Here is a 57,671-nt window from a genome sequence, read left to right as displayed (position 1 = left end):
GGCGGGCTTGCGCCCCACCTTCCGTCCGCCGCGGACGGGCCGGTTGTCCGGTGAGCTTGAACCCTGCACCGGTCCAGATTAGTCGGCGACGATCCGCCACCCCTGCGCACTGTGCAGCCGGTTCCAGAAGTGCGAGTACGTGCCGTCCTGGGCCAGGAGTTGCTCGTGCGTGCCCTGCGCCTCCACTCGCCCGTCGTCGGTGAGCGCCACGATCTGGTCGGCCGCGGCGATCGTCTCCAGACGATGCGCGATGATCAGCACGGTGGCCTGCGTGCGCAATCGTTCGACGGCAGCGACGATGTTCGCCTCGTTCTCCACATCGAGCGCCGAGGTGGCCTCGTCGAGCAGCACGATCGGTGACCGTTTCAGCAATGCCCGTGCGATGGCGACTCGTTGCCGTTCGCCTCCGGAGAGTGCTCGCCCACCTTCCCCCACCCGCGAATCCCAGCCGTCCGGGAGCCGCTCGGCGATCTCGGTGACGCCGGCCAGGTCCGCCGCCGCGCGGATCTCATCCCGCGACGCGCCGCTCCGGCCGACTGCGACATTGGCCTCAAGGGTGTCGTCGAACAGATAGACGTCCTGGAATACCAGCGACAACTGCCCCATCAGTTGCTCGGTGGTCTGCTCGGTCACCGGCACGCCGCCGACATTCACCGTGCCGGCGTCGACGTCATGGAAGCGGCTCACCAGTCTGATCAGCGTGGTCTTGCCGCTGCCGGAGGGACCGACCAGGGCCACCATCGCACCGGCGGGCACCCGGAGCGAGACGTCGCGCAGGACCGGATCCTGGTCGGAGCGGTAGGCGAAACTCACCCGGTCGAGTTCGATCGTGCCGGGAGCGGTCAACTCGGCCGGAGACGGCGGCTCAGGCAGCGGTTCGGCGGTGAGCACCTCGTCGATGGCGTCGAGCAGCGGCCGCCGAGATTCAAGGCTCATCGCGCTCTCGGTGATGGTGGAGAGGGTGGAAGTGAAGCGCAGTGCGAAACCGACGAACGCCAGCGCCGGAATCGGTTCGAGCGCCCCCGAGACGGCCAGCGCTCCGGTGATGGAGATCAGCGCGACGATCACTCCCTGGGTCGCCATGCCGGAGAGCAACAGACCGGCGGTCTCGATCCACTGTGCTCTTCTTCGGGCGCGGAGGGTGTCACCGAACGCGGCGTCCAACGGTGCGAACGAGCGGCCTCGACCGCACGATCGCAGTGCGCCCTGGCACTGCGCGTACTCGACGATGCGGTTCGCCAGGTTCACCTCTTCCGGCTCGTGAATCCGCTCGCCACTGCGCATCAACGCAGTCGACGCCAGGGTGATGATCACGAACACCGGTGCGGCGATCGTCAGAATCAGACCGAGCCACGGATTCCAGAACCACGACGCCACCACGATCACGATCGCCGCAGTCATCCGCGAGACCAGCGGGCCGATCATGTGGGCGAAGATCTCGCCCGCCATCATCAACTCCGACGAGACCATCCGCGACAATCGGCCGGACAGCGGGCGTGCGAACCAGCCCAGCGGCTGTCTCGACACCTGGTCGCCCACCAGCCGGTGAATGCTGTGGAGGAAGTCCAGAGCGACCGCGTACGTGCGCCGCTCCTGAATGTAGATGAGCGCGAAGGCCGCCGCCGCGAGCACTGCGAAGACGATCAGCCATCCCGCGGTTCCCGATCCCCACACCCGTTCGCCGGATGCGAGCGAGCTGATGGCCGGGAGCAACGCGACCAGGGCCAGGCCTTCGACCAGACCGGCCAGCACTGCGGCCAGCAACGCCGGGGCCAGCGCCTCGGGCGCGGAGACCATCCGCTTCATCCGCGGGATGATGTCGATCAGTGGCAGGTTCATCATTTCTCGCCTTCCTCGACCGACTCCCACAGGCGGGCGTAGCCGGGCTCGCCGAGGAGGTCGTCGTGCGTGCCGGTTGCGAGCACGCGCCCTCTGTCCACGAGCACGATCTGATCGACGCCCTCGACCACCTCGGGTCGGTGCGCCACCAGAAGCACTGTCTTGTCGCGGGCCAGATCACTGAGCGCCTGCTGGATCTGGTGCGTGGACTCCGGATCGGTGAGCGCGGTGGCCTCGTCCAGGATGAGGACGGGGGCGTCGACCAGTACGGCACGCGCGATGGCGATGCGCTGCGCCTGACCGCCGGAGAGCCCGCTCGCCGAGCCGTAGACGGTGTCGAAGCCGTCCGGGAGACTTTCGATGTCGTCGAGGATCCGGGCGGCACGGGCGGCTGCGCGGATCTGTTCGTCGGTCGCGTCCGGCCGGCCGAGGGCGATGTTGTCGCGGAGCGAGATCGACGGCAGTTGCGGTTCCTGCAACACGAAGCTCACGTGCTGGTAGAGGTGGTCGATCTCGGCGATCGGTACGCCGCCGAGGCGGATCTGCCCCGCGAAGGGATCGTCGAAGCGCGCCAGCAGAATCGCGATGGTCGACTTGCCCGAGCCCGAAGGGCCGATCAGCGCGGTGATCGTGCCCTCGCGGAGGGTGAACGAGACGTCGTCGAGTGCCAGGTCCGCTCCCGGCCCGCCGTACGAGTAGCTGACGTGGTCGAATTCCACGTCGTGTCCTTCGGGCTGGGCGCGAACACCGTCGTCGTCGAGGGTCGGGGTTTCGAGCAGGTCGGTGAGACGCCGCGCGGACGCGCCCGCCATCTGCGATGACCACATGGAGTTCATCAGCACCTCGATGCCGTACGGGACCAACAATGCGATGAGCGAGGTGGCGAGCACGTCGGCCGTGGTGACCTCGCCGCGGTGCACCAGCCAGGCGCCGCCGCCGATGTTGATCAGCAGTACCAATGGGACCGCGAGCAGGGAGGTACCCAGCGAACTGACTCGAAGAAGCGGCTTCACCCAGGCGTAGTAGAAGGCCTGGAAATCGCCGGCGGCCTCCTGATAGGCGCTGTGCGCGCGGCCCACCCGTCCGAATGCCTTCACCACCGTGATACCCGTGACGAACTCGACCATCCGTGCCGAGACCACGCTGAGCTTGGCGTCCATCTCAACGGTCTTCTCCGCCATGCCGCGCATTCCCAACGCCATCGCGGCGGCGTACAGGGGAACCGTCGCTATGGCCAGCAGACCCAGCCGCCAATCGATGACGAACGCGTAGGCCGTCAACGCCAGTGGCATCACCACGGCCTGGGTGCCGTCGACTGGCTGGTGGGCGATGAGGTGGTGGATGGTTCCGATATCGTCTTGCAGCGATTTGCGCACGCGGCCGGAGTTCGTCGACGTGAACCATGTGAGCGGCACACGCGAGAAACGTTCCACCATCCGCAGGCGGATCGTATGCCCCAGTCGGATGTCCGCGAAGTGGGTGACGCCCAGTGCCACGAAATAGACGGCGAGCCGCAGGGTGAAGGTGACGATCAGGATCTCGATCCAATGGTTCACCTCATCGCCGTCGACGGGTGCCTCCGCACGGGCCGCATCGAGCAGGACCTCGCCGATGTGCACCAGCGCGACGTACGGGACCACTGCGAGCACACCCGAGATCACCGCGAGTCCACGACCGAGGGCCAGTTGCGGGGCCACCGGGCGCATCAGTTCGCGGAGCGCGCGGGAGTCCTCGCGCTGCTGAACCTTCGGATCGGTCGGCGGGTCGTCGGCGGTCTGCACCGGTGGCGCTTCCAGCGTCGTCATATCGCTCCTCACGCATGTGTCTTAGGTTTGCCATACCTATTAATGAAGTGCGTTCAGAATAGGGTCGATGCGAAGTCGTGGCAAGCCCCCGAGCGGGGCGAAAGTAGAGAGAAAGGAGGCACTCGCTGGACCGAGATCTGCGAAACAGCAGGAGGAGAGGCGGAACGTCGTCGAGTCGCGATCGCGCTCGCGCGTCGAGTGGCAAGTCGCGCGTCGAACAGCAAGAAGACCCGCAGTAACCTGCGGGTCTTCTTCTTGTGGTCCCGGCTGGGATCGAACCAGCGACCTCCCCGGTGTGAACGGGACGCTCTTCCACTGAGCCACGGGACCGTATCGAGTTATGAACGACCTGCGTCGGTCGCACGAGAAAACAGATTACACATCGCGGCCGACGGCACCAAATCCCCCGCTCGAAAGCCGGGAACACTCGCGAGGAACGGTCGCGAGCCCGTCTCCGGGGTGCCAAGAACGCTCCCATCTGCGGAATCACATCCATGTAAGTCGCTGACCTCACGATTTGTCTTGACGACATACGTGCCGCTAGTGTTCTTCTCGCTGGTGAGCAACGCCCACAAGGCAGCTCACCGGTATGCGGATGTAGCGCAGCTGGTAGCGCATCACCTTGCCAAGGTGAGGGTCGCGGGTTCGAATCCCGTCATCCGCTCGGAAAGATCACCTGGTGGCGTGGCCGAGTGGTGAGGCAACGGCCTGCAAAGCCGTGCACACGGGTTCGATTCCCGTCGCCACCTCCACCGAACACCGGTACCGAGTTCAAGTAACGGCACCAACTCAATAAGACCCGCGCGATTAGCTCAGTGGGAGAGCGCTTCCCTGACACGGAAGAGGTCACAAGTTCAATCCTTGTATCGCGCACCAGATCCGACAGCGAGGCCCGGCGACCGCCGGGCCTCGTCTCGTTGTCCGACCCTCATGCTGTGCTGTGTCCATGACACTGATACTCGTCGCCGCCGCACTCGTCGTGGTCGCCGTGGCGATCCTTGTCCGGCAGCCCGCGTCCGGCAGTTCCGATTACCGCCCGCGCGATGCCCGACGCTCCGACGGCGACGACCGACGCCCGCTTCGCCGCCCACGGCCCGTTCGAGACGCACTGGCTCGGCGACTCACGACGCACACCGAGCGTCTCCGCGAGTCGCGCCGAATCCGCAAGCAGCAGTACGACGACGCCGCCCGGGCCGCCGCGGATGCGGGCGGCCCGGACCCGTGCGGCGAGACGGTGTTCGGCGAGACAGCCCGCGACGGAACGGTGTCCGGCCACCTGGCGCTGGCGCTGGACACCTGGAGAGGTCGCGACTTCACCCTGCGCGCCCGAGCGGTCGGCTTGAGTTGGCTCCCTTTCGTCGAACCGCCCGAGCACGTGGAGACCGCTGAGATCGCCGACATGCGACTGCGCCGGCGCTACCGACCGGACTCCGAAGAGCAGGCCGCGCTACGGCTGATGCAGGCGGACGAGAACGGCCGGCTGGCGGTGCTGGCCGCCGTAGTGGCGGCGCGGCTGCACCAGAACCCGGCATGGCACGACGATCTGCTGGATCGATACCAGGCCCGCATCGACCTCGACGCCGAGGTTCGGACGGTCGCCGAGTCCGCCGCCGCGATTCGCAGGGCGCGCCGAATCCTCGGTTCGCAGCCCCTCGGCCCCCGCGCATCCGATCCGGAGATCGTCAACGCCTACATCGACAAGTCGAGCGGCCTGGACCAGCGCGCCGACGCCCTCACGGATCGAGTCCTGGCGTTCCTGACATACGCCGAGGGCGCCGACCGCGCCAGAGAACAGCTCGACCGACGTGCCTGGCTCGACGCCACTGGCCCGATCGACGACTTCGAGTCCCGGGTCGACGCCGCATTCGACCGGAGCGTCGCCGACCATCTCCGTCAGCGAGCCGCCGACGTCACCGCATTCGCCGCGAGCGACCTCGGAGCGTCCGAGGCGGAGCGGCTGATCTGGCGGAGTCCACGGTCCGACGGGGACCCCGGTTTGCAAATGTCGCCGCCGTACCGCTAGTGTTTGTTCTCGCCGGTGAGCGACAGCGTCCACAAGACGAGTTCACCGGCATGCGGATGTAGCGCAGCTGGTAGCGCATCACCTTGCCAAGGTGAGGGTCGCGGGTTCGAATCCCGTCATCCGCTCGGAAAGATCACCTGGTGGCGTGGCCGAGTGGTGAGGCAACGGCCTGCAAAGCCGTGCACACGGGTTCGATTCCCGTCGCCACCTCCACCGAACACCGGTACCGAGTTCAAGTAACGGCACCAACTCAATAAGACCCGCGCGATTAGCTCAGTGGGAGAGCGCTTCCCTGACACGGAAGAGGTCACAAGTTCAATCCTTGTATCGCGCACCACGCAGACGAAGCCCGCCGGATCCCGGCGGGCTTCGTCGTTCCCTGTTCTGGCAGGATTGACGGCGTTCCGCTTCGGCCGGACCGCCCCTCGAACCCCACTGCAAAGGACCGGACTCCAGTGCCCAGCCTCGCGATGCTGTTCCAGAGCCGACTCGATCCCGCACTCTCCGCCGAGCGCCTCGCCGCACAGATGCTCAACGACTTCCCGGACCTGGACGCCGATCTGCTGAGCGTCGGCGACGCTGCTGCCGGGTCGGGGGCGGCCGACGACGCCGACTCGCCCCTGTCGCTGTCGTACGGCGACCGGCAGATCTTCCTGATGGGGATCGCGGCACCGGTGGGCGACGACCTCGCCGAGATCGCCCAGTACAGCCGGCTGTGGCCCGATCACACTCCGGCGCCCGCCGACTACTCGGCGCACACCATCGTCACCGTCGTCCGGCCGGGACATGAGACGAACCATGTCGAGGCGATCGCCGATGCGGTCCTGCTGTCGAAGGTCATCGCTGCCGCGGTGGCACTGTCGGAGTCGATCGTCGCCGTGTACTTCGGCAGCGCGAATCACGTGATCCTGCCTCCGCTGTTCCGCGACCTGGCGATCGAGACGCTCCCCGATCCGATGCTCCCGGCGTGGGTGGCCCTGAACGTCGCGCCGCGACCCGACGGCATCATGACCGGACATACGCGCGGACTCGACATGCTCGGGCTGCCCGACGTCGAGATCGTGCAGTCGCACGAGTCCGCCGAGGACACCTTCGGCCGCATCGTCAACACCGCGATCTACCTTCTCGAGAACGGCCCGGTGATCGGCGACGGCGACACGCTGGGCGCCACGGAGGCCGCCGAGATCGTCGCGCACCACGCGCCGTCGCAGGTCGACGCGGACAAGACCGTCCTGTCGCTGGAGTTCGTCGGAGAGGACTTCCCGGAACCCGAACTCGCCGACGAGCCGGCGCAGCCGAGGAAGCGGCGCTGGTTCGGACGTAAGTAGCACCGCCGCATGTAACACCACCGCAAGTAGCACCACCGCGACGCGGGAACTGTCCGATGCGCCCACTATGGTGTGCACATGAATCTGCGATCCCTCACCGATCTGCGTCCCGGGCAGCGCTTGTCGGGCCGCTGGCGCGAGCCGGTCCACCTCGTCGCGGTGATCCCGAGCGGAGATTCGGCGGCCACGGTGGTCGTCCGCGACGACCGACTGGGCGTCCGCGAGGAGATGCTGTTCGCCGACGACATCGCTGACATCGTCGTCGAGGACGATTTCGAGCGCTCGTGGACCTTCGACGCCGACCCGCGGACGTTCCGCCTCGCGACGGAGGCGCTGCGCATCGCGATGACCGGCGCCCACGACCCGATGGCGGCGGTCGGAACCAGCGACATCTCTCCCCTACCGCACCAGATCCGCGCGGTGTACGGGGAACTGCTGCCGCGCACTCCCCTGCGCTTCCTGCTGGCCGACGATCCCGGCGCGGGCAAGACGGTGATGGCGGGGCTGTACGCCAAGGAACTGCTGCTCCGGGGCGATCTCGCGCGGCTGCTGATCGTCGCGCCGGGCGGGCTGGTGGAACAGTGGCAGGACGAACTGTCGGAGAAGTTCGGCCTCACAGCCACTCTCCTGACCCGGGATCTGATCAACGCCAGCCCCAGCGGCGACCCGTTCCCGGCCCACCCGTTCATGATCGCCCGCATGGATCAGCTCGCCCGCGACCCCGACCTGATCGGTCACCTCGAGGCGAGCGAGTGGGATCTGGTGGTGGTCGACGAGGCGCATCGCATGTCCGCGTCATGGCAGGGCTGGGACGGCGAGGTCCGGGAGACCGAGCGGTTCAAGCTCGGCCGCGTCCTCGGCGGCGTGGCACGCAACCTGCTTCTGATGACGGCGACGCCGCACGCCGGCAACGACGACAACTTCCAACTGTTCCTCTCCCTTCTCGACGAGGACCGATTCGCCGGCCGCCCGCAGTCGGACGCGGTCGCCGACACCTCCGGCCTCATGCGACGGATGGTCAAGGAGGAACTGCTCACCTTCGAGGGCAGGCCGCTGTTCCCGGAACGGATCGCCGAAACCGTTCCCTACGAGCTCTCCGACGGGGAGGCGGAGCTGTACGAGGCCGTCACGCAGTACGTGCGCGTGGAGATGAACCGTGCGGAGAGTTCGCCCGACTCCCCCAAACGCCGCACCGTCGGGTTCGCGCTCACCGTCCTCCAGCGCCGGCTCGCGTCGAGCACCCACGCGGTGCTGCGAAGTCTGCAGCGTCGCCGCGATCGGCTCGCCTCGCGTCGTGCCGACCTGATCGCCGGCCGGATCCCCGTCGACGATCGGATGCCGCTGCCGCCCGCCGACGCCTTCGACGATCCCGACGAATACAGCGCCGAGGAGTACGAGCGCATCGAGGAGGAAGTGGTCGACGCGGCGACCGCCGCACGCACCGTCGCCGAACTCGACACCGAGATCGCGATCCTGGAAGACCTCGTGGCGCTGGCGACCCGTGTGCGCGACCGCGGCATCGACCGGAAGTGGTCGGAGCTGCGTTCACTGCTGACCGATCGAGAACTGTTGCGCGGCAAGGACGGTCGTCCGCGCAAGCTGATCGTGTTCACCGAGCACAAGGACACGCTCGACTACCTCACCGCGCAGATCCGCAATGTGCTCGGTTCCGACGACGCGGTGCTGACGATTCACGGCGGCACGCGGCGCGGCGAGCGCGTTGCGATCCGGGAGCAGTTCACCAACGAGCCGTCGCGGCTGGTGCTGGTGGCCACCGACGCCGCCGGCGAGGGGCTCAATCTGCAGGCCGCGCACCTGATGGTCAACTACGACCTCCCGTGGAATCCGAACCGGCTCGAGCAGCGCTTCGGCCGCATTCACCGCATCGGGCAGAAGAACGTGTGCCGCCTGTGGAACATCGTGGCCGCCCAGACTCGCGAAGGTCAGGTCTACACGCGTCTGCTCGAGAAGATGGAGCAGCAGCGTTCAGCCTACGGCGGCAAGCTGTTCGACGTTCTCGGCGACGAAGCGTTCGCCGGCCGGCCGCTGCGCGACCTGCTGTGGGATGCGGTGCTCTACGGCGACGATCCCGCGCGGATCGACGAGATCGAGCGCATTGTCGACGCCGAGGTGGCTTCCGGCTGCGACACGCTAGTCACCGAGCGCGCACTCGCCCGCGAGACGCTCGATCCGCTCGAGATGGCGCGTCTGCGCCGCGAGATGGACGAGGCGACCGCGCGCAGGTTGCAGCCGCACTACATCGCGCAGTTCTTCACCGATGCGTTCACCGCGCTCGGCGGTCGGCTGTCGAAGCGGGAGCGCCATCGGTTCCAGATCTCGAATGTTCCAGCGCCGCTGCGTCATCGAGACATTCGCCGGGAGCACGCGGGGCGGCCGGTGACGAGGGCGTACGAGCGCGTCACGTTCGAGCCGTCGGCGGTGTCGTCGGGCGCCGTGCGCGCCGACCTCCTGGCACCCGGGCACCCGCTGCTCGACGCCGTGATCGACTCCGTCCTGGACGGGAGTGCCGACGTCCTCGCCGCGGGCGCCACGCTGCTCGACCCGACCGATCCCGGCACCGCCCCGCGCGCGATCTTCGCCCTGACCTCCGAGATCGTCGACGGTGCCGGGACTGTGGTCAGCAAGAGATTCGCGTTCGTCTCGATCGACGCCGACGGATCGGTCGCCGATGCCGGTCCGGCGCCGCATCTCGACCTGCAGCCGATCCCGGAGGGCGCGCCGATCCGCGGGCTCGATTCATTCGTCGGCCGTGCGCTGACGGACCAGGCGCTGTCGTGGGCCGCGTCCACCGCGGTGCCCCGTCACCTGAGCGAGGTCCGCGACCGCGTGGTCCCCGACGTCGAGCGGACCGAGAGAGCGGTGCGCACACGGCTGATCGAGCAGATCAACTACCTGGACTCCGAAGTCGCACGCCGGCGTGAAGAATCGGCGGCCGGCAAGACCACGCGCGGGCGGCGCCTCAGCCCGGAACGGCTCGAGCGGCGGGCGCGCGAGTTGGAGGCCAGGCTCGGGCGCCGCCTGCGCGAGCTCGCCGACGAGCGTGTCCTCACCGCACGCCCGCCGAGGCTGGAGACCGCGGTTCTCGTGGTCCCCGCCGGGATGCTCGGCGAGTCGGTGGGCCGACACGCCGCCGACACCACGGCCACCGACCGGCGGGCCGTCGACGCGGTGCTGCGTGCCGAGTGCGCCCTGGGCCGCATGCCCGAGGAGATGCCGCATAACAACCCCGGATACGACGTCCTCTCCGTTCCGGCTCCGGCTGCGGACGGTGGTCGTGCGCCGTCGGTGTACATCGAGGTCAAGGGCCGGGTCGCCGGCGCCGACAGCTTCTTCGTCTCCTACAACCAGGTGCTCCAGGGCAAGAACACCGGTGAGAACCACCGACTCGCGATGGTCTCGGTGAGCCCCGACGGCCCCGATCACGACGAGGTCCGCTACCTCACCGACTACTTCCGCGACGTCGACCTCGCGAACACCGACGTGAGCGGAGTCGAACTCAACTGGCACAAGGCCTGGAAGAAGGCACTCCCGCCGCATTGACGGCTCGCGGTATCAGAACGGCGGGGCGCCGGCGTCGTGGGCGATGGCTTCGCGCGCCCGGCGGTTCGCCGCTCGCTTCTGCATGCGGTACCGGTGCTTGGCCTGCAACCGTGTCAGCGAGCGTTCGGGTTCGTCACCGGCGTGTCGTGCTTCTCGGCGTGTCGGAGAGCCGTGTCCGCACTGAAGGTGGCCCAGCTCGGGAAGGAGCCACATGTTCAGTGCCTGCTGCCGGACGGTGATCCCCTCCGGTGAGGTGACTTCGGTCCAGACGACGCCGGCGGCGTCCACGATCTGATCGTCGACCCACCCGTTCGCGTGGGTCTTCAACCCGTGATGGAATCGGCATTTCGCATTGAGATTGCAGATGCAGGTGACGCCGCCCGCCGACGGATCCGCGTGGTCGTACTCGCATACGTGGTCGAGGTCGCACTTCCACGCGGGCCGGGCGCAACCCGGCCACGAGCAGGTGCCGAACAGCCCGCGGACGGCAGTATCCAGCGCCGCGGACGGACGGTATCCGCTGTCGGGCCGACTCGCCTGCGCGATGACCTCGTCGAGGTTCAGCTCGCGACGCACAGCGTCGGGCCGTGACGCCATCTCACGAACGTGTGTCGCCGAGATCGGGCCGTGGCCGTCCAGATGCGCCGCAGTCTGCGACGTCCCGTCGAGCACTTCTTTCCGAACCACCACGTGCAGGACGATCCGGGCGCACCGCGACGCGATGTCGGCCGGCGCGAGTCGAGCAGTGCAGTCCTCTCGACCGCACTCGCATACGAAGTCCGTGCCGTTGATGCGCGCCATGGCCGCATCACTGCGCCGGGCGCCCTTGGTACGTGGGTCGTTGGGGCAGACGCCGGCGATCACCGCATCGAGTACATCCTTGGCGATCGCCACGTCCTCGGCCGACGCGGTGACGATGAGTTCCGAGGCGGTGTCGGTCAGCGGGTTCACCTGCACGCGCTTGGCCGCTCGCACCTCCTCCCTGGTCAAGGTCACCGCGTCGGGATCGTGCTCGGCGACGATCGCCCCGAGAATCGTCTCCACACGCGCCGCCGAGAGACCGCCCACTTCGCGCAGTCTCGCGGCCGCTTCCGCGTCGATGAAGGCCAGGATGTCCGCATCGTCGACGAGGGCCGTCTGCTCCACCGCGCGCCGGAAACTCGCCGAGTTGATCAGTCCGTCGCGCAACATCCGTCCGAGGGCCGGGATCCGCTCCATGCAGGCCACGGCGGATTCGACGAACCGCTCTGCCGTGTAGTGCTGCACACCCGCGGCGACCGCATACGACGCCGCGACTTGGCACAGTGGGTCGTAGAGCCGGGTGTAGGCGTCCGCCGACGGATCGGACTCCAACTCGGATTGCTTCGCCATGAGCAGCGAGTACAGCGCCTCGTACCGATGCCACAGCACCAGCCCCTGGTAGCAGTCCGCTCGCGCCGCGAACCCGAGCAGTGCCGCTCGATCGCTTCGCGATCCCGACACCTCGGATGCAACGGTGGGCGAGTTCTGGACGTCCGGACGTTCGATCCGGATGACGATCGCGTCGTCGGCCACCGTCACAGACGAAGCCTTACGCTCTCTCACCTGCACTTTCATCTCCACCCCCGATTGTCGAACTTACGTTCGATGATACTCGAGAGGTCCGACATTCTCAGCCGAGTCGCACCGATTGCAATACACACTGTCGTGTGCGCTATGTTGAAACGTTCTCGTCCGCCATGCGCTTCACCAAGGGGTACCCGTGTCCAGCGATGCACACAGTAATGTTCAGCGACGAAAGTTGATCGAGGTCAGCATCCCGCTGCAGAAGATCAATGAGGAGTCCGCTCGCGAGAAGTCGATCCGCCACGGACATCCGTCGACACTGCATCTGTGGTGGGCGCGCCGGCCACTGGCCGCGGCACGCGCTGTGCTGTTCTCTCAACTGGTGGACGACCCCGCGTCGCGCCCAGACCTGTACCCCACCGAGGCGGAGCAGATCGCGGAGCGAAAGCGACTCTTCGAGTTGATCGAGCGACTCGTGGTGTGGGAGAACTCGAACGACGAGCAACTGCTCGCCGAAGCTCATCGCAAGATCATGGAGTCGACCGACGGCAATCCCCCACCGATCCTCGATCCGTTCGCCGGCGGCGGAACCATTCCCCTTGAAGCGCAACGACTCGGACTCGAAGCTCACGCGTCAGACCTGAACCCCGTCGCCGTGCTCATCAACAAGGCGCTGATCGAGATTCCGCCGAAGTTCGCCGGACAGCCGCCCGTGTGGCCCGGAGCCGCCGACGAGACCATCCAGGACTGGCCCCGCGCCACAGGTCTCGCCGAAGACGTCCGCCGCTACGGACAGTGGATGCGCGACGAAGCCCAGAAGCGCATCGGCCATCTGTATCCGAAGGCAACCCTGCCCGACGGTACCGAGGCAACCGTGATCGCGTGGATTTGGGCGCGGACCGTGACGTGCCCGAATCCCGAGTGCCGGATAGCGATGCCCCTCGTCAGGTCGTGGTGGCTCGGCAAGAAGAAGGGCAAGGAGGCGTACGTCGTCCCCGTGATCGAAGGCAAGGCCGTGCTGTACGAGATCGGTCACGATCCGGCTCAGGCGCCGACGAAGGAGACAGACGGGACGATGTCTGGCAAACGTGGCGGCGTCTGTATCCGCTGCGGTACCGCCGTCAGCACCGACTACATCAAAGCTCAGGGAACCGAAAGGCGAATGGGCGCAGATCTCATAGCCACGGTCGCCGAAGGCACTCGCCGTCGAATCTATCTACCGCCGTCGGACGTACATCGCCGGGCCGCTGAGGTGGAGCCACCGCTCGACGTACCGAACCAGCGACTGGGATTCCATCCGAAGGACGTGTGGACGCCGCCATACGGCCTCGACACCTTCGCCTCACTCTTCACGCCACGCCAACTCACCGCGCTGACGACATTCAGCGATCTGGTCGGAGAAGCACGCGAGCTGGTCTTGCGCGACGCCCTCGCGGCGGGAATGACAGAGGGCAGCCGACTCGACGACGGAGGAACGGGAGCCGTCGCGTATGCGGATGCGGTGGCGACGCTTCTTGGAATGGCGATCAGCCGAACTACCAACAAGGCATCGACGATTTGTTCATGGGACTCATCTCCGAAGATGGAGGCAGTTCGTAGTGTCTTCGCGCGACAGGCACTACCAATGTCATGGGACTTTGCCGAATCAAATCCCTGGGGAGGCTCCGGTGGTGACTACGTTGCCGATGTTGAATGGGTGTCCCAGTCGCTCGACCGACTGCCGTCCTCGGCTGCTGGTGCCGCGAGTCAGTCGGACGCAGCCAACGCTGTCAATCAGCGCGCCCTCATCTCCACCGACCCGCCCTACTACGACAACATCGGCTACTCCGATCTCTCCGACTTCTTCTACGTCTGGCTTCGTCGGTCCCTCAAGGACATCCATCCTTCGATCCTGTCGACCATGCTTGTGCCGAAGACCGAGGAACTCGTGGCCAACCCTTACCGGCATAACGGTAAGGAGGGCGCGCACAAATTCTTCGAAGACGGATTCCGTGAGGTCTTCCGGCGCGCCCGCGAGAATGCGTACGAGGACTTCCCCATCACCGTGTATTACGCGTTCAAACAGCAGGATTCGTCGAAGGACGGCCAGGCGTCGACCGGCTGGGAGACCTTGCTGGAGGGCATGATCCGCTCCGGCTGGCAGATCACCGCGACGTGGCCGATGCGATCGGAGCTCGGTAACCGCATGCTGAGCCAGGGAACCAACGCCCTCGCCTCCTCCATCGTTCTCGCTCTCCGACCGCGCCCGGAGGATGCACCCCGCGTCGACCGCCGTGCGTTCCTGGCGCGGCTGCGGAACGAACTGCCGGCGAGCCTGCGCGAATTGCAGCAGGGCGCCATCGCGCCGGTCGATCTGCCGCAAGCGGCGATCGGGCCGGGCATGGCGATCTTCTCCGAGTACAACGCCGTGCTGGAGGACGACGGGTCGAAGATGACGGTCCGGACCGCGCTGCAGCGCATCAACGCGATCCTCGACGAGGTGCTCGGCGAACTCGAGAACGACTTCGACGCACCCACCCGCTTCGCGCTGACCTGGTTCCGACAGAACGGCTTCGACAGCGGCAAGTTCGGCGACGCCGAGTCGCTCGCGAACGCGCGCAGCATCTCGCTCGACGGCATGGAGCGCTCGGGCATTCTCACCAAGGGCGGTGGCCGGGTCGCGCTGATCGCGCCCACGGACATGCCTGCCGACTACGACCCGTCCACCGACTCGTCGATCAGCCAGTGGGAGGTGGTGATGCACCTGGTGCGGGTCCTCGACTCGGAGGGCATCCCCGCGGCGTCGACCCTGCTGAGCCTGGTGCCGGATGCGGTCGACACCGATCTGTGCCGCGAACTCGCGAGCCTGCTCTTCAAACTCGCCGAGGATCGCAAATCGACGGCCCTCGCGGTCAGCTTCAACGGCCTCGGCGCCGCATGGAGCGACATCGCCCGCGGTGCGCGGGGTGCGGCGCACCAGGAGATGCTGCTGTGATCGGCGCGATCGCCGCCGAGTCACGTGACACGACACGCCCGGAGCGGCCGACACGCCGTGCAAGCCCTGTGCGGGGCGGGAGGCCCATGCCGCTGTCGTAGGCGGGCATCCGTCACACCGGCGGCGGGACGTGACCTCGACGTCCTGATTGTCCGACCGCTGCGATAACCTTCGTCGCGAATACACACAGTTGTGTGAATAGTGAAAGGAGCCCTCCGTGGCGCCGAGTAATCGGGATCGGATCCATCAGGCGTTCGAGCTGCTCGGACCGGCGGTCGATCGTTTCCTGACCGAGACGATCGGCCCCGATCTGCCGGCGGGGGCGAGCGGCTGGATCGACGTGCTGCGCACGGTCAAGGCACCCAGCGCGCACCCCGACAAGAAGTACAACCCGCTCGACCCGTCGGACAGCCTTCGGATGTTCACCGACAACATTCCGTACAAGTTCCGGCGCGGCTGGGACCCGATCGGCAAGCGGCTCAGCCGCGCGCAGGTATCCCTGGCGACGCCGCTGGTCGACGCCCGGAACCGGCTCGCGCATCACGAGAACTTCACGAACGACGACGCGCAGTTCGACCTCGACATCTGTCACCGATTCCTGCTCGCCATCGACGCTCCGAAGGAGGCCGCCGACGTCGCGAAGCTGCGCGACGACGTCCGCGCCATCGGCACCCGGCAGGCCACCGAACGGGCCGCGCGCAACGTGCCCGCGCTGCAGGTGGGCTCCGACAATCTGCCGGCATGGCGCGACGTCCTGGCACCCCATCCCGACATCCAGAGCGACCAGTTCAACGCCGCGGAGTTCGCCGCCGACCTGTACACCGTCGCGATGCGCAGCGGCGGCCACAAGTCCGAGTACACCGACCCCGCCGAGTTCTTCGGCCGTACCTATCTCACCGAGGGGTTGCGCGATCTGATCACCCGGAACGTCGCGCGACTGACCGGCGACGAGAACGCGTCACCGGTCATCAACCTGCAGACCAACTTCGGCGGCGGCAAGACGCACTCGATGCTCGCGCTCTGGCATCTGGCGTCGGGCGCGGAGAGCCACGTCTTCGGTGACGACGTCGCTCCGCTCGCCAAACCGCTCGACGCGGTGCGAGGACGCGTCGGACGCGTCGCCCTGGTCGGCAACCAGATGGTCCCGTCACGGGAGAACACCGACGACGGCCGGCCGAACATCCGCACCATGTGGGGCGAACTGGCCTGGCAGCTGGGCGGGCAGGAAGCCTACGACATCGTCGCCCATGCCGACCGCACCTCGACCAACCCGGGTGCCGACCTCCGCGAGCTCTTCACGCTGTACTCCCCCGCGGTGATCCTGATCGACGAATGGGTGGCGTACGCCAGACAGCTCGTTAACCCCCCGGAACCGCTTCCAGCCGGCGACTTCGACACCCAGTTCACCTTCGCCCAGGCCCTCACCGAAGCCGCCCGTGCGGTCAAGGGCATTCAGGTGGTCATCTCGATCCCCGCGTCGTCCAACGGAGACGGCGGCGACGAGGTGAACGACGAGGAGGTCGGCGGCGAGTACGGGCGCGAAGCGCTCCACGCACTGAAGAACGTGATCGGCCGGACCGCCGACCAGTGGCAGCCCGCCAACGCCGAGGAGAGCTTCGAGATCGTGCGGCGGCGCATCTTCTCCACACCGGACGCCGAGGCGTCGGCGAAGATCGCCAACATCGCCAAGAATGTCGTCGAGTTCTACCGCAAGTACCACGCCGAGTTCCCGTCGGAGGTCCGCGACTCCCAGTACGAGGACCGGATCAAGCGCTGCTACCCGATTCATCCGGAATTGTTCGACCGGCTGTACCAGGACTGGTCGACCCTCGACCGGTTCCAGCGGACTCGCGGCGTCCTGCAGATGATGAACCGGGTGGTCGGGACCCTCTGGCGGTCGGACAATTCGTCGGCGCTGATCATGCCGGGAACCGTGCCACTCGACGACGCCGACGTGGTCTCCGAGGTGACCAAGTACCTCGAGGACCAGTTCAAACCGGTGATTCACACCGACGTCGCCGGCCCCGAATCGGTCCCGGCGCTGGTCGACAAGAACAACGAGCACTTCGGCAAGCGCAAGGTGGCACAGCGGCTGGCCCGTTCGGTGTTCATGGCCGCGACTCCGGGTCTGCACTCGGCGCACAAGGGCGCGGAGAAGCACCGCATCTTCCTCGGCACCGCTCTCCCGGGCGACGTACCGGGCAACTTCCACTCGGCGCTCGACGCCCTCACCGGTCAGTCGACGTACCTGTACACCGAGTCGTCGCGCTACTGGTACGACACCCAGGCCAACATCAGCCGCACCGCGCGCGACCACGCGGCCGGGCTGGCGCCCGCGGACGTCTGGGCCGAGGTGGAACGGCGGCTCACCGAACTGCGCAAGATCTCCGCAGACAAGTCGTTCGCCGGGATCCACGTGTTCCCCGAATCGTCCGCCGACGTGCCGGACGAGACCGACACGCGTCTGGTCGTGGTGCCCATGCAGCACACCTACGCCGCGCGGTCCTCGGCCCCGACGGCCAAGTCGTGGGCCGCGAACGTCCTCGAACACCGCGGCAACGCGATCCGTTCGTTCAAGAACTCGCTGATCTTCCTCGCCGCCGACACCAACCGGGCCCGCGAACTGGACGAGGCGGTGCGCAACTACCTGGCGTGGAAGCACGTCGCGGAGAACGCCGACGACTACGGGCTCGGCGGTCAGCAGACCAGGCAGGCGACGGAACGGCGCGCGACGAACGACGACATCGTGCGCAACCGGCTCAACGAGACCTTCTGCTGGGCGCTCTGCCCCGAGCAGCAGACGGGCGAGGCGACCTACTCCATCGACGTGGTCAACGTCTCGGGCAGCAAGGACGACGTCTACGCGCGCACCGGCGCCAAGCTCAGCCTGGAACACATCGCGCTGGCCCGATCGTCGTCGCTGATCTATCTGGATCTGACGGGCCGGTTGTCGGCGGCATGGGATTCCGGACACCTCGACGTGGGCACGCTGCACCGGTACTACGCGACCTACCCATACCTGCCGCGGCTGCGCGACCGGGAGGTGCTGATCGACGGGCTGTACTCGGTCCTCGACGACCAGATCAGTTGGCGCCAGCAGGGATTCGCGTTCGCCGACGGATACGACGAGACCCAGAAGCGCTATCTCGGGCTGCATCTGCCCGGCGACGACGCCACCGTGCACATCTCCGACAGCACGCTGATCGTGAAGCCGGGACCGGCGGACGCTCAGCGCGACGAGGAGGTGCGCCAGCAGCGGGAGCGCGACGGCGAGCAGTCCTCGGCGGACGGCGGATCATCGGACGCGTCCACCGCCGGAGCGGGCTCGGCGGAGACGCAGTCCACCACTCAGAGCGCACTCAAGCGCCGCTACTTCGGCTCAGCGCAACTCGACTCGGACTTTCCGGCGCGCGACTTCAGCACCATCCAGCAGGAAGTGCTCAAGCACCTCTCCTCGGCCGCCGGACGGGTGGAGATCCGCATCGAGATCAGCGCCGTCGATCCCGACGGATTCTCCGATTCGGTGCGCCGCACCGTGTCGGAGAACGCGACGACCCTCGGCTTCGAAGCGTCCGGCTTCGAGAACGACTGAGGTCAGCGACGCTTCTTCTTCCGCGCCGCGGCGCGACGCTCGGCACGGTTGGCGGTCGCCGTCGGCGGCACGAGGTGCAGGACGATGTGGTCGGCGTCGTACTTCGACGGGGCGATCCGCGCGGTGAAGTCGCCGCTGTCGGTCCCGAGAACGTCACCGTCACCGATGACCGGACCGTCGTCGTACATCAGCACGGCGGTGTCGACGACGACCTTCACCACCTGCTCGGCCGGCAGTGTGCTGTCGGTGACCTCGATGTCGAGCAACCCCAGCTCCGACATGCCGATCGTCTCCGCCGACACCAGTCCGGCCTCGTCGGCGACCATGAAATCGACCCACAGCATCAGCGGCAGGTCGGGCGAGACCTCCAGCGCCGCGCGCCGGTACGCCGAGGGCTCGGCGATCTGCTCGGAGGTGTGCATGTACACTGCCCGCACCGAGTCGGTGCAGGCCAGCAGTGAGGTCACCACCCGCGAGATCAGCGTCGCCTCCTCGATGAGGTCACGGTCGTCACCGAGAACCGCGTCACCGAGAACCGCGTCGTCGAAGACCGGGCCGGCGAGCACCGCCTCCGAGGACGCCGCGACGACGAGGGAGGGCCCGTCCGGGTCGGGCAGCTCGGCCTCCGCACTCCACAGCGGACTGCTCTGGGCCGCGTCGGCGACGTCGAGTCCGTGCGGCGCGTCGACGCCCGCCACGAGCACCCGGACCTCGTCGAAAGCGATCACGAACACCGGCGCGGACTCCGGTCCCTCGCCTCGTTGGGTCTCGACGACAACCGAGTCGAACTCGGAGTCGAGCAACTCGCCCCAGTCGGCACGGATCTGCTCGAGCAGTCTCGCAGCCGTCAGGCCGGGATCGATCCGAGTCTGGCACAGGGTGACGAAAAGTGGATCCACGGGCGTCCTCACGGTCGTTGGCGGTACAACCTCCATACAGCTCCATACAGCCTCCATTGCACCAGGACGCGGGGTACCGTGTCGTGCCGCCGCACCGGAACAAGGCACAATCGGTATGTGACGCAATCTGCGACTTCAGCGCAATCGGCCGCCGGCGACGCCGGTCTGTTGATCGAGACGGTCACCGATCCCGGCCTCGCTCCCGCGATCGCCGACGTCGCCGCCGCGACCTTCCCGCTCGCCTGCCCGCCGCACTCGACACCGGAGAACATCGCCGCGCACATCGAGCAGGTGCTCTCCGCCGCACGGTTCGCCGAGTACCTTGCGGACCCGCGCAAGCAGGTACTCGTCGCGCGGACCGGTGCCGGCGGCCCCATCGTCGGCTACGCGCTGCTGGTCCACGACCTCCCGGCCGACCCCGACGTGCGCGCGGCGGTCGACGCGTTCCCGGCCGGTGCCGCCGCCGTCGCGAACGGGACGGTCACCGAGATCTCCAAGATGTACGTGCTGCCCGAGCATCATGCCGCCCACAGCGAGCTCCGGCCGTCTCACGCCCTGATGAACGCGGCTCTCGACGCCGCCCGCGACCGCGGTGCGACCCTCGTGTGGCTCGGCGTGCACTCGGGCAACGAACGCGCGAAGAGGTATTACGCGAAGATGGGCTTCCGCCAGATCGGCACCAAGAGCTTCAACATGAACGGCGCCATCGAGCACGACTTCGTGCTGGCCCGCGAGAGCTGAACCCTCACACGGCGGGTTCGGCCGACGGCACCACGCGCGATCCGGCGGCGTCGACGATCAACGCTTGATCGTCGTACAGCGGCAGCAGTGTGAACCGGTCGCCGTACTCATTCAGCGTCCGGTCGATCAGTTCGGTGGGATACGGCGGCAACTGTCCGTCCGCATGCGGGATCACGACGGTGTCGGTGAGTCCGAGTCCCCGGAAATCGGCCAAGTCGAGACCCAGACCCGGGTCGTCCATCAACGCTGCGGGCTCCACGTCCGGCCCGGCCGCCACCGCTCCCGCACTGAGGCCGACGTAGGGAGTCCCGGCGCGGACTCGTTCGGCGATCACCTTGTCGGCGCCGCTGCGGCGCAGCCCGGACATCAGCGCGAAGGTGTCGCCTCCCGAGACGTAGAAGGCGTCGACACAGGCCAGAGCCTCCTCGAAGCCGCTCTTGCGGAGGTCGACATCGACGACGTCGTACCCGAACCGGACGAGCCGCTCGCGTTCGGGTCCGGTGAACGGCGCATCGAGCAGATGACGCTGAGCCTCGTCGATGTAGCCGATCCGCAGACGACGCGGCTCGGTGGCGTCGTGCGCCGCACCGGCGACCGGCGGCAGGTACTCCAACAGAGCGCCCGCCCCGAGGGACAGCAGGATCAGTGGGCCTTGCACGTCAGTCATCGGCGCCTCAGTCATTCGCCTCCGCGAATCGGGAGAGGGCCAGCAGCCGCGAGGTGGCGCGCAGATACTTCTTGCGGTAGCCGCCGGCCAGCATCTCCGGGGTGAACAGTTCGTCGAGCTTGACCCCGGAGATGCTCACCGGGATCTCCGCGTCGTACAACCGGTCGGCCAGCGCCACCAGGCGCAGTGCCACCGCCTGGTCCGGCGCGGGACGCACGTCGGAGATGCATACCAGCGACACGCCGTCGACCAGCGACTTGTACTTCGACGGGTGCAGCTTCGCCAGATGCGCGATCAGGCCGTCGAAGGTGTCGAGGGTGGCCCCGACGGTGTTCTCGGCCTGACGCTCGAGCTCCTCGTCGGACATCGGCTCCGGTGCGGGCGGAAGGTCGCGGTGCCGGTAGTCGGGACCGTCGACGCGGATGGTCTCGAAGATCGACGACAGCTTCTGGATCTCGCGCAGGAAGTCGCTCGCGGCGAACCGGCCTTCGCCGAGCTGGCCGGGCAGCGTGTTGGACGTGGCGACGATGGAGACGCCGCGGGCGGTGAGCTCGGTGAGCAGCCGCGAGACCACCATCGTGTCGCCCGGATCGTCGAGCTCGAACTCGTCGATGCAGAGGACACTGTGTCCCGACAGCCGTTCCAGCGCGTCGATGTAACCGAGGGCGCCGACCACATTGGTGACCTCGCCGAAGGTCGCGAACGCCTTGGGCCCCGGCATCGCGTGGTAGATCGACGCCAGCAGGTGCGTCTTGCCGACGCCGAAGCCGCCGTCGAGGTAGAGCCCGATCCCCTGGGGTGCGGCGGACTTGCGGAAGAAGCTCTTCTTTCCGCCGCTGCGGACCTTGGATGCGCGGGCGACGAAGTCGCGGGCGGCGTTCACCGCCGCGGTCTGGCTGGGCTCATCGGGGTCGGGGATGTACGAGTCGAAGCTCACCTCGTCGAACATCGTCGGCGGAACCATCTCGCCGATGAGTTGGTCGGGAGCCAGGACCGGATTCCGATCGCTAAGTCGTGCCAGCATTAGGCAAGGGTAACGACCGGCACCATGATGGACTCATGTTCATCCTGCAGAAAGCGACTGATGTCACAGCAGACGGACTGGCGCAGGTCTATTCTTTTCCGCCGTCCGGCGAACCGGTGGTCCGCGCCAACATGATCGCCAGCATCGACGGCGCCGCCACCGCGCAGGGTCGGTCGGGCGCGTTGGGATCCGACGGCGACCACACCGTCTTCCACCTGCAGCGCGCACTGGCCGACGCGATCGTCGTGGGTGCGCAGACCGCGGTCACGGAGGGGTACGGACCACCGGTCGTCGAGCCCCGTCACGCGCCGGGCCGCGCCGCCCGCGGTCAGTCGGCCGTGCCGCTGCTGGTCCTCGCGTCGCGATCGCTGAACCTGCCCGCCGACTTCACCACGGCGCGGCACCCCGACGTCCTCATCGCCACGTGCAGCGACGCCCCGCGAGACGCGCGGCGCCGACTGCTCAACGCCGGCGCCACCGTGGTCGACTGCGGTGAGTCGTCGGTGCAGCCGCGGGCGGTGATCGACGAGCTCGCCCGGCGTGGGTTGCGGCATGTGCTGTGCGAGGGCGGTCCCCGGTTCCTCGCCGATCTCGCGGCCGCCGGTCTGCTCGACGAACTGGCGTTGACGGTCAGCCCCGCGCTGGTCGGCGGCGACGCACCCCGCATCGCGCACGGCACCGCGGTCCCCGCTCGGACGGCCGGTTCCCTTCCCGGGCCGATGCGTCTGCGGCACATGCTCGGCGACGCGGAAGGGTATCTGTATCAACTGTGGGAGCGTGCCGACTAGGCTCGCGGTCATGCATTCACCCGGACGCCCGCGGACCGCTGGAGCATCGGCGGTCTCCCGGTTCGCCGCAGTCCTGACTGTGCTCGTCCTGGCCGCGTCCGTCGGCGGCTGCGCGGTCGGTCCGGACACCGGTCCCGACATCGTGCGCGGGGACGACGAGGGCGGGCAGGCGACCGGCGCACCGGAGCAGCCCGCCCTGCAGGCGCCGAAGAAGGACTTGAACTGGCGCCAGTGCGCGGGGTCGATCGCACAGAGGTACGGCGTCACCGTTCCCGACGGTGTGAAGCTCGACTGCGCGCGGCTGGACGTCCCGGTGGACCCGGCGCAGCAGTCGGGCACCACGATCAAGGTCGGCGTCGTCCGCGCCCGCACCGACGCCACGCCGGCCGGCGCCGTGCCGCTCGTGTTGACGAGCGGAGAGGACATGCCGAGTTCGCGGACCCTGCTGTCGTTCGCGACGGGCGCCGACCACGGCATCCTGGATCGCCGTCCGGTGATCGCCGTCGACCATCGCGGGATCGGCACGTCCGGTCTGATCGACTGCATGACCACCACGCAGCGCAGCGTCTACGACGACAACGGTGCGGGTGACGGACGCGATGTCGCGGCACGCGCCGAGAAACTGTCGGAGGCGGCGCGCGCGGCCGCCGACCAGTGCAACGACACGCTGACACCGGACCAGCTCGACTACTCGGCCGCGGCGGCGGGCGAAGACCTCGAGCAACTGCGCCAGCGCTGGGACGTCGACCGGCTCGCGATCCTGTCGGTCGGAACCGGATCATCGGTGGCCCTCGCGTTCGCCGCCGCGCACCCGGACCACGTCGGCCGGCTGATCCTCGACTCCCCGGTCGGCTACAACGTGTCCGCGAAGGCCGCCGCCCAGAGCCGCGCCCGCGGCCTGCAGGCCACCCTCACCGCGTTCACGCAGCGCTGCGCCGGGGCGGGCTGTTCGCTCGGCGCGGGCGGGGCGGCGGTCCTCGGCCGGCTGATGTCGTCGGGCGCGGGCGGACAGGTGGGCGCGCTGTCGGACACACAGGTCCTCGACGCACTCACCACCGCGCTCGCGGTCGGCGACACCTCCCCGGACGGACTGCGCGAACTGAGTACGGCGCTCACCGCCGCCGACCGCGGCGACACGGGTGCCCTGCGCAAGCTCGCGGACCAGGCTCGCTCGCTCCGCCTGGCCGACGGCCAGATCGTGGCCCGCTGCAACGACATGCGCGGGCGTCCGGGCACCGACGAGATCCCCGCCCTCGCGCGCGATTGGAACGCGCAGAATCCGCTGACCGCCGGCACCACGGCACTCGATCTCGTCCGGTGCGACGGCTGGGGCGTCGCCGACTCGCCCGCCGCGCCGGAGCGCTTCGCGGTCGACCCGCTGGTGCTCGTGGGCCAGAACGATCCGATCAACGGCGCCGCCGCGGCCGACGATCTGACGCCGCTGATGCTGGCGGCCGACACGGCTCAGACCACCGTCTCGTGGGACGGTCTCGGCTACTCGGTGGCCGCCAATTCCACGTGCGCGGGCGACCTGATCGGCGAATATCTCGGCCCGGCTCCGCTGGGCGCGCCGAGCGAGCGCGCCTGTCCGGCCTGACACCGTGGTGTAGTACGGTGCGCGGGTGAACGTTGTAGAGCGCTACCTGTATCCGCGCGTGGAGTCGCAGCGGATCATCTCGCTGATTCTGTGGCCGATCTCGGTGATGATGATCATTCAGCGGTCGCTGATCCTCGGAGTCAACGGACACCGGACCGACGACTTCACGCCCGTCTACAACGCCGCGTTCAACTTCCTCAACCGGCTGCCGGTCTACAACGAGAACTACAGCACGGTCGATCCGCACTACCTGTACCCGCCGTCGGGCACCATGCTGATGGCGCCGCTCGCGGTTCTGAACCCGGAATACTCCCGTTGGCTGTTCATCGCGGCGAGCGTGGTGGTGCTCATTCTCTGCGCCTACCTGTTGACCAGGATGTTCGGCTACTCCTACGACTCCTGGGTGTTCCCGGCGCTCCTGCTCTTCTTCTTCAGCACCGAGACCGTGGCGCACACGCTGATCTTCACCAACTTCAACGGTTTCGTCCTGCTCGGGATGCTGGCGTTCATGATGCTGATGATGCGCAGACACGACCTGTGGGCCGGCGTCGCGATCGGTCTCACGCTCGCCGTCAAGCCGGTACTCGCGCCGCTGCTCCTGCTGGTGCTGCTGAACCGCCAGTGGAAGATCCTGGTCACCGCGATCGGTGTGCCGCTGGTGCTGAACGTGCTGGCGTGGCCGTTGTCGAAGGACCCGATGGACTTCGTCCACCGCACCGTCCCGTACCTCGGCGAGTCGCGCGACTACTACAACAGCTCCATCACCGGCAACGCCGCCTACTTCGGCGTCGACTCCTGGCTGGCGTGGCTGCTGCGGATCGCGTTCGTGGTGATGGCCGTCTTCTCGCTGTGGTTCCTCTACCGCTACTACCGCCGGAGCGACGAGTTGCTCTGGCTCGCGACCTCGTCGGGCGTTCTGCTCGGCACCACGTTCCTCGTGGGATCGCTGGGCCAGGGCTACTACTCGATGCTGCTGTTCCCGCTGCTGATGACCGTCTTCCAGACCGGCTCGACCATGCGGAACTGGCCGGCCTGGCTGGGCGTGTACGGCTGCATGACCTTCGACGTCTTCGACTCGAAGAAATGGGAACCGTTCGGCCGGTACCTCGAATACAACAAGGTTCCGCTCGGCTGGTCGCTGCTGATGATCTCGGTGTTCTGCGTGCTGCTGTTCCGCTACCTCGACCTGCGTGAAGCGGATGCGACCGGCGGCTCCGTCGACGGGGGCTCCAGCGACGGCGGCTCGGTCCACGACGGGCCCGTCCCCGCCGCCTGAGCGGTACCCTGGACGGCATGACCGACCAGCCTGCCGACCTGTCCCAGCTCACCGACGAGCAGTGGCGTGAACGCCTCACTCCGCAGGAGTTCCACGTGCTGCGCGAAGCCGGCACCGAGCGGCCCTTCGTCGGTGAGTACACCGACAAGACCGATGTCGGCGTCTACCGTTGCCGCGCCTGCGGCGCCGAACTGTTCCGGAGTACGACGAAGTTCGAGTCGCACTGCGGATGGCCGTCGTTCTTCTCCCCGCTCGCCGGCGACCGGATCATCGAGCGCGTCGACGACTCGCTGGGAATGACGCGGACCGAGGTGCTGTGCGCCAACTGCCACAGCCACCTCGGTCACGTCTTCGCCGGCGAGGGCTACGACACCCCGACCGATCTGCGCTATTGCATCAACTCCATCAGCCTCACCTTCGAGGCCGAGTGAACCCTGCCCGGCGCGCGGGCCCGATCAGGGCAGCGAGCGGGCCAGCTTGGCGGCGTCCACGCGCGGTCCGGTGAAGAACGGGATCTCCACGCGCACGTGGCGGCGCGCCTCGGTGGCGCGCAGGTCGCGCATCAGGTCGACGATCCGATGCAGTTCCGGCGCCTCGAAGGCCAGGATCCACTCGTAGTCGCCGAGCGCGAACGCCGGGACCGTGTTGGCCCGCACGTCCTTGTAGTCGCGCGCCTCCTTGCCGTGATCGGCGAGCATCTTGCGCCGGTCGGCGTCGGGCAGCAGGTACCAGTCGTACGACCGCACGAAGGGGTACACGCAGATGTACGCACCGGGCTCCTCGCCCGCGAGGAACGCCGGGATGTGGCTCTTGTTGAACTCCGCCGGACGGTGCAGCGCCGAGCCGCTCCAGAACGGGTCGGACGCCCGGCCCAGGACGGTGCTCCGGCGGAAGGTCGAGTAGGCGTCCTGCAACTGCTCGATGGTCTCCGCGTGCCACCAGAACATGAAGTCGGCGTCGCCGCGCATACCGGCGATGTCGTAGATGCCGCGCACCACCACGCCCTTGTCGGCGACCTCGGCGAGGAAACGCTCGAGATCGGCGGCCACCTCGTCACGGTCCGCCGGCAGCTCGCCCGCCCGGACCTTGAAGACCGAGAACATCAGGTATCGGATGGTTGCATTCAGTTCGGCGTAATCCAGGCGACTCATGCCTCCATCGTGCCACCGGCCCGACTCGGGCGGAACGTCAGGTCCGCAGGTCGGCGGTGATTTCTCCCACGGCCGCCTCCGCGGTGCCGATGCAGGCGGGCACTCCGACTCCGGCGTAACCGGACCCGGCGACCCCGATCCGGGAGGGCAGTCCGGCCACCGCCTCGCGGACTCGGGCGAGATGCCCCGGTGCGTAGTGCGGCAGTCCGTGCGGCCAGCGCTGCACCACCGCGTCGGCGACCTGGGGCGCGGGCAGTCCGGCGGCGGCGAAGACCGTGCCGAGGTCGGCGACCGCGGCGTCGACGAGTTCGGTGTCGCTCGCCGTCACCGGGTCGCCGAGCCGTCCGAACGAGGTCCGCAGCGTCCGCACGTCACCGTGTCGCAGATGCGGCCACTTCTGGCTGCTCAGCGTGATCGCCTTCAGCCGGAGGCCGGCGTCGGTCGCGACCAGCACACCGGAATGCTCGGGCAGCGGGGTCGCGGCGGGCACCGCGAGAGCCACGACGGCCGAGCCCGCGGGTGCGACCTCGCCGAACACCGCGGCCGCGGCCGGAGCCGCCTCCGACAGGAGGCGGGCGGCCGTCCAGATCGGAACGGCGACGATCACCGCGTCGTACTCCACCGCCCGGGGCTCACCCGAACCGGCGACCAGCACCGCGGCGCCGTCGGCGATCGGCCGCAGCCCGACCACCTCGGTACCGAGTCTCAGATCGGCGCCCGCGGCCTCGACGAGCGCGGACACCAGTTCCCGATATCCGCCGGCGAGCGCGCCGAACACCGGGCCCGTTCCCCCAGCGCCGGCGTCGAGCACGGTCCGAACGGCGGCGCTCAGCGACGCAGCGCCCGCGTCGAGAGCGCGAGCCAGTGCGGGCACGGCTTCGCGCAGTCCGAGCTGGTCGGCAAGCGCCGAGTACACGCCGCCGAGCATCGGGTCCACCCCGCGCGCCACCACCGACCGTCCGTACCGCTCACCCACCAGCTCCCCCACCGACGGATCGGCTCCGGGAGTCCACTCCAGCGGAGTCCGCTCCTCGGCCGCCATCCTCTCCAGGTCGTCGGCGGCCGCGAGATCCGCGAACGGTGCCGGACCCGCCGGGATGCCCATCAGAGCCGGGGCCGGGAGGTCGTGCAGCGCTCCCCCGGACCAGATCGCCGGCCGCATCGGTCCCGGGGCCACCACGCGGTCGGCCAGACCCAGTTCGGTCACCAGCGCCAGGGCTTCGGGACGGCGCACGATGAACGCCTCGGCGCCGACGTCCACCGCGGTACCGCCGACGGTGCGGGTGCACAGCAGGCCGCCCGGCCGGTCAGCCGCGTCGTAGACGTCGATCCGCGCCTGTGCTCCGAGCTCGCGCCGCAGGCGGTGGGCGGCGGTCAGACCGGATACACCGGCCCCGATCACCGCGACCCGGTTCCGGTCCCCCGACCGCCCGCCGGTCACAGCGAGTGAATGAGCTCGACCGCGCGCGTCACCACGCCGGCGTCGGTGTTCGGCAGGACGCCGTGCCCGAGATTGAAGATGTGTCCCGGGGCACCCGCGTCGACGGCTCGCCGTCCGGCCGCCACCACTCGATCGATCTCGCGCTCGAGGACCGCGTCGTCGCCGGCCAGCAGAACCGTCGGATCGAGGTTGCCCTGGACCGCGACGCGGTGCCCGACGCGGGCCGCGGCCTCGTCGAGCGGGATGCGCCAGTCGACGCCGATGACGTCGGCGCCCACGTCGGTCATCGAGCCGAGGATCTCTCCGGTGCCGACACCGAAGTGGATGCGCGGCACCCCGTACTCGGCGACCTCCGCCATCACTCGAGACGAGTGCGGCGCCACGAACTCCTCGTACGCTGCCTTCGACAGCGTTCCCGCCCAGGAGTCGAACAGTTGAACGGCGTCGACGCCGGCGTCGAGCTGGGCGCGCAGGAAGGCGATGGTGATGTCGGTGAGCCGCCCCATCAGCGAATGCCACAGCTCCGGCTCAGCCAACATCATCGCCTTGGTGTGCTCGTAGGTGCGGCTGGGTCCGCCCTCGATCAGATACGAGGCGAGGGTGAACGGTGCACCCGCGAAGCCGATCAGGGACTTCTCGTCGGCCAGTTCACCGAGGATCATGCCGATGGCCGCGGTCACGGCGCCGACCGAAGCGGGGTCCAGGCGTGGGATCGACGCCACATCACGCGCGGTCCGGATCGGCGAGGCGATGACCGGGCCCGTCCCGGCCACGATGTCCAGGTCGATCCCCGCAGCGCGCAGCGGGACCACGATGTCGGAGAACAGGATCGCCGCGTCGGTGTCGTGCCTGCGCACCGGCTGCATGGTGATCTCGGCCACCAGTTCCGGGTCGAAGCAGGATTCGAGCATCCCGCGCCCGGCACGGATCTCGCGATACTCCGGCAGTGAACGCCCCGCCTGGCGCATGAACCACACGGGTCGGCGAGAAGGGGTGCCGCCCGTGGCGGCGGCGATCAACGGCATCCGGCCCGGCGAACGTCGGCCTCGAATCGAAGTCATACGGACAACTCTGCCATCATTGCCCGCGCCCGCCACCATCCGCGCACCGCCCGCGGCCTCCCTGTGCTCCGTCCAGGTGATATGCCGCACCCGTACCGGCGCCGGCGCGTGAGGCCGCTCACTTATCGTCGTTTCAGCTTGCGGCGCGCCTCCGCCAACTGGCAGGAGCGGGGGCCTAACCTGACGCCGTGACCACTTCTGGAGCCCCGAGCGAGCCCGCCGAATTCCGTGATGCGGTGGCTTCGCTCCACGACGCCGCCGTGCGCCGCGAGATCGAGATCGGCTCGATCCGCCCGCCGCAGCGCCTGGCGCCGTACAGCTACGCCCTCGGCGTCGAGGTCAGCCCGCCCGAGTCCGGCGATCCCGCGCTGGTCGCCGACGATTCCTCCGGCAGTGCCTTCGGCAGACTCGTCTTGCTGTACGACCCCGCAGGCCAGGAGGCGTGGAACGGAACCTTCCGGCTCGTCGCCTTCATTCAGGCCGAGGTGGAGGCCGCCCTCGCAGCCGATCCGCTGCTGCCGCAGGTGGCGTGGACGTGGCTGTCGGAGGCGCTCGGCGTCCCCGACGGCGCCACCGAATCCGATCCCCCGCTCGGGTCCGACGTACCGATGGTTCGGGCCCTCGGCGGCACGGTCACCGCCACCACGTCTGTGCGATACGGCGACATCGCCGGCCCCCCGCAGGCGCACCAGCTCGAACTCCGCGCGTCGTGGACGGCCACCAGTCCCCGGCTCGCCGCGCATCTCGAGGCGTTCTGCGAGGTCCTCGCCTCGGCCGCGGGGCTGCCGCCGGCCGGGGTGACCGCGCTCGGCCCGGTCCAGTCCTCGTGACCGAAGCCTCGACCGGTTCGACCGGCGAACAGCCGCGGGTGGAACCGCGGGCCCAGCCCGAGCCAGCCGTCGCGCCCGACGTCACGCCACTCACTTCGCCGCGCGAGGGAGTCCCGCCGGTGCTCGCCACCGGGGACGAGTTCGCCGAAGCCGCACGCCGGCTGCGCGACGGCTCGGGCCCCATCGCGGTCGACACCGAGCGCGCCAGCGGCTACCGCTATTCGCAGCGCGCTTATCTGATCCAGCTCAGACGCGCCGGATCGGGCAGCTTTCTGATCGATCCGATCGCGCACCCGGATGCACTGGAGCCGATCATCGACGCCCTCGACGGGCCCGAGTGGATCCTGCACGCCGCCGACCAGGACCTGCCCTGCCTGCGCGAGCTCGGCTTCCGGACCGAGTCGTTGTTCGACACGGAGCTGGCGGGCCGGCTCCTCGACTTCCCGAAGGTCAATCTTGCGGCGATGGTCGCCGAATTCCTGCACCTCGGTCTCGCGAAAGGTCACGGCGCGGCCGACTGGTCGCGCCGACCGCTGCCGGCGGACTGGCTCAATTACGCGGCCCTGGACGTCGAGGTCCTCATCGAACTGCGCAACGCCGTCGCCGGCGCGCTGGACGAACGCGGCCGCGGCGAATGGGCGGCTCAGGAGTTCGCCCACGTTCTCCGGCGGCCGCCCGCGCCGCCGCGCACCGACCGCTGGCGGCGGACGTCGAACATCCACAACCTGCGCACTCAGCGCCAACTCGCGGTGGTGCGCGAGCTCTGGACGGCGCGGGAGGAGATCGCGCAGCGCCGGGACATCGCGCCGGGCCGGGTGCTTCCCGACTCGGCCATCGTCACCGCGGCCACGGCGAATCCGACCGATACCGCGGCCCTGGCCAGCCTCCCGGTGTTCGGCGGACCGCGCCAGCGGCGTCAGGCCGACCGCTGGATGCGCGCCATCCGGAAGGCCCAGCAACTGCCCGAGTCGGACCTGCCTGCCAAGAAGACTCCGCAGGTGGGACCGCCTCCCTACAACCGGTGGGAGCAGCGCAATCCGGAGGCCGCGGCCCGCGCCGGCGCCGTGCGTCCGGTGGTCCGGGCGATCGCCGAGGAGGTCGGCGTTCCGCAGGAGAACCTGATCTCCCCCGACCTGCTGCGCAACCTCTGCTGGGAGGGTCTGGGCCCGAGCGCCGGCGCCGACGAGTGGCTCGCCGAGCGCGGTGCCCGACCGTGGCAGCGGGCCCTGGTGGCCGCACCGATCGACGCGGCCCTGGACGCGATCCGGCCCTGAGCCGGCTCTGCGTCTACCCGCTCGCGGTGGTGACGGGCGCGTTCAGTTCCACCGGCTCCTCTGGCCCCACCAGGGACACGTACCCGGATCCGGTCGCGATCGAGTCGGCGATCACCGAGTCGGCGATCCCTGCGGGAGTGAGCCCGCAGTCGGCGAGGATCGCCTCGCGCGAAGCGTGTGCGATGAACTCCTGAGGCACTCCCCGACGATGGACGGGAACGTCGACGCCCGCCTGCTCCAGCGCCGACTCCACCGCGCTTCCGACACCGCCGCGCACGCCGCCGTCCTCGATGGTCACCACCGAGGTGTGCGTGCGGGCCAGGTCGGCGATCGATGCGGGGACGGGCAGCGCCCAGCGCGGGTCGACCACGGTGGCGGGAATACCGCGGGCGGCCAGGAGTTCCGCCGCCCCGATGCCGATCTCCGCCATTCCGCCGACGGCGACGATGAGGACCCCGCCCGGCTCGGCGGCCTCCACGAGAACGTCGACGCCGTCGCCGAGCCGCCGTACCGCCGGAATGTCGTCGGGCACGCGGCCCTTGCCGAAGCGCACCGCCGAGGGACCGTCGCCGATATCGAGGGCCTCGGCGAGTTCCTCGCGCAGCCGGACGGCGTCGCGCGGAGCTGCCACGCGCATCCCCGGAACGATCGCCAGCAGCGACAGGTCCCACATCCCGTGGTGGCTCGGTCCGTCCGGACCGGTGATGCCGGACCTGTCGAGCACCACCGTGACCGGCAGATTGAGCAGCGCGACGTCCATCAGCAGTTGATCGAAGGCACGGTTCAGAAAGGTCGAGTAGATGGCGAGGACCGGATGCATGCCGCCGAGCGCCAACCCGGCCGCCGACGTCATGCCGTGCTGTTCGGCGATCCCGACGTCGAACATCCGCTCCGGGTACCGCTCACCGAACGCGGCGAGCCCGGTGGGACCGGGCATCGCGGCGGTGATCGCCACCACCTCGGGTCGGCGGGCGGCCTCGCGCACGAGCGTCTCCGAGAACACCGAGGTCCAGTCGACCGGCGATTCGGCGAGCGCCCGGCCGGTGAGCGGGTCGATCTTTCCGGTGGAGTGCATCTGCTCGGCCTCGTCGTTCTCGGCCGGGGCGTAGCCGTTTCCCTTCCGGGTCACGGCGTGAACGATCACCGGACCGCCGAAGGCCTTGGCCCGCCGCAGCGCGGCCTCCATCTCGGCCAGGTCGTGCCCGTCGACCGGGCCGACGTACTTGATCCCGAGGTCGGCGAACATCGCCTGCGGCGAGACCAGGTCCTTGACCCCGCTCTTCATCCCGTGCAGCACCGCGTACGCGGCGTCGCCGACCATCGGGACGCTCTTGAGGGTGCGCCGGCCCGTCTCCAGGAAGCGCTCGTAACCGGGCTGCAGCCGCAGCGCCGAGAGATTGCGTGCCAATCCGCCGATCGTGGGCGCGTACGACCGCCCGTTGTCGTTGACGACGATCACCACCGAGCGGTCGCTGTCGGCGATGTTGTTCAGCGCCTCCCAGCACATGCCGCCCGTGAGCGCGCCGTCACCGACCACCGCGACCACGGTGCGGTCCTCGCCGCGCAGGGCGAAGGCCTTGCTGAGACCGTCGGCGTTCGACAGCGCCGCCGAGGCGTGCGAGGACTCGATCCAGTCGTGCGGGCTCTCGGTGCGGTCCTGGTACCCGGTGAGCCCGCCCTGCTCCCGCAGGGTGTCGAATCGATCCTTGCGCCCGGTGACGATCTTGTGGACGTAGCACTGGTGCCCGGTGTCGAACAGGATCGGGTCGGTCGGCGAGTCGAAGACCCGGTGGATCGCGAGGGTCAGTTCCACCACGCCGAGGTTGGGGCCCAGGTGTCCCCCGGTGGCCGCGACCTTCTGAATCAGGAACTGCCGGATGTCGTCGGCCAGCTCCGCCAGTTCCTCTGGCGAGCACGCACGTACGTCTGCCGGTGAGTCCACCCGATCCAGCACGCCCATCCGTAGTCCTCCTTCGCAGCCGCGACCGCCCGAGCGGCGTCGCATCAGACCCAGTCTACGGACTCGGGGTCTGAGCCCGGGATCACAGGACGCCGCAGGGTCACCGAGCCCCTCACCGCGTGAGAACGGCGACCGCCTCGATGTGATGGGTCAGCGGGAAGGCGTCGAAGGCCCGCCAGCCGCGCACCCGGTATCCGTGGACCGCGTACCGGCCCAGGTCGCGCGCGAAGGAGGCCGCGTCGCATCCCACGTGCACCACCGCCTCCGGACCCGCGGCGGCGACGCCGTCCACCACCGAGAGTCCGGCCCCGGCACGCGGCGGGTCGCTGACCACCACCTGCGGTGACCGCAGGCCGGCGAGGGTCTCGGCGACGCCGCCTCGATGAGTGGTCACCGGATCGGCGCCGAAGACCGCATCTGCGGCGGCGAGCGCGCTCGGATCGGTGTCGACCAGGTCGACGGATGCGACGTCGAGTCCGCGGCTCGGCCCAGCGTCGATCAGCGCCGCGCTGAAGACGCCCGCCCCGCCGTACAGGTCCCACGCGTGAACTGTCCCCGCGACGCCCGCCTCGGCGAGCAGATCGACCACGGCGGCCGAGTACACCTCGGGAGCGTTGCGATGTGCCTGCCAGAAGCCGGTCACCGGTATCCGCCAACTCCGGTCGCCGACGCGGTGGGTCACCGAACCGTCACCGACCAGCATGCGCAGCTCTCGGGGCGCACTGCGGGCCCCGCGCGATCGCTGGGCCCGGCGTCGGGCGGCGTCGCCGCGACGGCGTCCGCGCACATCGCCTTCCCGGGGCGCGGCGAGCTCACCCGCATGCCGCACGCCGTCGGTGCCCGCCATCAGCACGATCTCGGTCCCCGGCCGGGCACCGAGGCCGTCCACCTGCTCGAGCAGTCCCGCGACGGGTGCGACGCACGGCTCGGTGACGATCTCGGCCGACCGGCGTCCACGCAGGCCCGCCCGCCCGTCTCGGCCCACCGCGAGCCGCGTCCGGATCCGCCAGCCGGTGGACGCTCCGCCGAGCGGCTCCACGTCCGGGGGCGGCAGTTCGTCGAGGTCGAATCGGCCGATCCGGCGAAGGACGTCGGCGAGGGCGTCCGCGCCCAGCCTCCTCGCGTACGCCGGCTCGACGAAGGCGAGATCGCAGCAGCCGGCGCCGGCCACCGCGGCCGGACAGCGAGGGGCCACGCGATGCTCGGACGGGGTGAGGACTTCCTCCACCGCCGCCTTGGCGTAGCTGCTGCGCGAGTCGTCGGTGATGCGGGCGCGTACCCGCTCGCCGGGCAGGGCGCCGTCGACGAAGACCACGCGACCGTCCGACCGCGCGATACCGGCACCGCCGTTGGCGTACGCGGTGACCTCGAGGGTGAGCGGGCCGCCGGGGCGGCTCATCGGGTTCCGCCGTCCGAGGGGGAACCGGATCCGGGCCGCGGTTGCTCGTTGGCCGAGAACCCCCGGCGGGCGTCGCCCGGTGCGTGGTAATTGTGCTCCGCCCGCCGGGCCCGGTTCTCCGAGGAGTTCAGCTGCCACGGAACGGAGGTCACCATCACCCCGGGCTCGAACAGCAGGCGGCTCTTGAGGCGCAGTGCGGACTGGTTGTGCAGGATCTGCTCCCACCAGTGGCCGACCACGTATTCGGGGATGAAGACGGTGATGACGTCGCGCGGCGACTCGCGTCGCACGCGCCGCACGTAGTTGATGATCGGACGCGTGATCTCGCGGTAGGGCGACGCCAGCACCTTGAGCGGCACCGTGATGTCGCTCTCCTCCCACTCGCTGACGAGAGTGCGAGTGTCACGGTCGTCGACGTTGACGGTCACCGCCTCGATGGTGTCGGGGCGCGTCGCCCGGGCGTAGCGCAGCGCGCGCCGCGTCGGCAGGTGCAGCGTGGACACCAGGATCACGGCGTGGCTGCGGCTCGGCAGCACCTCGTCGGACTGGTCGGTGGCCTCGAGCTCGTCGACGATCCCCGAGTAGTGGCGATGGATCAGCTTCATCAGGCAGAACAGCACCACCATCGCCAGAATCGCCATCCACGCGCCGGCGGTGAACTTGGTCAGCAGCACCACCACCAGCACCGTCCCGGTCATCACCATGCCGATCGCGTTGATGACGCGCGACCGCCGCATCCGCGAGCGCGCATCGGGATCGCTCTCGGTCTTGAGGTGGCGGGTCCAGTGCCGGACCATGCCGGTCTGACTGAGGGTGAAGGAGACGAAGACGCCGACGATGTACAGCTGGATCAGCGACGTGACCTCGGCCCCGAAGGCGACGACGAAGGCGATCGCGGCCAGTGCCAGGAAGACGATGCCGTTCGAGAACGCCAGGCGGTCGCCGCGGGTGTGCAGCTGACGCGGGAGGTACCGGTCCTGCGCGAGCACCGAGCCGAGCACCGGGAAACCGTTGAACGCGGTGTTGGCCGCGAGCAACAGGATCAGGGCGGTGACGACGGCGATGAAGTAGAAGCCCGGCGGGAAACCACGGAAGACGGCCTCGGCGAGCTGCGCGAGGATCGACTTCTGCTGGTAGCCGTCGGGCAGACCGCTCAGATCCTTCGCCGGATCGAGGACGTACTTCGCGCCGATCTTCTGAGCGAGCATCACGATGCCCAGCAGCAGTGCGATCGAGAAGGAGCCGAGCAGCAGCAGGGTGGTCGCGGCGTTCCTCGACTTCGGCTTCCGGAACGCGGGCACACCGTTGCTGATCGCCTCCACACCGGTCAGCGCGGCGCAGCCGGACGAGAACGACCGCGCGACGAGGAAGGCCATCGCCAGCCCCATCAGGTGCGGTTGTTCGGCGACGATCCCGAATCCCGAGGTCTCGGCCTCGACGGTGTCGCCGAGGACGAAGATCTTCACCGCTCCCCACCCGAGCATCAACAGCACGCCGACGATGAACGCATACGTCGGAATCGCGAGGACCGCACCGGATTCCTTGATACCGCGCAGGTTCACCGCGGCCAGCAGCGCGATGCCGAGGACGCAGAACCACACCTTGTGCTCGTGCACCAGCGGTACCGCCGAACCGATGTTCTCCGCGGCCGAAGTCACCGACACGGCGACGGTCAGCACATAGTCCACCAGGAGGGCGGACGCGACCGTCAGACCGGCGTTGGAGCCCAGGTTGACGGTGGCCACCTCGTAGTCGCCGCCGCCCGAAGGATAGGCGTGGACATTCTGCCGGTAGCTGGCGACCACCACCACCATGACGGCCGCCACGGCCACCGCCACCCACGGAGCGAGGGTGTACGCGCTGATACCGGCGATCGACAGGACCAGGAAGATCTCCTGCGGGGCGTAGGCCACCGACGACATCGCGTCAGAGGCGAACACCGGCAGCGCGATCCGTTTCGGCAGCAGCGTGTGACCGAGCCGATCACTGCGAAACGGACGCCCGAGGACCAGCCTCTTGGTGGCTACCGACACCTTTGACATCGTGGACACTCCGCAACATTAAGGCCCGAGGTCGCCCTCGCAACACCAGGGTGCGGATTCAATCGCGGCACAGTAACCTCGATCACCGTGCGCGTAATCATCATGGGTTGCGGCCGAGTGGGATCCGCCCTGGCAGGGGCGATGTCCGGACTCGGCCACGACGTCGTCGTCATCGACCGAGACGAGACGGCCTTCCGTCGTCTCGGCGAGGACTTCCGGGGCCGGAGAGTCTGCGGCGTCGGATTCGACCGGGACGTCCTCAAGGACGCAGGCATCGAGGACTGCGACGCCTTCGCCGCGGTGTCCTCGGGCGACAACTCCAACATCATCGCCGCGCGGGTCGCGCGGGAGACCTTCGACGTCGACCGCGTCGTCGCCCGCATCTACGATGCGAAGCGCGCGGCGGTGTACGAGCGTCTCGGCATCCCGACGGTCGCGACCGTCCCGTGGACCACCCAGCGATTCGTCGCCGCCCTCGGCGAGACCTCCAGCACGCCGGTCTGGACCGATCCGTCGGGCTCGGTGGTGATGGCCGTTCTGGACTTCCACGAATCGTGGGTCGGCACCGACGCGGGCAAGTTCCAGGAACTGACCGGTGCGCGGGTCGCGTTCCTGTCGCGGATGGGCAACACCGTGCTGCCCGATCCGCGGACCGTGATTCAGGACGACGACGTGCTCTACGTCGCGACCCTCGCCTCCAATGTCGACAACGCGCGCGCCGTCGCCGGCGCCGAGATGCCCCGGGAGTAACTGTGAAAGTCGCCATCGCCGGAGCCGGGGCCGTCGGCCGGGCCATCGCCCGCGAACTGCTCGTGAACGATCACGACGTGACGCTGTTCGAACGGAACCGCACGCACATCGATCCGGTCGCGGTACCCGGGGCCGACTGGGTGCACGCCGACGCGTGCGAACTGTCGGACCTGGAGCTGGCGCAGCTGCAGACGTACGACGTGATGATCGCGGCCACGGGAGATGACAAGGCGAATCTGGTGGTGAGCCTGCTCGCGACGACGGAGTTCGCCGTGAACCGGGTGGTCGCCCGCGTCAACGATCCGCGCAATGAGTGGCTCTTCAATGAGGACTGGGGCGTCGACGTCGCCGTCTCCACACCGCGGATGCTGGCCTCGCTGGTCGAAGAGGCGGTGACCGTCGGCGATCTGGTGCGAGTGATGACCTTCCGCCAGGGCCAGGCCAACCTCGTCGAGCTGACCCTGCCGAACGACACCCCGCTCGCGGGGAAGGCGGTGCGCCGCCTGCAGCTCCCGCACGACGTCGCGCTGGTGGCGATCATCCGCGGCCGGCGAGTGATCGTGCCCGAGTCGGACGACTCTCTCGAGGGCGGCGACGAGCTGGTGTTCATCGCACCGGAGGAAGCCGAAGAAGAGCTCCACCGGACGATCAAGTCACCCATTTAACTCCTACACGCTGTAGTAGCGGTAGGGACTTTCGTCCCCGGCTCGAAGGCCGAAAATACCTGTTTCCGCAGGTCATGAGAGGTCCGACACATTAATTGGAGTCCCGGGTTCCAATTATGTTCTGATCGATTCATGCAGCTGACACGGTTCACCGACATCGGCCTGCGGGTCGTCATGGCGCTGACCGCCGACCCGGATGCCAGCCACACCTCCAAGCAGATCGCGGCCGATCTGCAGCTGAGCTACACGCACGTGGCCAAGGTGGTCAGTCGACTGGCCGAACTCGGCGTGGTGCACTCGCGCCGCGGCCGCTCCGGCGGCCTGGGCATCACCGAGCTCGGCAGGCGAGCAGGCGTCGGCTGGCTCGCCCGTCATCTCGAGGGCGATGCCGAAGTCGTCGACTGCGAAGGCCCCGCACCGTGTCCCCTGCGCAACGCCTGCCGTCTGCGCCGCGCACTCGCGACCGCCCAGGAGGCGTTCTACACCAGCCTCGATCGGCTCAGCGTCGAAGACCTGATCGCCGATCCGACCGGAGCCCAGCTGCTGACGCTGCTGCCGACTCTCCGGTCCACCGATACCCCGCCGACCACGACCACCGTGGATGCGGCGGCTCCCGATTCAATCGCAGCGAAGTGAGGATAAATCGATGATCTCGTCGGATACGAAACTGGTGCTCGAAGCCACTGTCCCCGTCGTCGAAGCCGCGTTGCCGGAGATCACGCCGCGGTTCTACGACCGGATGTTCACCGCGCGGCCCGAACTGCTCCGCGATCTGTTCAATCGGACCAACCAGGCCACCGGCGGTCAGCCGCAGGTGCTGGCGGGTGCGGTCGCGGCCTTCGCCCGACTGCAGCTCGAGCCCGATGCCGGCCGGATGCGCTTCATCATCGACCGGATCGCCCATAAGCACGCCTCCCTCGGCATCGTCGCCGACCAGTACCCGATCGTCCACGAGCACCTGTTCGCCGCGATCGTCGACGTCCTCGGTGAGGCCGTCACCCCGGAGGTCGCGGCCGCATGGGACGAGCTGTACTGGGAGATGGCACACGTCCTGATCGGCCGGGAGACCGAGCTGTACCGGGCTGCCGGCGTCGAACCCGGCGATGTGTGGAAGTCGGCGCGCGTCGTCGAACGCGAGCAGGTGGCCCCCGACGCCGTGGCCTTCACGCTCGAGAGCCTCGACGGCGAGCCGCTCGGCGCATTCGTCCCCGGTCAGTACATCTCGGTCCAGGCGACGATGGACGACGGCGCGCGGCAGATCCGGCAGTACAGCCTCACCGGGTCGACCTCCGATCCCGCGTGGCACATCAGCGTCAAGCTCGACGGCGAGGTGTCCAGCCATCTGCACGAGCACGTCTTCGAGGGCGATCTCATGACCGTGAGCACGCCCTTCGGCGACCTCACCCTCCCCGAGGGAGACGATCCGCTGCTGCTGGCCTCGGCGGGGATCGGCTGCACCCCGGTGATCGGTCTGCTGAACCACCTGGTCTCCACCGGCGACACCCGTCCGGTCACGGTCCTGCACGCCGACCGCTCGCGCAGCAGGCAGCCGCACCGAGGCGACCTCGCACAGCTCGTCGATCGCCTCCCCCAGGCCGAACTGCTGCAGTGGTACGAGCACGGACTGGCGACCGACGAGGCGACGCGGATCGGGTATATGGATCTCGAGGGCGTCGACATCGCACCCGACACCACCGCGCTCCTGTGCGGACCGTCCGGCTTCCTCGGCGCGATCCGCGACGCCCTGCTGGAGCGGGACGTGCCCGAGGACCGCATCCACTACGAGTCCTTCAGCGTGATGAAGTGAGCGTGATCCGATGACCGTGACCCAGGCCCTGGCGACAGCCGGCTCCTTCATCTGGCTCGGCATGGTGTTCGGCATCTCGTTCATCGAGGCGCCGCTCAAGTTCCAGGCCCCCGGGATCACCATCCCGCTCGGCCTGGGTATCGGCCGCCTCGTGTTCCGCGCGCTGAACGCGGTCGAGGCGCTCTGGGCGATCGCACTGATCGTCGCGGTCGCCGTCGGCGACGACTGGTCGACGGGTACGTTGATCGGACTCGGTGTGGCGGCCGCGGCGCTGATCGTTCAGGTGGCGGCGATCAGGCCGGTGCTCTCCAAGCGCACCGATCTGGTCCTGGCCCACCCGGAGTCGGTTCCCGAACACCGCAGCACGGCGCACTACTGGTATGTCGGATTCGATCTGATCAAGGTCGCGGCGCTGATCACGCTCGGGACCTCGCTGCTGCTGAGCATCTGAAGTACTGCACGACGCGACGCCGGTCTCCACGGAGGCCGGCGTCGTCATGCTCACTCGGTCATGCGCTCACTCGGTCAGGCGCTCACTCGTCGGTGGCGTGCAGTTCGTAATAGGGGTTGTAGATCACCTTCATGCCGTCCGAGTTCGCCACCCGGCCGCGGATCGTCACCCGTCGACCGGGTTCGATGCCCGGGATCCGGTTCCGGCCCATCCACTTGAGGATCACCGTGTCGGTGCCGTCGAAGAACTCCGCGACCACACCGGTCTTGGTGTTGCGCGAACACGTCTCGACCGCGCGGAGCTCGCCGACCATCGTCGCCTCGTCGCCGCGGGCGCAGTCGACCGCGCGCTGCGCACCATGTGCCTGGCACTCGCGCTGGATGCGACCCTCTTCGATCTCGTCGAGATCTTCGGTCAGCATCCGTCCGAGCCGCTTGAGCAGACCCGAATTAGCCATCCCATCCTCCGCGGGGTGTCGCAATCGAACTCACTTGCAAACTCACCATACTACCCGTGCATGATCGAAGTATGACCACGCTGATCGTGATGCCGGGCACCGGGTCGGACGCCGATTACGCCGCACGGGTCTTCGGCCCCGCCGCCGCCTCGATCGGCGCTCGATTGGTGTCACTCGAACCAGAATCTGACCTGGTCAACAGCTATTCTACGCGCCTGGACCAGGTCGCCGCCGAAGGCGATGACCTACTCGTCGGCGGCATCTCGATAGGTGCGGCGATCGCCGTCGAATGGGCACTGCGATCACCGCTCGCGCAGCACTGCCGCGGAGTGCTTGCCGCCCTGCCGCCGTGGTCGGGCCCGGCCGCGGACTCACTCGCCGCGCTGTCGGCGCGGCTGACCGCCGACGCGATCGAACGCGACGGTCTGGCGGCCGCAGTGGCGCAGATGGTCCGGACCAGCCCCGCATGGCTCGGGGCGGAGCTGTCACGGTCGTGGCGCTCGCTCGCCGACCGCGGACTGGTCGAGCAGTTGCGTGCCGCGGCCGCGCACACCGCGCCCGCCGAGAGCGAACTGTCCGCGCTGACGGTGCCGCTGGGCGTCGCCGCCGCCCCCGACGACCCGCTGCATCCCGTCGAGGTGGGACGGGCCTGGGCCGCGTATGCACCGCGGGCGGCGGTGCGCGCCGTGCCGCTCACCGAGTTCGGGCCGGCACCGCATCGGCTCGGCGACGCCTGTGCCGCCGCCTGGAGGGACGCGTCAGCGGCGGCGCCGGCGGAAGCGTGACATCGCCGAACCGCGCGACGGCGGCGCGGTGGGTGCCTCCTCCGGCTCCACTGCGGGCGGAGCCGACGTCTCCTCCGCTGTCGCCGACGGCGCATCCGCGTCCGGTTGATCGGAGTAGACGGTGGCCGAGGCGCTCTGCTCCACGGCGCCGCCGGGAATCACCTCCGGCACTCCGGAGTCGTCACCGGACGGCTGTGCGGGCAGCGGCTGCGAGGGGAAGGCTCCGGTCTCGGCGTCCATCCCGGCCTGCTCGGCCGCCTGCTCGGCCAGTTGCTGCTGGGCGGCCGCGACCTGTTCGGCGAGGACCGGCGGCAACACGATCGGCAGCAACTCCCGCGGCGGGCACGGTTCACTGCCTCGACGCACCACCGTCTCGGCGAGGACGGCGCGGGCGAGCTGGGCCAGCTGCACCTCGGACTCCTCGGGGCCGCTCGCGACGCAGCGCACCATCCAGCGAGGACCGTCGACACCGATGAACCGGTGACTGCCGCCGGGCACCCGGGCCACCACTTCGCGGCCCCAGTGACCGTCCTCGATCGAGGTCTGCGCTCCGTCGCTGCGGAGCGACTCGGCCAGTTCGCGCACCACTTCGCGCCACAGTCCCCCGCTGCGCGGGGCGGCGAAGGCGTGCAGTCCGATGCGGCCGACCGGCGTCACGAGGTAGACGGCCTCGGGCTCATGCGTCGCGGACATCTCGACGGTCACCTGCCCGCCCTCCACCACCGGCATCAGCAGGGAGCCCAGATCCAGATGGGAGTTCGCGAGTTCGGCGAGGGGCGTCGCCAGATCCGCGATGTCGTAGGGTCCCGCGGTGTCGCCGATCGAGTACTTGTCGCCCGCGGCGCCGGTCGCACGCTGTGCCATCGTCATCCCTCCGTCAGAATCGCGTGGCCGCCACTGGAGCCGTAGCCTCCGGCGCCGCGCTCGGTGTCGTCGAGTTCATCGACTTCGACCACGTCTGGCAACTCGACACGCTGCACGATCAGCTGGGCGATCCGGTCGCCGCGCGTGACGGTGATCGGAGCCTCCGGATCCAGGTTGATCAGGCACACCTTGATCTCGCCGCGGTAGCCCGCGTCGATCGTTCCCGGCGCGTTGACGATCGACAGTCCCGCGCGCGCCGCCAGACCGGAGCGCGGATGGATCAGTCCGACGGTGCCGTACGGCAGCCCGATCGCGATACCGGTCCCGACGAGCTGACGACGTCCCGGCGCCAGCACGAGGTCGGTGGCGGCGTACAGATCGATGCCCGCATCGCCCGGATGGGCGCGCACGGGAAGCGGGAGGTCGGGATCGAGTCGGCGGATTCGCAACGGCGGATACGTATCGGGCGTCACTGGCGTGGTCACCCCCGCAGACTACTAGGGCGCTACCGCATTAGGCTTGTCCGCGTGACGCAAGCAGCCTCGACACCCGCCCCGCAGCAGGACCGCTACAGCGAGCGCCTCATCGTCCCGTGGTGGTGGTGGCTCGCCGGCCTCGCCATCACCGCGATCTTCGGCTACGAGGTCCAACTCGCCGCCTACCGGGAGCCGTGGAGCGTCGTCGCCTATCCCGTCATCGCGGCCCTCATCGGCTGGGGACTGTATTCGATGGGGCGGACGCCCGTTCGCGTGGACGCGAACGGCTCGCTGCACGCGGGGAAGGCCATGCTGCCCAGCGAGGTGATCGCCCGCGGCGCCACGGTCTCGGCGGCGCAGCGCAGCGCGGCCATGGGCAGGCAGCTCGATCCGGCAGCGTTCGTACTCCATCGCACCTGGGTCAAGACGATGGTGCTCGTGGTGTTGGACGACCCCGACGACCCGACGCCCTACTGGCTCATCTCGACCCGCCATCCCGATCGGGTGCTGGCCTCACTGGGCATGGGTGACGCGGGCCGCGTCCCCGGTCAGGAACCCGCAGACCGCGAGCCCGGAGACGAGGGTCCCGGAGACGAAGGTCACGGAAAGGACGACGCCGCGCAGGGCTGAGCCCTACGCGGCGCACGGGGGTCGCGATTCACCGACCGCGGTCCGGGATCACCGGAGCCGCGGTCGGTTCGCGGCACAGGGGTGCATCAGGCGCAGTCGACGCAGATCATCTCGTTGCCGTGCTGTTCGGCGAGACGGTTGCGGTGGTACACGAGGAAGCAGCTCGAGCATGTGAACTCGTCATCCTGCTTCGGGACCACGCGCACCGACAACTCCTCGCCCGACAGGTCCGCGCCCGGCAGTTCGAACGATTCGGCGGTGTCGCCCTCGTCGACATCGACGTCGGCGGACTTCGCTTCATTGCGGCGAGCCTTCAGCTCCTCCAGCGAGTCCTCCGCGATGTCGTCGTCGTTGCTGCGGCGCGGAGCGTCGTAATCGGTTGCCATAGTGTGCCTAACCTGGGTTCTGTAGGTGTGGATGCGGATTGCTGTGGGAGAACACACTTGTGGCCTCGTTCCCCCGGCCCCCACATCGTCGCGCGATGATGTTGGGCGCCCGAATTCTAGGTGCACCTACCCCGGAAGTCAACCACTCGTCGAATGCGCCGGTCAGAGGCACCGAACTCGACTTATGAGGGCGCGCCGGACACCTTCCCGCACCGTCGTCGCGGAGCCCTCTACAGTGGTCGGCGACCCCTGATTCCGGAAGAAGGTGCTAGAGCGTCTTGGTCTCGAAGATCGCCACCGGCTACACCACCGATGTGAAGGGCCGTCCGTTCCGGCGCCGCCACCTGATGCCCGCCCTCATCGTCGTCGCGGTCCTCGCCGTGGCTGCCATCACCGCCTGGTCGGTCGCGCTGACCGGCGGCGGTGACGAGGCGCGCCCCACGGACTGCAACATGCCCGAGGCCGCGTCGCCGTCGGACCGCTCCGGGGCACCGGCGACGCCCCCGCCGAATCTGAAGCCGGTCAGCTCCACCGAGATGCTCAGCGTCGCGCCGGCGGGTCTGTCGACGTTCAAGGTGCGCGTCTTCAACTCCGCCGCGCCCCGCGGTTCGGCGCGTTCGGTGAGCGACGATCTCGTGGCCGAGGGGTTCACCCCCGGCGATCCCGCATACGCCGACGACACCGTCTACTCCGACCAGAATCTGCATTGCGTCGCTCAGATCCGATTCGGTCAGGCCGGTCAGGCGGGCGCGGCGGCGGTGTGGCTCGCCGCGCCGTGCGCTCAGTTGGTCGACGACGGCCGCACCGGTACCGACGTCGACCTCGCACTGGGCGAGTACTACACGCAGGGACGTCCGACTCAGGATTCGCAGGCCGCACTCGAGGCCCTGCGGTCGGTGGACCCGAAGAACCCGAAGACGGCGATCGATCGATCACTCATCGAAGCGGTGCACAACCAGGCCTGCTAGCGTTCACGGCACCGCCGCGGTCAGATGGCGGCGTCGGCGACCGCCTGATCGATCACCTGGAACAACAGATCGAAACTGGGTGCGGGCTGCATCTCGGCGGACCAGACCATCGCGGCGCGCAACGGCGGGATGTCGAGGGCCAGATCGATCGCCGCGACCTGCCCGCCGACCACCTCGAATCCGTCACGCGGCAGCAGCCCCACGGCCATGTCCGCGGCGATGAGCGGCAGCGCCGTCTGGAGAGTCGACACCTGCTGGATACGGGCGGGGGTCACGTCGTTCCGTCGCCAGAACTGATCGGTCAGCTCGTCGAGCCCGGGGAATCCCTGAATCGCCGCGGGCACGATCCACGTCTCCGACTCCAGATCACGCAGGCCGACGACATGCCGACCGCTTGAGACCACCAGGACCAGGGGCAGATCCACCAGGGATCGGACGTGGAGTCCGGGGAATGCGGAGGCCAGGCGGGAGACGTCCGCGGTGGCGACGAATCCGACGTCCGCCCGACCCTCCGCCACCATGCCGAGGACTCCGGCCGGGTCGGGATCGGAGAGTTCGACCGACACGTCCGGAGCGCGGGCCCGTTCGCCGAAACCAACCCGGAGCTGGTGAAAGCGTTCGTCCGGGCGGTCAACCGCGCCGATCTCGTCGCAGCGAAGGATCCCGCAGCGGTGGGCGCCGTGCTGGAGAAGTACGGAAAGCTGCCGCCACAGGTCTTCGCCAAGATGCGTCTCCCCGTCTACACGGACCAGATCAGCGCCGACGCTCTCCAGGGCACCGCGGACCTCATGAACCACCTCGGCTTCACCTCGAAGCCCGTCGATACGAAGGAGATGATCTGGCCGTGAGTCAGCTCGTCACCGTGACCGACTCCACCTCGGCCACGACCATGCACCGGCCGATCCGGCGATGGGTGCGGACGATCAACGCATCTGCCGAGTCCCGTCTCGGACGATTCCTCTACGGTGCCGGCGCCGTCGCCCTCGTCTTCGCCGTGTGGCAGGTGCTCTGGTCACTCGGCGTCCTGCCGGCCACCGCACTGCCCTCCGCAGGCCAGATGCTCGGCGCCTTCCTCGACCTGCTCGGATCGGGAGCCTTCTGGGCGTCCGTCTGGTCGACGGTGTCGATCGTGATCCTCGGTCTCGTGGTCATCATCGTCATCGCCGCGCCGCTGTCCATCCTCCTCGGCCTGTCGCGATTCGCCGAGGAATCGACCTGGCTCGTCGTGGAGTTCCTCAAACCCATCCCGCCGGTGGCCCTGATCCCGCTCGGTCTGCTGCTGTGGGGCCCGACGCCGGGAATGAAGATGGTCCTGATCGTGTTCGGCGCGATCTGGCCGCTGCTGACCCAGCTGGTCTACGGCGTCCGTGAGGTGAACGCCACCAGTCTCGACATGGCGCGCAGCTACCACCTCGGTTGGTGGCTCACCACGAGCCGAATCGTCATTCCGTCGATGACGCCGTTCGCGATGACCGGCTTGCGGATCGCGGCCGCCATCGCACTCATCATCTCCATCGTCACCGAGATGATCGGCGGCGCCGCAGGTCTGGGCCAGGACATCGTGGTCGCTCAGTCGGCGGGCGCGATCAAGGAGATGTACGCCCTGATCTTCGCCGCGGGCCTGCTCGGGCTCCTGGTCAACACCGTGTTCAAGGCAGCCGAGAAGCCGCTGCTGTTCTGGCACCCGAGTCACCGAGAGGAGGCGAAGTGATGAAGACCGGTCGTCTCTGGCGGGCGATCCTCCTTCGCGCCTGGCTGCCCGCCGCATTGGTTCTGACCTGGTGGTTCGCCTCGGCGACGAGTGAATCGCTGTACTTTCCCTCCCTGAAGACCATCCTCACCACGATGTGGGACGACCTGATCGTCCACGGCATGCGGACCGACGTGGTCCCCAGCGTGGAGAAGTTCCTCATCGGATTCCTCATCGCCGGCGCACTGGGGATAGTCTTCGGACTGCTGATCGGGCTGTCGCCGGTCCTGCGTGCCGCGTGCGAGCCGATCATCCAGTTCCTGCGCTCGCTGCCGCCTCCCGTTCTGCTGCCGATCGGCCTGCTGGTCTTCGGCATCGGTCCGGCGACGAACATCTCGATCATCGTCGTGGGTGCGGTCTGGCCGACCCTGCTCAACACCATCGACGGAGTTCGATCCCTCGACCCGCTCGTCGAGGACATGTCGCGGTCGTACCGACTGACGCTCCCGCAATACATCCGGTACGTTCTGCTCCCGCATGCCGGCCCCGCCATCTTCGCCGGCCTGCGCACCACTCTGCAGATCTCGATCATCCTGATCGTCGTCTCCGAGATGGTGGCGTCGACCAACGGCATCGGCTTCTACCTCCTGAACTCCCAGCAGACCTTCGCGGTCCCGGAGACCTGGGCGGGCACCGTTCTGCTCGGCCTGCTCGGATACCTCGCCAATCTCGTCTTCGTCCGCATCGAGAAGTACGTGCTGCGCTGGCAGTACGGCATGCGGGCCCTGAACGCAAAAGGATGATCATGTCTGTCGACGCCACCGAAACCGATGTCACCGCACCGACGACGCTCATGGAACTGCGCGACCTGCGCAAATCCTACGGCGATGTCCAGATCCTGGCCGGAATCGACTTCACCGTGCGCCGCGGCGAGTTCGTCTGCGTGGTCGGCCCCTCGGGCTCGGGCAAGACCACCCTGCTGCGGTGCATGGCCGGCCTGCTCGCACCCACCGACGGCGCCTGCCTGTTCGAGGGTGACACGGTGACCGGACCGCCCGCGAAGCTGGCCGTCGTCTTCCAGGACTACAGTCGCTCCCTGTTCCCGTGGCTGAGCGTCGCCGACAACATCGAACTTCCGCTGCGCCGCACGGTCCGCAAGGCCGAGCGCGCGCGCCGGATCGATTCGGTTCTCACTGCGGTGGGTCTGGCGGGCAAGCATGATCTGTACCCCTGGCAGATGTCGGGCGGCATGCAGCAGCGCGCGGCGATCGCCAGGGGCCTCGCATATCAGCCGGATGTGCTGCTGATGGACGAGCCGTTCGCCGCCGTCGACGCGCAGACCCGCATCGAACTCGAGGACCTGGTGCTGCGTGTGCGGAAGGACTTCGACACCACCATCGTCTTCGTCACCCACGACATCGACGAGGCCGTGTACCTCGGTGACCGAGTCATCGTCCTCTCCGGTGCTCCGACCCGAGTGACGCGGAACATCGACGTCGATCTACCGCAGCCACGGGACCAACTCGAGACCAAGACGCTGCCCGCGTACGCGAAGTACCGCACCGAGGTCTTCGAGCTCATCCAGGCCGCGCAGTCGCACGCGAGCATCGCCTGACCACCCGAAACGCCAGCAGGAGAAAGCCCTCTAGGAGAACGCCGCCATGACAACTCATCAGCCTCTCGACAACGCCCAGGCCACCGCCTATCGCACCCGGGTCACCCTGCTCGGCACCTCCGGCGGACCGCCGTGGTGGGACGGATCGGACCGCGCCGGCATTTCGACCGCGATCACGGTGAACGACTCGGTGTACCTGATCGACTGCGGTGAGGGGTGGGGTCCCCGGTACCGCAAGGCCGGTCTCGGCCCGGCCGGATTCCAGAAGGGTCTCGACGACCTCCGCGGCGTGTTCATCACCCATCACCACTCCGACCACATGGTCGACTATCCGAACCTGTTGCTCCTCGCCTGGCACAACGGTTCCGACGGTCTCCGGCAGCCGGTGCAGGTCTACGGCCCCGGCGATCGTCGCGTCCTGCCGCCGATCTTCGACGAGACCAATCGGGATCCGATCCCCGAGGTCTTCAATCCGGAGTCGCCGACACCCGGTCTCGAGGAGTCGACGGCCAGGCTGCTCCAGGCGTACGCCCTCGACATCAACGACCGGATGCGCGACAACGCCAAGCAGGATCTGCGCGAGATCTTCGAGTTCCACGACATCGTGCTCCCGGGAACGACCGGCGACGACCCCAACGGCGACCCGAGTCCGGCGATGGAACCGTTCGAGGTCTATGCGGACGAGAACGTCCGGGTGACCGCCATCCTCGTCGACCACCGGCCGATCTTCCCGGCCTTCGCCTTCCGCTTCGACACCCCGGACGGCTCGATCGTCGTCTCGGGCGACACCGGCGTGTGCAGCAATCTGGTGACGATCGCGGACGGCGCGGACATCCTCCTCCACGAGTGCATCGACATGGACTGGGTGGACTCCCTGCTCGGGCCGAACTCCGCCAGACCCGACCCCAACCTCATGCAGCACATGCTCGCTGCGCACACCGCGATCGAGGAGGTCGGCGCTCAAGCCGAGGCCGCGGGCGTCGACACCCTGGTCCTCACACACCTGGTGCCGGGCAATACGCCGGTCGAGAAGTGGCAGCAGGCGCAGCAGGGGTTCTCCGGCCACCTGGTGGTGGGAGAAGACCTCATGCATTTCGGTCTCGGCGAGCCCCGCTGAACCGCCCGCCGGCGCACGACCGCAGCACATCGCACAGGCATCAAATCTCACAGGAAGGCCAGATCATGGCTGTTTTCAACGACGGCATCGCCGCAACCGAGGTGCCCGAGGGGGACATCGTCGAGACCGATGTCCTGATCGTCGGTTCCGGACCCGGAGGCGCGTCGGCAGCGCTGTTCCTGTCGACGCTGGGCATCCCGAACATCGTGATCACCAAGTACCGCTGGACCGCGAACACGCCCCGAGCGCACATCACCAACCAACGCTCGATGGAGGTCTTCCGGGACATGGGCATCGAGGATCAGGTCCTCGCCGAGGCCACTCCCCACGAGTTGATCGGCGACACCGTCTTCTGCACGTCGATCGCAGGCGAGGAGATCGGCCGGATCCGAACCTGGGGCACCCGCCCCGACCGCGAGGCGACTACCGGCTCGCCTCGCCGTGCCTCACGGTGGACATCCCGCAGACCTACCTCGAGCCCATCCTGGTCCGCAACGCGACCGTCCGCGGAACGCAGACCCGCTTCTCCACCGAGTATCTCGGCCACTCGCAGGACGAGAACGGCGTCACCGTCGACGTGCGGGACCGTCTCACCGGCCAGGAGTACCGGATCCGCGCGAAGTACCTGATCGGGGCCGACGGCGCCCGCTCACGCGTGGCCGAGGACATCGGTCTGACGTTCGAAGGCGCGATGGACATCGCCGGATCGATGAACATCTCAAAGCCGACATCGCCTCCCTGGTTGACCATCGACCGAGTGTTCTCTACTGGGTGATCCAGCCCGGATCGAATGTCGGCGGCATCGGAACCGGACTGGTGCGCATGGTGCGCCCGTGGGACGAGTGGCTCATCGTATGGGGCTACGACATCAACCAGCCGCCGCCGGATCTGGACGACGAGATGGCCACCGGCATCATTCGCGACCTGCTGGGGGTGCCGGATCTCGAGCCGGAGATCACCGGCTACAGCCTGTGGGGCGTGAACGAGATGTACGCCACCGACCTGCAGAAGGGCCGGGTGTTCTGCGTCGGCGACGCCATTCATCGGCACCCGCCGTCGAACGGTCTGGGGTCCAACACCTCGGTGCAGGACTCGTACAATCTGGCCTGGAAGATCGCCGCGGTTCTGCGCGGGCAGGCGGCACCGTCGCTGCTCGATTCCTACACCGCCGAACGCGCCCCCGTCGCCGAACAGATCGTCACCCGGGCGAACAAGTCGGCGCGAGAGTTCTCCGACATGTTCACCGCACTCGGCGTCGTCGGTCTGGAGGGCGACGAGATGGCCGCCGCGATCGCCGAGCGGAAAGCCGACTCGCCGGCCGGTGAGGCGAAACGGGCTGCCCTCGTCAAAGCCATGAACACCAAGAACTACGAGTTCAACGCGCACGGGGTGGAACTCGGCCAGTTCTACCGTTCGGCTGCGATCGTCTCCGACGGCACCGAGCCGCAGCCGCCGGCCGGGCGTGAGGATCGCGATCTGTACTACGTCCCGTCCACGTCGCCGGGTGCACATCTGCCCCACGCCTGGGTCGGCGACAACGTCTCGCGCAAAGCGATGCTCGACCTGGCGCCGTACGATCGCTGGACCCTCGTCACCGGCGTCGCGGGCAGTCCGTGGACGCAGGCGGCCGACGCCGTCGCCCGCGAGCTCGGAGTACCTCTGGAAGCAGTCGTGATCGGTCCCGGCCGCGACGTGACCGATCTGTACTACGACTGGGCGAAGCTCCGCGAGGTCTCGGAGTCCGGGGCGCTCCTCGTGCGGCCCGACAAGCACATTGCCTGGCGCTCGAACCAGCTGCCCGACGACCCGACCCGCGAACTGTCGACGGCGATGCGAACGGTCTTGGGGCGCTGACGATGAGCTTCGACTTCATTCACGAGACGCTGCCGCAGCGCGTGGTGTTCGCGCGGGGCGACGCGCCGGGAGCCGTGGCCGCGGAGGTCGCGGCGGTCGGCGGCACTCGGGCCATGCTGATCCACTCCGGTCCGAGCGCCGAACAGGTGGAGGCCGTCGCCGCGCGGCTCCCGCTCGCGGTGCGGCACGACGACGTCGCCATGCACGTGCCGATCGAGGTCGCCGAGCGCGCCCGGGCCGCTGCCCGCACCGGTGACGTCGACGTCCTCGTCAGCGTGGGCGGCGGCTCGGCCACCGGCCTGGCCAAAGCCGTGGCCCTGCGCAGCGGTGTGCCGATCGTCGCCGTGCCGACGACCTACGCGGGCAGCGAAGCCACGAACGTCTGGGGGATGACCGATAACGGAGTCAAGACCACTGGAACCGACCGGCGCGTCCTGCCCACGTCGATCGTGTACGACGCGACCCTCCTGCAGTCCCTGCCCGCCGATCTCTCCGTCGCCAGCGGGCTCAACGCGCTCGCCCACTGCGTCGACTCGATGTGGGGCCCGCGCGCGGATCCGATCGACCGAGCGCTGGCCGAGGAGGGGATCCGCGGACTGCGAGCCGGGATGATCGGGCTGGTCGACGGCGCCGGAGGCCTCGACGCCATCGAGCAGACGCTCTACGGTGCGTACCTCGCGGCGGTGTCGTTCGCCTCGGCGGGTTCGGGCATGCATCACAAGATCTGTCATGTCCTGGGCGGGATGTACGACCTGCCCCACGCGCAGACGCACGCGGTGGTCCTGCCTCACGTGCTGGCCTTCAACGCGCCCGGCGCACCGGAGGCCGCCGCACGCATCTCTCGCGCGTTCGGCAGCCAGACCGCGGTCGCCGGTCTGGCCGCCCTGCGCCGCGCCGTGTCGGCGCCCCGCGCGCTCAAGGACTACGGCATGCCCGGAGAAGGTATCGCCGCAGCGGTCCCGCCCATTCTGGCAGCCATCCCGACGAACAACCCGAAACCCGTCAGCACCGACGACCTCACCGCGTTGCTCCGCGCGGCGTGGGAAGGAGACGAACCCCGATGACCACCATCCCCGACCACTCGAACCGCCCGATCTCCGAACGCCAACGGGCGGTCGAAGAGGACGTCGTACAGCGCGTCGTCCACTCCTTCGACGACTGCGCCGATCCGCGTCTGCGACGGGTGATGGTCTCGCTCGTCGAACATCTGCACGCCCTTCTCCGCGATGTGCGGCTGACCGAGGACGAGTGGCAGGTCGCCATCGACTTCCTCACCGACGCCGGTCACATCACCGATGACAAGCGACAGGAGTTCGTGCTGCTCTCGGACACGCTGGGCGCGTCGATGCAGACCATCGCCATCAACAACGAGGCCTACGGAGATGCGACCGAGGCGACCGTCTTCGGCCCGTTCTTCGTCGACGGAGCCCCCCGCATCGAACTCGGCGGCGACGTGGCGTTCGGCGCTGCGGGACAGCCGTGCTGGGTGGAGGGCACCGTCCGCGACGTCGACGGCGATCCGGTCCGCAACGCCAGGATCGAGGTGTGGGAGGCCGACGATGAGGGTCTCTACGACGTTCAGCACGACGACGGGCGCGTCGCGGCGCGCGCCCACCTGTTCACCGACGACGACGGCGGGTACCGGTTCTGGGGGATCAAGCCGACGCCGTATCCGATCCCCTACGACGGCCCGGTAGGCAAGATGCTGCAGGCCGTGGGCCGATCGCCCTACCGCGCCTCGCACCTGCACTTCATGGTCACCGCGCCGGGCTGCCGGCGCCTGGTGACGCACATCTTCGTCCGCGGCGACGAGCTGCTGGACCGCGACAGCGTGTTCGGAGTCAAGGATTCGCTGGTCAAGGATTTCATCGAGCAGCCGGCGGGCACACCGACTCCGGACGGCCGAGTGATCGACGGACCGTGGTCACGAGTGCGGTTCGACGTGGTGCTGGCGCCCGGAGCCGCAACCGACGAATGACGGGCCGGCCGGCGGTACGCGGGCTCAGTCGGGCAACGCGCGCAGCGCTCCGATCCGCTCGAGGACGTCGACGAACTCGTCGGCGATGCCGCCGGCTGCGGCGACCGTCACGTGGCCGTCGCTCGATCGCGAGTCCGCGGGCGGCAGGAGGACCGTCGCCCCGGCCTCCGCTGCGATCAGTCCGCCCGCCGCCCAGTCCCACGGGCTCAGTCCGTGCTCGATGTGGGCATCGGCGGCACCCGATGCCACCATGCACAGGTCCAGCGCCGCGGCGCCGACTCGCCGGATGTCGCGCACTTCGGGCAGCAGCTGCGCGATCAGCGCGCCCTGGCGCACGCGACGCTCGCGCGAGTACCCGAATCCGGTGGCCACGAGAGCCAGCCCGACGTCGGTGATCGGATTGCACGACAGTCGGATCGCGTCCGGCCCGAGTCCCGTCGCCCACGCTCCCCCGCCGGCGCTCGCCCAATACGTCACCCCGCGGGCGACGTCGACCACCGCGCCGGCCACCGAGCGTCCGTCGATCTGTGCCGCCACCGACACGGCGAACGCCGGTATCCCGTACAGGAAGTTCACCGTGCCGTCGATCGGGTCGACCACCCAGCGGACCCCGGTGGGGACGTCGACGGACCCGCCGTCCTCTTCGCCGAGGACCTCGTCGTCGGGCCGCTCGGCGCGCAGCAGGTTCCGGATCAGTGCCTCGGACTCCCGGTCGGCGACCGTGACCGGATCCGTCGGGGTCGACTTCGACTCGACCGAGCCGTCGGCGACCCTCGTGCCCGTCGGCGCGAACAGTTCCACCCGCCGCGTCCGGACGTGCTCGGCGGCCCGTTCGGCCACCCGCCGGGCGATCTCGGCGAGTTCGGCAGGCGCGGCCGTGGGCGTATCGATGGGATCGGACGGGGTGGAGAAGCCGGGAGACGTCACACCTAGAGTCTAGAGTTGCGAGTCTAGAGTGTCCGACGGGAGCACGGCGCAGGCCGTCTCCCGCCGCCATCGTCCACCGATCGAGCCTCGACCTGCCAAGAAGGGCGGACCGTACCGATGACCGACGCGCGATTCACCGTGCTTGCCTCCGACCGTTCGCCGAGTCCGTCATCCGACCTCGGCTTCGGCATCGACATCGGCGGCTCGGGAGTCAAGGGGGCGATCGTCGACCTTCGAACCGGACAGTTCGTGGGAGAACGCCACCGCATCGCCACCCCGCAGCCCGCCACCCCGGCCGCGGTCGCCGACACGGTCGCCGAGATCGTCGAGCACTTCGGCTGGACCGGCCCGGTCGGGCTGACCGTCCCGGGCGTGGTCCGGCAGCAGATCATGCGCAGCGCCGCCAACATCGACGAGTCGTGGAAGGGCACCGACCTGTATGCCTTGTTCAGCGACCGGCTGGGCGGGCGCCGCGTCACGGTGCTCAATGACGCCGACGCCGCCGGAATCGCCGAGTACCGGTTCGGCAGCGGTGTCGGCGACGCCGAGGGCACGGTGATCCTCCTGACCTTCGGCACCGGCATCGGTTCGGCGCTCCTGTACAACGGAACGCTCGTACCGAACACCGAGCTCGGCCATCTTGAGATCGACGGCAAGGAGGCCGAGCACCGCGCGTCGGCGAAGGTGCGCGAGGACCACGGGTGGTCGCTGGAGAAGTGGAGCAAGAAGGTCTCCAAAGTGCTGCGGCACTACGAGGCGATCTTCTCCCCCACCCTGTTCATCGCGGGCGGCGGGATCAGCCGCAAAGCCGATCAGTGGATTCCGCTGCTGACCAACCAGACCCCCGTCGTCGCTGCTGAGCTGCGCAACACCGCGGGAATCGTCGGCGCTGCGATCGCCGTCGACGAGGGTCTTTCGTTCTGATCGTCGGCCGCTCGTCGGGGGCGTGAGACCGGCATGCGCATGTGCTCGTCACGGCGATGTCGTTACAATGGAACACGTCGGTCTCGCACCGAGCCCTCAAGCCCCTTCGCCCACGGCGTCACGTCCTGTTCGGGACGCGCGCAGCCGTGCCGCCCGTGAGTTATGTCGAAAGGTTGTACGTGGCAACCACCAAGTCCACCGACGCAGCAGCCGAAGCCACCGGAGCAGAAGACGCCCCGGTAGCCAAGAAGGCGCCCGCCAAGAAGGCACCGGCCAAGAAGGCCGCCGCGAAGAAGGCGCCCGCCAAGAAGGCCGCCGCGAAGAAGACTGCAGCCAAGAAGACTGCGAAGAAGACCGCCGCCAAGAAGACGACGAAGAAGACCGCGGGCAGCAAGGCCGCCGATCCCACCGTCGAGGTGGACGAGACCGAACTCGACGGCGGCGAGGGCCTCGACGACGTCGACGACTCGCAGATCGATCTCGCCGACGCCGAACTGATCGTCGACGATGACGACGAGGCCGACGACGCGAAGCCGGCCAAGGCCGCGAAGGGCCGCGGCCGCGCGAAGAAGGACGACGAGCCCAAGCCGGACTTCGTCTGGGACGAGGACGAGTCCGAGGCGCTGCGGCAGGCTCGCAAGGACGCCGAACTCACCGCCTCGGCCGACTCGGTTCGCGCCTACCTCAAGCAGATCGGCAAAGTCGCCCTGCTGAACGCGGAGGAAGAGGTCGAGCTCGCCAAGCGCATCGAGGCGGGACTGTTCGCCACCGAGCGGCTGCGCCGGGTGATGGAGTCGGGCGAGAAGCTGTCGGTGGCGCAGCGGCGCGACCTGTCGTGGATCTCGCGTGACGGAAACCGTGCCAAGAACCACCTCCTCGAGGCCAACCTGCGGCTCGTGGTCTCCCTCGCCAAGCGGTACACCGGTCGCGGGATGGCCTTCCTCGACCTGATCCAGGAGGGCAACCTCGGCCTGATCCGCGCCGTCGAGAAGTTCGACTACACCAAGGGCTACAAGTTCTCCACGTACGCCACCTGGTGGATCCGGCAGGCCATCACCCGCGCCATGGCCGACCAGGCCCGCACCATCCGCATCCCGGTGCACATGGTCGAGGTCATCAACAAGCTGGGCCGCATCCAGCGCGAACTCCTTCAGGATCTCGGCCGTGAGCCGACGCCGGAGGAACTCGCCAAGGAAATGGACATCACGCCGGAGAAGGTGCTGGAGATCCAGCAGTACGCGCGTGAACCGATCTCGCTGGACCAGACCATCGGCGACGAGGGCGACAGCCAACTCGGTGACTTCATCGAGGACTCCGAAGCGGTGGTCGCGGTCGACGCGGTCAGCTTCACCCTTCTGCAGGACCAATTGCAGGACGTGCTCGACACCCTGTCCGAGCGTGAAGCGGGCGTCGTCCGGCTGCGCTTCGGTCTCACCGACGGTCAGCCCCGCACCCTCGACGAGATCGGCCAGGTGTACGGAGTCACCCGCGAGCGCATCCGCCAGATCGAGTCGAAGACGATGAGCAAGCTCCGGCATCCGAGCCGCTCCCAGGTGCTCCGCGACTACCTGGACTGAGCAGCAGGCCCCGCCCGGCAGATCGACGAACGCCGGCGAGTCGACCCCCACCCGTCCCGGGCGGCGTCGACTCGCCGGCGTTCTGCGTCGGGCTCCCCTACAGCGTGCGGATCCACGATCTGGTGTCGGCCGGGTCGATCACGTCGTCGAGTTCGAAGGTCGCCGCCGCGCTCAGGGCGCGTCCGCGCGCGTACATCGTCGCGACCAGTCGGTCGTACAGTTCGGTCCGCGCCCCGTCGTCCGGGGCCGCGGCGAGTTCCTTCGAGAAGCCGAGCCGCACGGCGCCCTCCAGACCCATGCCGCCGATCTCACCGGTCGGCCAGGCCACTGTGAACTGCGGCGCCCGGAAGCTCCCGCCCACCATCGCCATCGCGCCGAGTCCGTAGCCCTTGCGCAGGATCACCGCACCGAACGGCACGGTCAGTCGGGCGCCGACCGAGAAGAGGCGGGAGAAGCGGCGCACGGTGGCCTGCTCCTCCGATTCCGGCCCGACCATGAAACCCGGGGTGTCGCAGAACGAGACCACGGGGAGTCCGCGCAGCTGACACAGTTCCAGGAACTCGGCGAGTTTGTCGGCTCCGGCGGCGTCGATCGCGCCGCCGAGATGAAGGCTGCTGTTGGCGACGAATCCGAACGGCCGGCCCTCCACGCGCAGGAAACCGGTGACGATTCCGGGTGCGTGATCCGGGCGCAGTTCCAGAACCGAATCGACGTCCGCGACCGCCCTCACCGCGGCGTGCACGTCGTATGCCCGCAGCCGGTTCTCCGGTACCGCGTGGCGCGCCTGACGCCCGTCGGGGGCGGTCCACTCGTCCACCGCGCCCCGGAAGTAGCCCAGCACCTGCCGAGCGAGCCGGACGGCGTGCGCCTCGTCGTCGGCGACGAGGTCGACCACGCCGTTGCGGCGCTGCACGTCGATCGGGCCGATCGCCT

49 protein-coding genes, 7 tRNA genes and 1 pseudogene (2 of these 57 running past the window's edge) are annotated in these 57,671 nt (G+C 68.6%); 36 read left to right on the top strand and 21 right to left on the bottom strand.

Features of this window, described 5'->3' with window-relative positions; all coding sequences use genetic code 11:
* From ACK8HH_RS08540 to ACK8HH_RS08525, 4 genes are all read right to left on the bottom strand, one after another.
* A protein-coding gene (locus ACK8HH_RS08540) for a TetR/AcrR family transcriptional regulator (protein ID WP_006896373.1) crosses the window boundary here: on the bottom strand, positions 1–69 show its 5' end (the start). 594 nt of this gene lie to the left of the window's left edge; only the first 69 of its 663 coding nucleotides appear in the window; the start codon lies at positions 67–69; its stop codon lies off the left edge, out of view.
* A 9-nt stretch (positions 70–78) separates the two neighbouring features.
* Positions 79–1,839 (bottom strand): ABC transporter ATP-binding protein, encoded by a 1,761-nt coding sequence (locus ACK8HH_RS08535; RefSeq protein WP_412475728.1) that lies wholly within the window; start codon positions 1,837–1,839, stop codon positions 79–81.
* Positions 1,839–3,644, bottom strand: a complete 1,806-nt coding sequence (locus ACK8HH_RS08530) for an ABC transporter ATP-binding protein (RefSeq protein WP_412475689.1) — start codon at positions 3,642–3,644, stop codon at positions 1,839–1,841. Before ACK8HH_RS08530 ends, ACK8HH_RS08535 begins: the two co-directional genes overlap by 1 nt.
* A 258-nt stretch (positions 3,645–3,902) precedes the next feature.
* A tRNA-Val gene (locus ACK8HH_RS08525) sits at positions 3,903–3,974 on the bottom strand.
* A gap of 261 nt (positions 3,975–4,235) precedes the next feature.
* On the opposite strand from ACK8HH_RS08525, the gene ACK8HH_RS08520 reads away from it, so the two are divergent.
* From ACK8HH_RS08520 to ACK8HH_RS08480, 9 genes are all read left to right on the top strand, one after another.
* Positions 4,236–4,308 (top strand) — tRNA-Gly (locus tag ACK8HH_RS08520).
* Between the two features lie 14 nt (positions 4,309–4,322).
* A tRNA-Cys gene (locus tag ACK8HH_RS08515) sits at positions 4,323–4,396 on the top strand.
* A gap of 49 nt (positions 4,397–4,445) precedes the next feature.
* Positions 4,446–4,520, top strand: a tRNA-Val gene (locus tag ACK8HH_RS08510).
* 70 nt (positions 4,521–4,590) lie between these two features.
* Complete coding sequence (locus tag ACK8HH_RS08505; protein ID WP_222111773.1) at positions 4,591–5,667, top strand: hypothetical protein; 1,077 nt, start codon at positions 4,591–4,593, stop codon at positions 5,665–5,667.
* A 52-nt stretch (positions 5,668–5,719) separates the two neighbouring features.
* Positions 5,720–5,792, top strand: a tRNA-Gly gene (locus ACK8HH_RS08500).
* A gap of 14 nt (positions 5,793–5,806) precedes the next feature.
* A tRNA-Cys gene (locus ACK8HH_RS08495) sits at positions 5,807–5,880 on the top strand.
* A gap of 49 nt (positions 5,881–5,929) precedes the next feature.
* Positions 5,930–6,004, top strand: a tRNA-Val gene (locus ACK8HH_RS08490).
* A 118-nt stretch (positions 6,005–6,122) separates the two neighbouring features.
* Positions 6,123–6,995 carry a DUF4261 domain-containing protein gene (locus ACK8HH_RS08485; RefSeq protein WP_412475688.1) on the top strand — a complete coding sequence of 291 codons (873 nt, stop codon included), beginning with the start codon at positions 6,123–6,125 and terminating at the stop codon, positions 6,993–6,995.
* A 78-nt stretch (positions 6,996–7,073) separates the two neighbouring features.
* A complete protein-coding gene (locus ACK8HH_RS08480; protein ID WP_412475687.1) occupies positions 7,074–10,556 on the top strand; it encodes a helicase-related protein in 3,483 nt (1,160 codons plus the stop codon).
* Between the two features lie 12 nt (positions 10,557–10,568).
* On the opposite strand, the gene ACK8HH_RS08475 is transcribed toward ACK8HH_RS08480, so the two are convergent.
* Positions 10,569–12,152 (bottom strand): HNH endonuclease signature motif containing protein, encoded by a 1,584-nt coding sequence (locus tag ACK8HH_RS08475; protein WP_045537646.1) that lies wholly within the window; start codon positions 12,150–12,152, stop codon positions 10,569–10,571.
* Positions 12,153–12,297: 145 nt separating this feature from the next.
* Between ACK8HH_RS08475 and ACK8HH_RS08470 the strand changes: the two genes are divergently transcribed.
* Both ACK8HH_RS08470 and ACK8HH_RS08465 read left to right on the top strand, forming a co-directional pair.
* Positions 12,298–15,075, top strand: a complete 2,778-nt coding sequence (locus ACK8HH_RS08470) for a DUF1156 domain-containing protein (protein WP_412475686.1) — start codon at positions 12,298–12,300, stop codon at positions 15,073–15,075.
* Between the two features lie 217 nt (positions 15,076–15,292).
* On the top strand, positions 15,293–18,667 hold the full coding sequence (locus ACK8HH_RS08465) for a DUF499 domain-containing protein (protein WP_278127257.1): 3,375 nt from the start codon (positions 15,293–15,295) through the stop codon (positions 18,665–18,667).
* A gap of 2 nt (positions 18,668–18,669) precedes the next feature.
* Here the strand turns inward: ACK8HH_RS08465 and ACK8HH_RS08460 are convergent, their stop codons facing one another.
* Entirely contained in the window at positions 18,670–19,566 is an 897-nt protein-coding gene (locus ACK8HH_RS08460; RefSeq protein WP_412475685.1) for a DUF4261 domain-containing protein, read from the bottom strand.
* Positions 19,567–19,683: 117 nt separating this feature from the next.
* Here ACK8HH_RS08460 and ACK8HH_RS08455 point away from each other — a divergent pair, with 117 nt between their 5' ends.
* Positions 19,684–20,307 (top strand): GNAT family N-acetyltransferase, encoded by a 624-nt coding sequence (locus ACK8HH_RS08455; RefSeq protein WP_412475684.1) that lies wholly within the window; start codon positions 19,684–19,686, stop codon positions 20,305–20,307.
* A 4-nt stretch (positions 20,308–20,311) separates the two neighbouring features.
* On the opposite strand, the gene ACK8HH_RS08450 is transcribed toward ACK8HH_RS08455, so the two are convergent.
* Positions 20,312–20,974, bottom strand: a complete 663-nt coding sequence (locus tag ACK8HH_RS08450; protein WP_231875780.1) for a Type 1 glutamine amidotransferase-like domain-containing protein — start codon at positions 20,972–20,974, stop codon at positions 20,312–20,314.
* Positions 20,975–20,981: 7 nt separating this feature from the next.
* Entirely contained in the window at positions 20,982–21,998 is a 1,017-nt protein-coding gene (gene zapE, locus ACK8HH_RS08445; RefSeq protein WP_006896360.1) for a cell division protein ZapE, read from the bottom strand.
* A 35-nt stretch (positions 21,999–22,033) separates the two neighbouring features.
* Between zapE and ACK8HH_RS08440 the strand changes: the two genes are divergently transcribed.
* Genes ACK8HH_RS08440 through msrB form a run of 4 tightly spaced genes read left to right on the top strand, consistent with a single transcriptional unit; the run spans position 22,034 to position 26,090 of the window.
* Positions 22,034–22,786, top strand: coding sequence for a dihydrofolate reductase family protein (locus tag ACK8HH_RS08440; protein WP_045537624.1), 753 nt, complete (start codon positions 22,034–22,036; stop codon positions 22,784–22,786).
* A 10-nt stretch (positions 22,787–22,796) separates the two neighbouring features.
* On the top strand, positions 22,797–24,383 hold the full coding sequence (locus tag ACK8HH_RS08435; protein WP_006896358.1) for an alpha/beta fold hydrolase: 1,587 nt from the start codon (positions 22,797–22,799) through the stop codon (positions 24,381–24,383).
* Positions 24,384–24,408: 25 nt separating this feature from the next.
* The gene (locus ACK8HH_RS08430) at positions 24,409–25,659 is read left to right on the top strand and encodes a glycosyltransferase family 87 protein (protein WP_278127252.1); all 1,251 of its coding nucleotides are present in this window, start codon (positions 24,409–24,411) and stop codon (positions 25,657–25,659) included.
* A 17-nt stretch (positions 25,660–25,676) separates the two neighbouring features.
* Positions 25,677–26,090: a peptide-methionine (R)-S-oxide reductase MsrB gene (msrB, locus tag ACK8HH_RS08425; protein WP_006896356.1), complete on the top strand. Its 414-nt coding sequence runs from the start codon at positions 25,677–25,679 to the stop codon at positions 26,088–26,090.
* A 24-nt stretch (positions 26,091–26,114) separates the two neighbouring features.
* Here msrB and hemQ read toward each other — a convergent pair whose 3' ends face one another.
* From hemQ to hemE, 3 genes are read right to left on the bottom strand one after another with little or no spacing between them, the layout of a single operon-like run.
* Positions 26,115–26,810, bottom strand: a complete 696-nt coding sequence (hemQ, locus tag ACK8HH_RS08420) for a hydrogen peroxide-dependent heme synthase (protein ID WP_006896355.1) — start codon at positions 26,808–26,810, stop codon at positions 26,115–26,117.
* A 37-nt stretch (positions 26,811–26,847) separates the two neighbouring features.
* Entirely contained in the window at positions 26,848–28,251 is a 1,404-nt protein-coding gene (gene hemG, locus ACK8HH_RS08415) for a protoporphyrinogen oxidase (protein WP_062366876.1), read from the bottom strand.
* Entirely contained in the window at positions 28,248–29,276 is a 1,029-nt protein-coding gene (hemE, locus tag ACK8HH_RS08410) for a uroporphyrinogen decarboxylase (protein ID WP_039867371.1), read from the bottom strand. Before hemE ends, hemG begins: the two co-directional genes overlap by 4 nt.
* 224 nt (positions 29,277–29,500) lie before the next feature.
* Here hemE and ACK8HH_RS08405 point away from each other — a divergent pair, with 224 nt between their 5' ends.
* The gene (locus tag ACK8HH_RS08405) at positions 29,501–30,142 is read left to right on the top strand and encodes a DUF3000 domain-containing protein (protein ID WP_081598103.1); all 642 of its coding nucleotides are present in this window, start codon (positions 29,501–29,503) and stop codon (positions 30,140–30,142) included.
* Positions 30,139–31,416, top strand: a complete 1,278-nt coding sequence (locus tag ACK8HH_RS08400; protein ID WP_006896351.1) for a ribonuclease D — start codon at positions 30,139–30,141, stop codon at positions 31,414–31,416. Before ACK8HH_RS08405 ends, ACK8HH_RS08400 begins: the two co-directional genes overlap by 4 nt.
* Before the next feature lie 13 nt (positions 31,417–31,429).
* Here ACK8HH_RS08400 and dxs read toward each other — a convergent pair whose 3' ends face one another.
* From dxs to ACK8HH_RS08385, 3 genes are all read right to left on the bottom strand, one after another.
* Positions 31,430–33,376: a 1-deoxy-D-xylulose-5-phosphate synthase gene (dxs, locus tag ACK8HH_RS08395; RefSeq protein ID WP_062366874.1), complete on the bottom strand. Its 1,947-nt coding sequence runs from the start codon at positions 33,374–33,376 to the stop codon at positions 31,430–31,432.
* Positions 33,377–33,488: 112 nt separating this feature from the next.
* On the bottom strand, positions 33,489–34,775 hold the full coding sequence (locus ACK8HH_RS08390; protein ID WP_278127250.1) for a class I SAM-dependent RNA methyltransferase: 1,287 nt from the start codon (positions 34,773–34,775) through the stop codon (positions 33,489–33,491).
* On the bottom strand, positions 34,772–36,826 hold the full coding sequence (locus ACK8HH_RS08385) for an APC family permease (protein ID WP_045540238.1): 2,055 nt from the start codon (positions 36,824–36,826) through the stop codon (positions 34,772–34,774). The genes ACK8HH_RS08390 and ACK8HH_RS08385 overlap by 4 nt, the downstream gene beginning before the upstream one ends.
* Positions 36,827–36,904: 78 nt before the next feature.
* On the opposite strand from ACK8HH_RS08385, the gene ACK8HH_RS08380 reads away from it, so the two are divergent.
* The 5 genes from ACK8HH_RS08380 to ACK8HH_RS08360 all read left to right on the top strand — a co-directional run bounded on the left by ACK8HH_RS08380 (position 36,905) and on the right by ACK8HH_RS08360 (position 40,490).
* Positions 36,905–37,567, top strand: a complete 663-nt coding sequence (locus ACK8HH_RS08380) for a potassium channel family protein (protein ID WP_039867369.1) — start codon at positions 36,905–36,907, stop codon at positions 37,565–37,567.
* A gap of 2 nt (positions 37,568–37,569) precedes the next feature.
* On the top strand, positions 37,570–38,232 hold the full coding sequence (locus ACK8HH_RS08375; RefSeq protein WP_045540236.1) for a potassium channel family protein: 663 nt from the start codon (positions 37,570–37,572) through the stop codon (positions 38,230–38,232).
* Between the two features lie 132 nt (positions 38,233–38,364).
* Positions 38,365–38,868, top strand: a complete 504-nt coding sequence (locus ACK8HH_RS08370) for an RrF2 family transcriptional regulator (protein WP_006896345.1) — start codon at positions 38,365–38,367, stop codon at positions 38,866–38,868.
* A 10-nt stretch (positions 38,869–38,878) separates the two neighbouring features.
* Entirely contained in the window at positions 38,879–40,039 is a 1,161-nt protein-coding gene (locus ACK8HH_RS08365) for a globin domain-containing protein (RefSeq protein ID WP_006896344.1), read from the top strand.
* Between the two features lie 10 nt (positions 40,040–40,049).
* Entirely contained in the window at positions 40,050–40,490 is a 441-nt protein-coding gene (locus tag ACK8HH_RS08360; protein ID WP_006896343.1) for a hypothetical protein, read from the top strand.
* An 82-nt stretch (positions 40,491–40,572) separates the two neighbouring features.
* On the opposite strand, the gene ACK8HH_RS08355 is transcribed toward ACK8HH_RS08360, so the two are convergent.
* Complete coding sequence (locus ACK8HH_RS08355) at positions 40,573–40,947, bottom strand: OB-fold nucleic acid binding domain-containing protein (RefSeq protein ID WP_006896342.1); 375 nt, start codon at positions 40,945–40,947, stop codon at positions 40,573–40,575.
* Between the two features lie 71 nt (positions 40,948–41,018).
* Here ACK8HH_RS08355 and ACK8HH_RS08350 point away from each other — a divergent pair, with 71 nt between their 5' ends.
* Positions 41,019–41,732 carry an alpha/beta hydrolase gene (locus tag ACK8HH_RS08350; protein ID WP_412475727.1) on the top strand — a complete coding sequence of 238 codons (714 nt, stop codon included), beginning with the start codon at positions 41,019–41,021 and terminating at the stop codon, positions 41,730–41,732.
* On the opposite strand, the gene ACK8HH_RS08345 is transcribed toward ACK8HH_RS08350, so the two are convergent.
* Together ACK8HH_RS08345 and dut are read right to left on the bottom strand one after the other, a co-directional pair.
* Entirely contained in the window at positions 41,706–42,596 is an 891-nt protein-coding gene (locus ACK8HH_RS08345; protein ID WP_346075404.1) for a DUF3710 domain-containing protein, read from the bottom strand. The two genes, ACK8HH_RS08350 and ACK8HH_RS08345, sit on opposite strands and share 27 nt — an antisense overlap.
* A gap of 2 nt (positions 42,597–42,598) precedes the next feature.
* Positions 42,599–43,081, bottom strand: a complete 483-nt coding sequence (dut, locus tag ACK8HH_RS08340) for a dUTP diphosphatase (protein WP_375002004.1) — start codon at positions 43,079–43,081, stop codon at positions 42,599–42,601.
* Positions 43,082–43,123: 42 nt separating this feature from the next.
* Between dut and ACK8HH_RS08335 the strand changes: the two genes are divergently transcribed.
* A complete protein-coding gene (locus ACK8HH_RS08335) occupies positions 43,124–43,702 on the top strand; it encodes a DUF3093 domain-containing protein (RefSeq protein ID WP_045539890.1) in 579 nt (192 codons plus the stop codon).
* An 86-nt stretch (positions 43,703–43,788) separates the two neighbouring features.
* Here ACK8HH_RS08335 and ACK8HH_RS08330 read toward each other — a convergent pair whose 3' ends face one another.
* A complete protein-coding gene (locus tag ACK8HH_RS08330; RefSeq protein WP_006896337.1) occupies positions 43,789–44,088 on the bottom strand; it encodes a DUF4193 domain-containing protein in 300 nt (99 codons plus the stop codon).
* 278 nt (positions 44,089–44,366) lie between these two features.
* Here ACK8HH_RS08330 and cei point away from each other — a divergent pair, with 278 nt between their 5' ends.
* A complete protein-coding gene (gene cei / locus ACK8HH_RS08325) occupies positions 44,367–45,056 on the top strand; it encodes an envelope integrity protein Cei (RefSeq protein ID WP_062366870.1) in 690 nt (229 codons plus the stop codon).
* Between the two features lie 20 nt (positions 45,057–45,076).
* On the opposite strand, the gene ACK8HH_RS08320 is transcribed toward cei, so the two are convergent.
* Positions 45,077–45,700, bottom strand: coding sequence for a LysR substrate-binding domain-containing protein (locus ACK8HH_RS08320; protein ID WP_412475726.1), 624 nt, complete (start codon positions 45,698–45,700; stop codon positions 45,077–45,079).
* On the opposite strand from ACK8HH_RS08320, the gene ACK8HH_RS08315 reads away from it, so the two are divergent.
* The 8 genes and pseudogenes from ACK8HH_RS08315 (at position 45,665) to ACK8HH_RS08280 (ending at position 53,310) form a co-directional block, all read left to right on the top strand.
* Entirely contained in the window at positions 45,665–45,904 is a 240-nt protein-coding gene (locus ACK8HH_RS08315) for a hypothetical protein (protein WP_039867362.1), read from the top strand. The two genes, ACK8HH_RS08320 and ACK8HH_RS08315, sit on opposite strands and share 36 nt — an antisense overlap.
* Positions 45,901–46,767 carry an ABC transporter permease gene (locus tag ACK8HH_RS08310; RefSeq protein WP_412475683.1) on the top strand — a complete coding sequence of 289 codons (867 nt, stop codon included), beginning with the start codon at positions 45,901–45,903 and terminating at the stop codon, positions 46,765–46,767. Before ACK8HH_RS08315 ends, ACK8HH_RS08310 begins: the two co-directional genes overlap by 4 nt.
* Complete coding sequence (locus tag ACK8HH_RS08305) at positions 46,767–47,549, top strand: ABC transporter permease (RefSeq protein ID WP_412475682.1); 783 nt, start codon at positions 46,767–46,769, stop codon at positions 47,547–47,549. Before ACK8HH_RS08310 ends, ACK8HH_RS08305 begins: the two co-directional genes overlap by 1 nt.
* A 2-nt stretch (positions 47,550–47,551) precedes the next feature.
* Positions 47,552–48,361, top strand: a complete 810-nt coding sequence (locus ACK8HH_RS08300) for an ABC transporter ATP-binding protein (protein ID WP_412475681.1) — start codon at positions 47,552–47,554, stop codon at positions 48,359–48,361.
* Positions 48,362–48,407: 46 nt separating this feature from the next.
* A complete protein-coding gene (locus ACK8HH_RS08295) occupies positions 48,408–49,478 on the top strand; it encodes an MBL fold metallo-hydrolase (protein WP_006896330.1) in 1,071 nt (356 codons plus the stop codon).
* Between the two features lie 65 nt (positions 49,479–49,543).
* Positions 49,544–51,332, top strand: a pseudogene (locus ACK8HH_RS08290) (FAD-dependent oxidoreductase).
* A 2-nt stretch (positions 51,333–51,334) separates the two neighbouring features.
* On the top strand, positions 51,335–52,396 hold the full coding sequence (locus ACK8HH_RS08285) for a maleylacetate reductase (protein WP_412475680.1): 1,062 nt from the start codon (positions 51,335–51,337) through the stop codon (positions 52,394–52,396).
* Positions 52,393–53,310 (top strand): dioxygenase, encoded by a 918-nt coding sequence (locus ACK8HH_RS08280; protein WP_412475679.1) that lies wholly within the window; start codon positions 52,393–52,395, stop codon positions 53,308–53,310. The genes ACK8HH_RS08285 and ACK8HH_RS08280 overlap by 4 nt, the downstream gene beginning before the upstream one ends.
* A 24-nt stretch (positions 53,311–53,334) precedes the next feature.
* On the opposite strand, the gene ACK8HH_RS08275 is transcribed toward ACK8HH_RS08280, so the two are convergent.
* On the bottom strand, positions 53,335–54,237 hold the full coding sequence (locus ACK8HH_RS08275; protein ID WP_006896325.1) for an inositol monophosphatase family protein: 903 nt from the start codon (positions 54,235–54,237) through the stop codon (positions 53,335–53,337).
* 117 nt (positions 54,238–54,354) lie between these two features.
* Between ACK8HH_RS08275 and ppgK the strand changes: the two genes are divergently transcribed.
* The gene (gene ppgK / locus ACK8HH_RS08270; protein WP_006896324.1) at positions 54,355–55,161 is read left to right on the top strand and encodes a polyphosphate--glucose phosphotransferase; all 807 of its coding nucleotides are present in this window, start codon (positions 54,355–54,357) and stop codon (positions 55,159–55,161) included.
* A gap of 179 nt (positions 55,162–55,340) precedes the next feature.
* Positions 55,341–56,738, top strand: a complete 1,398-nt coding sequence (locus tag ACK8HH_RS08265) for an RNA polymerase sigma factor (RefSeq protein WP_062366856.1) — start codon at positions 55,341–55,343, stop codon at positions 56,736–56,738.
* 97 nt (positions 56,739–56,835) lie between these two features.
* Here ACK8HH_RS08265 and ACK8HH_RS08260 read toward each other — a convergent pair whose 3' ends face one another.
* On the bottom strand, positions 56,836–57,671 hold the end of the coding sequence (locus tag ACK8HH_RS08260) for a carboxyl transferase domain-containing protein (RefSeq protein WP_412475678.1). 2,317 nt of this gene lie beyond the right edge of the window; the window shows 836 of its 3,153 coding nt (coding positions 2,318–3,153); its start codon lies off the right edge, out of view — the gene reads right to left on this strand; it ends in the stop codon at positions 56,836–56,838.

The organism is Gordonia sp. LUNF6 (assembly GCF_047041125.1).
GTDB classification, from domain to species: domain Bacteria; phylum Actinomycetota; class Actinomycetes; order Mycobacteriales; family Mycobacteriaceae; genus Gordonia; species Gordonia sihwensis.
The sequence above is the reverse complement of the archived record's forward strand: the minus strand, read 5'-3'. Positions and strand labels throughout refer to the sequence as shown.

Bases quoted from the DNA above. Each gene is read 5' to 3' on its own strand.
- dxs (WP_062366874.1), bottom strand. From the start codon at position 33,376: ATGGGCGTGCTGGATCGGGTGGACTCACCGGCAGACGTACGTGCGTGC.
- ACK8HH_RS08365 (WP_006896344.1), top strand. From the start codon at position 38,879: ATGATCTCGTCGGATACGAAACTGGTGCTCGAAGCCACTGTCCCCGTC.
- ACK8HH_RS08535 (WP_412475728.1), bottom strand. From the start codon at position 1,839: ATGAACCTGCCACTGATCGACATCATCCCGCGGATGAAGCGGATGGTC.
- ACK8HH_RS08480 (WP_412475687.1), top strand. From the start codon at position 7,074: ATGAATCTGCGATCCCTCACCGATCTGCGTCCCGGGCAGCGCTTGTCG.
- zapE (WP_006896360.1), bottom strand. From the start codon at position 21,998: ATGCTGGCACGACTTAGCGATCGGAATCCGGTCCTGGCTCCCGACCAA.
- ACK8HH_RS08300 (WP_412475681.1), top strand. From the start codon at position 47,552: ATGTCTGTCGACGCCACCGAAACCGATGTCACCGCACCGACGACGCTC.
- ACK8HH_RS08440 (WP_045537624.1), top strand. From the start codon at position 22,034: ATGTTCATCCTGCAGAAAGCGACTGATGTCACAGCAGACGGACTGGCG.
- ACK8HH_RS08475 (WP_045537646.1), bottom strand. From the start codon at position 12,152: ATGAAAGTGCAGGTGAGAGAGCGTAAGGCTTCGTCTGTGACGGTGGCC.
- ACK8HH_RS08305 (WP_412475682.1), top strand. From the start codon at position 46,767: ATGAAGACCGGTCGTCTCTGGCGGGCGATCCTCCTTCGCGCCTGGCTG.
- ACK8HH_RS08370 (WP_006896345.1), top strand. From the start codon at position 38,365: ATGCAGCTGACACGGTTCACCGACATCGGCCTGCGGGTCGTCATGGCG.
- ACK8HH_RS08360 (WP_006896343.1), top strand. From the start codon at position 40,050: ATGACCGTGACCCAGGCCCTGGCGACAGCCGGCTCCTTCATCTGGCTC.
- ACK8HH_RS08295 (WP_006896330.1), top strand. From the start codon at position 48,408: ATGACAACTCATCAGCCTCTCGACAACGCCCAGGCCACCGCCTATCGC.
- hemQ (WP_006896355.1), bottom strand. From the start codon at position 26,810: ATGAGTCGCCTGGATTACGCCGAACTGAATGCAACCATCCGATACCTG.
- ACK8HH_RS08345 (WP_346075404.1), bottom strand. From the start codon at position 42,596: ATGGCACAGCGTGCGACCGGCGCCGCGGGCGACAAGTACTCGATCGGC.
- ACK8HH_RS08280 (WP_412475679.1), top strand. From the start codon at position 52,393: ATGACCACCATCCCCGACCACTCGAACCGCCCGATCTCCGAACGCCAA.
- ACK8HH_RS08450 (WP_231875780.1), bottom strand. From the start codon at position 20,974: ATGACTGACGTGCAAGGCCCACTGATCCTGCTGTCCCTCGGGGCGGGC.
- ACK8HH_RS08355 (WP_006896342.1), bottom strand. From the start codon at position 40,947: ATGGCTAATTCGGGTCTGCTCAAGCGGCTCGGACGGATGCTGACCGAA.
- ACK8HH_RS08530 (WP_412475689.1), bottom strand. From the start codon at position 3,644: ATGACGACGCTGGAAGCGCCACCGGTGCAGACCGCCGACGACCCGCCG.
- hemE (WP_039867371.1), bottom strand. From the start codon at position 29,276: ATGCCGTTGATCGCCGCCGCCACGGGCGGCACCCCTTCTCGCCGACCC.
- ACK8HH_RS08285 (WP_412475680.1), top strand. From the start codon at position 51,335: ATGAGCTTCGACTTCATTCACGAGACGCTGCCGCAGCGCGTGGTGTTC.
- ACK8HH_RS08435 (WP_006896358.1), top strand. From the start codon at position 22,797: ATGCATTCACCCGGACGCCCGCGGACCGCTGGAGCATCGGCGGTCTCC.
- ACK8HH_RS08350 (WP_412475727.1), top strand. From the start codon at position 41,019: ATGACCACGCTGATCGTGATGCCGGGCACCGGGTCGGACGCCGATTAC.
- ACK8HH_RS08505 (WP_222111773.1), top strand. From the start codon at position 4,591: ATGACACTGATACTCGTCGCCGCCGCACTCGTCGTGGTCGCCGTGGCG.
- ACK8HH_RS08330 (WP_006896337.1), bottom strand. From the start codon at position 44,088: ATGGCAACCGATTACGACGCTCCGCGCCGCAGCAACGACGACGACATC.
- ACK8HH_RS08390 (WP_278127250.1), bottom strand. From the start codon at position 34,775: ATGAGCCGCCCCGGCGGCCCGCTCACCCTCGAGGTCACCGCGTACGCC.
- msrB (WP_006896356.1), top strand. From the start codon at position 25,677: ATGACCGACCAGCCTGCCGACCTGTCCCAGCTCACCGACGAGCAGTGG.
- ppgK (WP_006896324.1), top strand. From the start codon at position 54,355: ATGACCGACGCGCGATTCACCGTGCTTGCCTCCGACCGTTCGCCGAGT.